Genomic DNA, 56,416 nt, shown 5'->3' on the forward strand with positions numbered 1-56,416 from the left:
ATGGTCCGATTTGCTCCGCAGCACATAAATCGTCCCACTTGCTTGATCGTCTTCGGCGTGCTCGCCAGCAAAAAGGGGACCAGCAACAGGATCGGTAATTCGTCGCCCAGCTTCATCCTTATTGAGGGAACGCTGAAGCGAGCGCATGAGCATGTTGCTTTCGGTGCCATTGTCAAAAATCACGCGCAGCCGTGCATCGGTTCGACCCTGGGCGTTTGTGAACACATTTCCAACGTCCGCGACATACGCCTTCTGTCCGCCGACTATGAACCAGCTTCCTGTTGTGATTTCTGCCTTCAGTTCAAACTCGCGAGTCTGCCGGATACCGCTTTCGATCTCCTCCTGTACCCTCGCAAACAACGGCTTGAACCTATCGAAGTCTTCGCACTTCGTACGGTTAGCAATTTCCTCGGCCGCGCGCTTCTCGGCGCTGGTGCGGACGTTCCGAAGCTCGGTTATGTCGGCCGAACCAGCCGCCCCGGCCAGTTCGGCGAGCAACTCGTCATCATTGACCGGTTCCGCGAAGCCGCCTGCGACGCTGCTTGCCGATTGGAGAAGGCCCTGGTGGTCCATGGGCAATAGCAGCGATCTGCATTCTTCGAGCGCTGAAAGCCGGTCCAGTCGCACTGCATAGAGCCGCTCGAAAATATCTCTGTCTTCGCCATGGATTGGCGGATGGCCGTGCTGGTCGACAAATCGCTGGATCTCTTCGAAGCCGGCGATGATGCGTTCCTCGCGTGCGGACCGCCCGCCCTTCTTCTCCGGCTGCGCGAAGTCGTCTAGTTCGGAACGCAGTTCGTCGAGGTCAAGATCACTCATAGCGGCCCTCGTCCTTGAAGCGAACAAAGGCGGCGGCACCCTCGGCCATCCGCTTCTCCCAGGCGTCAGTCGAGCTGATCGACGGCAACCGTCCGCGCTCCTTCTTGAACCTGACTGCTCGCACGGCCAAGTCCTTGGCTTCCTCGGGCGTCAGGCTCGTACGTTTGGCGGCAATCGCCGCCGCCACCTGTTTTAGGCTCTCCTCGCTCATGGTCTTGGCGAGGATGGCGTAGGCTTCGCCGAACGGATTGATGCGGTCGATGAGGTCGATGTCGAGTTCACGGACGTCCATTGCGAATTTGCGGACGCCGTCGATCAAAGCCGTATTGCCGCTCTGCTCGCCGTCGCCAGCTCCCCCGCCGCCAAGCGCAATCTGCTTGGCCTGTTGTGTCAGCGTAAGGGCGGCAATGGCGTGCTGACGCACCGCCTCCTGATCTTCCTCGTCGAGTTCGGGATACTTGTCCTTGATGATCTTCCCGAGGCGGACCTGGGTAAGTTCCTCGGGGATCAGTTCCTCGTCAAAGATGCCGCGCTCGATAGTCGTCTTGTCCTGAACGAAGGCGGCGATCACCTCGTTCAGGTCCTCAGTGCAGATGCGAGCGGCTTCCTTACTCTTGGGTTCGGCAAGGCCCTTGATCTCGATCTGGAACTGGCCCGTTTGCTCATTGAACCCGACATTGGTCTTTTTGGGGTCGTAACCGCCCTCGCCATAGTTGAAGCCTTCGACCGGCCCACTGTTCGGATTCTTCGGGGTGAAGTTAAAGCGCGGGGCTAGCACCTGCTCCATGAGAAGGCTGGCAGCGATGGCTTTCAGCGTATCGTTCACAGCTTCGGTGACAGACTCTTCCGAGGCATCCGGCTCGGCAATAAGATTGGTGAAGCGGGCGCGTGTCTTGCCCGGCGCGTCGCGGGTGGCGCGGCCAATGATCTGCACGATCTCGGTCAGGCTCGACCGATAGCCGACCGTCAGCGCGTGTTCGCACCAAATCCAGTCGAAACCTTCCTTCGCCATGCCGAGCGCGATGATGATGTCCACATGGTCCCGGTTGTTCTTTTGCGCCGGGTCTTTCAGCGCAGCCGAAACGCGGTCGCGTCTGGCCGCGTCATCATCGACCAGATCGGCAATCCTGAGAATGCGGCCGCCACCCTTGCTGTTATCTGGCACCTTGACCAGTTGGAATCCGGTGGCGGGGTCAATCCCCTGCCATTCGCCCAGCTCCTCGATTATGTGTTCAACTTCCCTGATCTTGTCCTTCGTGCTTTCGCGCGAGTTGACGCTCGGGATATGGACGATAGTTTTCTCGGCAGGGTCCAACACCTTCAGGATGTCATCGGAATATGGCCCGGAATAGAAGAAATATCCGATGTCGAGCTGCTTCAGATATTCATAGCCGTTGAGCTGCTCATAGTAGGTGTAGGTGACAGTGTCGAACTTCGCCTCATCCTGGGGGCTGAGAACTGGAACGGCGTCGCCCCGAAAATAGGAACCGGTCATGGCGACGATATGAGCGCTCTCGCGGGCAATGATCTGACCGAGATGCTGCCCGAGCTTACTGTCGGGATCGGCCGAAACGTGGTGGAATTCGTCGACGGCAATCAGCCGGTCGTCGAATCTCTCTATGCCGAACCTCTCCACGGCAAAGCGGAAGGTCGCATGGGTGCAGACCAGCACCTTGTCGGCGCTGTCGAGAAACGCCCCTACTGAATTGACCTTGCCGCCGTCTTCGCCCGGCGCGTTACAAAGATTCCATTTCGGCTTGACGGTCCAGTCCGCCCAAAACCCATATTTGGTCAGCGGCTCGTCATTGAAGCTCGCGCCGATGGACTTTTCCGGAACGACGATGATGGCCTGTTTCAGACCTTGATTGTGCAGCTTGTCGAGGGCGACGAACATGAGCGCTCGACTTTTGCCCGACGCAGGAGGCGACTTGATAAGCAGGTACTGCTCCCCGCGCCGCTCATAGGCGCGCTCCTGCATGGGGCGCATGCCAAGCGCGTTGGCATTGGTCGAGTTGCCGTTGCGGGCATAGGAAACCGAAACTGATGGAACCGCCAGCATGCCTTTTTCGTCGTTCTTATTGCCTGCCATCAGAATACCCCCCACTCTCGGCCGCTTGTCATTTTGAATGCGCCATCAATCGCGCGGCTTCTCTTCAACCAATTTGCTTTGTCCGCCGGCGTCCCCAAGGACAAGTCAAATGCCCTTGGACCCACCTGTCTGAAAATTAAGAGTCGGCCATCGTAGGCAACCGGTCCACCTGCGCCCGGAATGGGGAGATTCAGCTTGTCCATCTTGTTGTCGCTGTAGGTCAGCGAGTATTGTTCCAAGTTCCCTGCATTGTAGCTTATCAGGACGTTTCCAATATGAGTATTCTTGGGGACGTCTGTTGGTAGAAAACCAAAGAATACTCGCGAAAGTCGCTTCATCATCAACTGACTTCCGGGCAGCAGCGGGCCTCGATTTTTTGTTATGTTGCCTGCTTCGATCCAAAAATTTCGGCAAACTCTAAGTTTCTGCAGGTTTGCGCTGGAAATCGCACCTGCACTGGTGTCGCTGGTTGCAACGTCATCTTCCGTTGGGGTGGGCTTTTTGAGATTTTCCGCGCTTTCGAAAACTTTGGCGTAGTCTGTCAGCAACGCTGCATTCAAAGGTGTTGCGGCAGCCCACGTCGCTGCGTACCAATCGCGCAGCGCCTGCAGGGCGGCAACCGACGTTGGCTCATCCGGGACCAATCGATCCACACTGATTGCAAGCCCGGCCTCAATGCCCCTCGACAACCCAGACCGTGAGAGATTGCCAGACCCTGTAAGGGCGTAATCTCGTTGGTCACTGCGCATCAAATAGGCCTTCGGGTGAAAGGGCACCCTCGGAATACCCCCATGAGCCAAGCAGAATTGGGCGTCGTACACGCGGACAGATGAAGCCGGCATTGCAAGCATGGCACCGAGCGCGACAGGCTCTGTTCGGCAATAGTCAAATGACGTAAGCCATCTCTTCTCTAAGCCAGCCCACCCAGCCCCCAATGTCGCGGTGCTGCGAACGACCAAATCGTTAAGCCCTCCTGACGTGATGTATGCGGCGGCTACATCCATCGCCTCGATTCCGGCCTGCGACAGGATGCCGTCAATTGCTTCGAGCGTTGTTCGGGAGGTTGGTTGCGCGATGTAATCGACTTGAGTCATGCGCGGCCTCCCGTACCAGCCGCCATTTGCTCCCTGCGTCGACCACCTTTCTGATCGTCCGCGTACATTGCGAAGAGCTTTTCGAGTCGCTCAGTGTCATTCCTAAATTTACGCCCAATGTAGATGCGCTCGACGATCTCATCGTTGCGGTCGTGCGCTTGCTGCAAAGACGGGAATGCACCTCCCATCTCGTCAGGATCGTACATTTCGCTAATTGACGCTGGAAAGTAGCTTTCTCGCGTCAACAGAATATTGGTCGCCGAGTCGTTCAAATCCGACTCGTTTTTCGCGGTAAGGCGGGGCAGGGGGAACGTGTTCCAGCCCAATGTGTTCGAGTAACGGTAGTCCGTTTTGAGCTTTCCGCAGACTGCTGCGATCCAGACAAGGTGGAGGCGAGAAGCGATTAGCGAGAGCGTCCACAATGGCGCGTCGTAAATTGCGAATGCGCTGTCGGCGATGATTGCGGATGCGTCCAGCAAGCCGATTGGAAGATATGGTCGACGCTCCGAACTGTGACGGGGGACTATAAGGGTGTTGACGTTGGCTGTGCCTTGTATTTGGACGAATCGGTAAGGAGCCTTTGCATAGTCGCGCGTTGATCCGGCTTTGCTCGCAAGTCGCATCTCCTTTACGGCATCCAGTCTCTTCGCAATTTGCGTAGAACGCAAAGCGTCCTGGTGCTGAGCTTTTTCGATCCAAAGACAATATCTTGCTTTGCCCTGGATGAAGTCCTCCGATCCTACAAAGCGCCTCAGATACTTTGTAAATACGTCATCGTTGCGGTGTCCTGTTGCAGTGAGTTCCTCTTGCGTCACAATTAAATTTCCGCCGTCACGGGGCATGTTTCCGAACAGCATAGCCGCACGGCCTTGTCCCGCGTCGCGCCTGCTCTCAATGACGAGGTTCGGACCATCAACGAGGTACGGATTAATGTTGTTGCATGTCTTCTCTTGGGTCGAACCGTCTTGATCGATTGAGTAAAGCCTCCGCCTCTTCCCTTCGGAATTCGAAATGCCAACAATAATTACGGTTACGCCGGCATTATAGCTCGCGAGATTCGCCCACTTGAAAGACGTGTGAGCAAAGATAATTTCGTGAGTTTTTGCATATATTGCAGGCCACAAGAGTGGAACTTGCTGCCCCTGACACAGCGAATTTGTGGTAACAAAGGCGGATGCCGCGTTGGTCTTAGTGCCGTAATCTGCCGCCCTCATGAACCATGCAGCTACGTAGTCGAGGGACTTCCATCCTGCGACTCGCCCGTCAAAGACGTTACCCAGATCGGACTTTTGCTCTTCTGACTGAAGTTTGTTTCCGAGATATGGGGGGTTTCCACAAATATACGTTTCGCCACCTTCGTTGTCGAAGTCGATCTGCGCCTGATTGAGAGGGGTATGAAACAAATCATCGGCCTGGAACTTTACGCCGGTGCCGGTCGGCGGGCAGATGCTCAACCAGTCGAGCCTCAGTGCATTGCCGCAGGTGATCCAGTTTTCCTTGTCGAGCGGCAGGAACTCGGCCAGTGCCTCCTTCTGTCCCCGATAGAGTACGTCACACTGAAACTCCGCGATGATGAGCGCTAGGCGCGCGATCTCCGCCGGAAAGTCGCGCAGCTCAATGCCCCTGAAGTTAGTCAACGGAATTTCGGTACGCCTATCGGCCTCGCCGCGCCGCTTGTTAATCTCTGCCTCGATCTCGCGCATTTCCTTGTAGGCAATGACGAGGAAGTTACCCGAGCCGCAGGCCGGATCGAAGACTCTGATCTTCGACATGCGATTGCGGAGATTCAGTAGTTTGCGGGCATTGTCGCCAGCTTCCTCAAGCCGCTCCCGCAGGTCGTCGAGGAACAGCGGGTTGAGCACCTTCAGGATGTTCGGCACGGACGTGTAGTGCATGCCAAGCGCGCCGCGCTCCTCGTCGTCAGCAACCGCCTGAATCATCGATCCGAAGATATCGGGATTGATCTTCGTCCAGTCGAGATTGCCGATATGAATGAGGTATGAGCGCGCAATCTTGCTGAAGCGCGGCACCTCAACGCTGCCGGAAAAAAGCTCGCCGTTCACATACGGAAAGGCGTCTGCCCATCGCGGCAGGTTGGCCGCTTTCCGCTCGGCGATCTTCGTATTCATCGCCCGAAACAAAGTGGCGATGACCTCGTGCGTGTTGGACGAGTCCCGCGCGCTCATCTGCTCGATAGTGTCTGTGAACAGACCTACACCGTTGAAGATATCGGTGTCCTCGGCGAAAAAGCAGAAGATCAGCCGCGCCATGAAATGATTCATTTCGGGACGCCGCTCGGCGGCATCCCAATCCGGGTTTTCTTCGAGCAGCGTTCGATACAGCCGGTTCAGGCGACCGGTGGCCCGGATATCGAAGGAACTTTCCCGCACCTGCTTGACGGTCGTGATGCCGGCAAGCTGGAGAAAGAATCCGAAATGGTTCGGGAAGTCGGCATAGGCACAGGCAACGGTTTCGCCGCTCGCTAGGTCTTCGGCCTCAAAGGTGTCTCCGTCTGTCGCCAGCACGAATTTCGCCTTGGCCTTCGCCGTCGCCGGGCTGGCTTTCAGCATGCCAAGCGTCGCCGTGACTTCGCCAGGAGCGGCCACGGCGATATGGATGTTGCTGGTCTGAAGCACGCCGCCGGCAAGGTCGGACTTGTTCGACGCGCCCGCCCGCAGCTTCCGGATCGTCGTTTCCTTGTTCCCGAAGGCTTGCAGGAAGGCGAACGGGAACTCGCCACCGTCGAACGGGTGGTCGGCAAGCGCCGATATGGCTTCTTCAATTTCGACGGCGTTCATGAGCCATCACTCGCTGGAAACAATTTCACTAAAGATCAAGATCGATTTCCACGTCGTTTGCCGTGTCAGGGGATAACCATATCTGCCGCGCTGTTTCAAAAAGCGCGGTTCCTCGGGTTGTCACAGTTGTCTCGTCCCAATGCTGGTAACCGTTGAGTTCGCGGTTTAGAGCTAAGCTAGCATGAGCGCGGATCAACGGCAGCTTCACCGCAAATTCTGCGTTCGAATTTTTAGAATTCAGCGGACTTGTGAGTAGCGTTAGGTTCCCGAGTTTGTTCACGCAGTGTTCGCGATCCAATTCTCGGATCGTTTTATCCAAGTCGCCTTCTCCAACGGACATGTGATCAAAACCTGGCACCGGCCAATGGTCGCGCCACTTTTGAGGCAAAATGTGCTCAATGCTCAGGGGCGAGCGAATTTCTATCTCTTCGGAAAGAACCGTTCGCTTGCGCTTTTCAAGGGCTTCGAAAATGTAGCGAAGACGCGGCTGCCTGTTGCTTTTGTATTGGTCTCTACCCAGCCACCCCGTTCGCCACTCTTGATCCCTGGGCCATCGAAAAGTGTCAACCGTGGCCGACGAGAGCTGCTGCCGAAGCTCACTTATCGTGTCGGACTCCGAGGCTCGAAGTCGATCGATCGTAGAAACAAACAGTCGATTGTACCCAGCTGTGGGAAGCCCGCAGATATCCCGGCGTAGAATGAGAGATTCAAGCATTCCTAACGCCTCGGATAGCCCGCTATCGTCGAGCTTCGCTTCAGTCGCCAAATAGAGGACCAGCGGCATTGTTGTTGAAACGTCGAACGCTCGAGAGAACATTCCGAACCGACCGAGCACGTTGTCCGAGCGCCCGTCGGTAATTTGACGATGAATTGAAGCGCTGCTCGCGATGGATTGAAGCTCAGCGTTGACGCTTTCGAATGGCTCATCGTTGAGGATCCACCTCCGGTAGCTTTCGAAGAGATTTTCGACGGATATCAAATCCGCTCTTTTCATTGATAGATGGTCTACAAGAAGCCAGTCCAATCTTTCCCTGGACTGCCTCCCGCGAGTTTCGCCCTCGCGCCAGAACCAGTGATCAAGAGGAAGCCAATACCGGCTGTACAGGTCGTCGATGGTAAGGGAGCCGTCCTTCTGGCCCATCCCCTTTGCCCGTTGGAATATGAAATTCCTCATGAGGTCACCTGCGGACAGGTCGACCCCCCGGCTGTTCAGCGTCTCAAAAATGGTCTGGGGGTCATCACCCCCTTCGAGTTCGATCGAGACGGTCGCTAAACCGTTCTTCAGTGCTTCAAAAAGCTTTTCAAGGCGGAACTCGTCGAAGGCATCTCCGGTTCCAACGTGTTGTTCAATCCGGCTTCGAAACCATGACTGGGCAGCCACGGCCAAGCGGACCACACCATCTTCATCCGCTGCCACAACGCCGATTTTCGTCAGGTCCGCTTTCGGGTCCATTAAAGCCACGTACGCACGACGATCTGTCAGAGTGGGCCATAGTTTGTATCGCTCGACCTGAGGAGTCTCCATGACGCCATCATTCAAAAGGTACTTGCTCACTTCGCTTGCATAGTTCGACTTGTTCGCCGGGGCCACGTCACGAAGTGCTGCTAGCAACAATTGAAAAGTGGTGAGGCGCTGCTGTCCGTCGATCACCTCGTACGCGCGGACCTGCTTGTCGAAAGTTTTTATTTCCGCAATGACGATGGCGCCCATGAAGTGGGGAGCAATCGACGTTCTCCCGGACGCGAGTTTCTCAACAGCGCGCTCAATGTCCTCCCACAGCAATTCAAGCTGCGGGCTGACTTTCCACGCGTACTGCCTTTGATAGAGCGGAACAAGATACCGCTTTTTGCCGTCGAAAAGATCTATGATTGATTTGGAATATGGTCGCATTTTAACCCCCCGTGTTGGAATAGTTGTCTGACAGACGTCCCACTTCGCCCTAGAAATGTTGGGGTACGTCGCGCTTTTTTGGAAAAATTGGCCGCGAGTTGTTTCGTCACCTAGCTCACGCGAATTTTCATCGTGGCCGTAAACGCCTGGAAAATGTGCAGACTCAACAGAGCAGAAATATTATCTGCTCTGGCCCCTATTCCAAGTTTCGAACTGCCCTGTCGGCTATTTTCGATTTTCAGGATCGGATCGTGTTGGTTGTTTCCTTCTAAGGGTCATGTCTGCTGTCGGCTATTTCCTGCGCTCCCGAACCGGCGCCAATCTCCAATCGGAACTAACCGGTTAGTCTTATCTCGGTTCGCAGGAAAAAAAAGGCATGCGGCCGGTCCCTCACCGACTTTTTGGTTTCTTAAGCAAAGTAGGTCAGGGGAGGGGTAAGGCGTAGCTCTACCAACAAAAACGCCCGCAAATACAGAGGTTGTTTGGCGCACCCGACAGGATTCGAACCTGTGACCTCTGCCTTCGGAGGCTGATTTAGCCAGTCTTTTCAATAGCTTCCGTCTCTCCGATATCGTTCGCTAAGCTACTACGACGACTGACTTTTTGTCGACCCGAAAACCGAAGCCAGTATCCTACCGCAGTCCGGAGTTTCCGTCCGGGTGCTTCCGTGGTGCTTCCGCGGAATCACTTCGACAGAACCCTGAGGTGTGCGATGGCTAAGCTGAACAAACGAACCGTGGATCAAGCTGGACCGGGCAAGTCGGACTACTTCCTTTGGGATGATGAGTTGCCTGGCTTTGGGCTGCGCGTGTTTTCATCCGGTAAGCGCAGCTATCTCGTGCAGTATCGAGCTAAAGGTCGGACCCGCCGATTCACAATCGGTCCACACGGGGTCTGGGCCCCAGAAGCGGCCCGAAAAGAGGCCCGCATACTGATCGGTCGGATCGCGCAAGGCGACAATCCTGCGGAGACGAAACTTCTCGACGCCAAAACGATCACCGTCAAAGAACTCTGCACCCGATATTTGGCTGATTGTGAAGCTGGCCTTGTACCTGGCAAAGGCGGTCACCCTAAGAAGCCGTCGACTATGGAGATCGACCGCAGCCGTATAAAGCGCCACATCCTACCGCTTCTCGGGAACCGCAGAGTGACCGAGATCACTATGGCAGACATCGCCAAATTTCTGCGCGATGTTGCCAATGGCAAAACCCGGGCCGACATCAAAACGAAGAAGCGAGGGCGAGCGATCGTTCGCGGAGGCATTGGCACCGGCTCGCGCGGCGTAGGTCTTCTCGGTAGCATCTTCTCTTATGCAATTAGAGAAGGGATCATCGAAAAGAATCCGGTTCACGGCTTTCGTAAGCCAAAAGATCGCGTCCGTGACCGTCGCCTGACCGAGCGCGAGTATCGAGCGTTAGGCAAGATTCTCGCGGATGCCGCTCTCGACCCGCAGTTTTCAACGGCTACCAAAATGGTGCGGACCCTCGCTATGACGGGATGCCGACGTGGCGAGATCATCAATTTGAGAATGGGCGAGATTGATATTCAGCGCAGTTGCATAAGGCTTGAAGATTCCAAGGAAGGCGCATCGACCAGGGCCATCGGCTTGCCCGTGGTCGAGTTGCTCCAACCACTATTGTCCGACAATGAGGCTGATTTCGTGTTCCACGGCACGGAGGACGGTAAGCCATTAGTCGGCTTCCCAAAGCTGTGGGAAAAGCTCGTCAAAGACACACCACTTGAAAGTGTTACACCTCACGTGCTTCGTCACAGCTTCGCAAGCGTGGCGAACGATCTCGGCTTTACAGAGTCGACGATAGCCGCCTTGGTGGGACATTCTCGCGGGACGATCACGAGCCGCTACATTCACACCGTAGACACCGCACTCGTAATGGCGGGTGACACAGTAGCCAGCTATATTCAGGCTTTGCTCGATGGAGTGACGTTCGAGCGCGCAAATTATGCGCTCGATCACAGCGCGCGTAAGGATGCTATGCGGAAATTTTTGACACGGATGTAGGAGTTTACCGGTGCCCAGATCTCGCGATGATGCAACACATCTTTCGAGTTGGTCGTCGCGTTTGCGTATATGCATTTAGTGACAGGGGGCCAGAGATCGCCTCGCCGAGGCTTTACCTCTGCTCGATTCGACCACGTTGCTCTCCCAAAGGCAACTCAATAGCGGACGTTCGAGTGCTGCCGACGCAGTATGGTTCGCTCAATCATGCGAAGTCACCTGATCCTTCAACCTGCTGGGCTTTGAGCCAGCCCTGCCGCCAGCCGTTCCTTCAGGCGCTCGTGGAAGCGGTGGGCGACAGCATTTATCGCGCGATTGGCCGCGTCATCGAAAATCCAGAAATCCTTCGTCGGCAAGTAATCCAAATCAACCATTTTCTGCCATATCGTATCTTCTTCGTCGGCGTCAGAAATCCCAGCTGCTTGGCACACTTCTTCAAGTGACGGCACTGCTCCGCAAAATCCATTTATCTCATCAACACGCAACGTCGATTTCAGCAAGATCTCGGATTGTTTCGCTCCAAAATTGAGCAACGCGCCGGCGAGGGGGTCTGCACTCGATTGATACTCGTGGACAGCCTCTCGGAACTCGTTGTCGTTCCAAAGCGCCTTGATGTTCAACACGACGTCCTCCTGAGACGGTGTTGTGGCGAAAAGCGTCGCGATTGCTCCGGGGCGTTGACCCTTCTTGAATGACACAGTCACGTATTTGATGTCGGTTGACCAGCTGGCAACCCCCTCAATAATCGATCCGTCCCAGAACAACGGTAATAGGTCGCCCCCATTTTGCGGATTGTGAGGGACCAGAAACCTCTTCCGATAGCAGACCTCGGAGACTTGGAAAGCTTCGAGCGGAATCATGCGAGCGTGCGCTAGGGCCTCTTGCAAGGTCAGGATCACCTTTCGTCTTCTAAGGGGATCTTCACCCCAGCCGTTCTGCCAAGCCGCGAGCGCCTGGAGGAAGGTTTGTGGGTAGCGCTTCATGAAATTCTCCATCCACAAGTATAACTCGCGGCGAGACAAGTCTTGCGGACATTGCCTCTCGCCGCACCATCGGTACTCTGCGGCTTGCGACTTTTATCCTACGCCCTGACGGCTTCCGCAACCTGTGCGGTGACATATGACGGTCGTGCGGAACCGGCAGCTACGAGGTCGATTCATCACTTTGCTCATCGAAACCAAGCAGTCCGAACCCGTCGGAGACACCCGCTCCGTTCGCCCGTCTCTGTTTTCCGCAGGGTCAGAAGTCTTCCATTGAAAGCCGACAGGCTCGGCACCTCTGCACCGACGCACCGTTAAGGATATGCTGAGGCCCTAGCTAAAGATGGGGGTGTCCCAGTCGGACTCGCCAAGAACCTCTTTCGCAACGAACTCCATCAGTGCCAGACCGGCAGGCAAAAATTGAGCCGTACGTTCATAAGTGAACGGCGCTGCCTTCTGTTTCTTGTTGCCGTGGGCAACGTTGTTGCGTAGTTGTGAGTAACCTCGTGACAAGAGACGATCCCAGGAATCGATTGGTTCGTTGTCGCTGTCCCAATCGACCCGACTTTTCTCCTTCACCACCAGATATTGTGGCGCGGTTTGCGCAAAAATCTCGAATGCTGACTTAGAAAAATCGAAAGAAGCAAATGGAAACCTCGCCTCAACGCGCTGTGCGAGCTTTGTCCAGTTGATGCCCGAAATCACGGTAAGGGACCTCACTGATTTTGTCACAGCGAGTTCTATATCCCGATTGACTACGAAGAACTCAAACTTCGACGCTTTCAGCATGAACCCTGCAATTTCCTCCTCCATCGCCGCCTCCTTTGCGCGAACTGTGAAAGCGCCTACGCTATGCCGTCCCGCCGACTCTTGCCTCGATCTCCTCTCGCGTTAGGCTGTCGCCGAGAAGCTCGCGAATGGGATCGGACATCGTCCTATTTAGACGGTCAAGTCGCGCCGCAACCTCGAGGAAGCAGAGCGTGAATGCGGCTTGCGCGCGGCGGATGTCCGTTTCGCGACCACCGTCGCCCGTGTGGACAATCTCACTGCGGGCCTTGTGAACCGTGACGACGCTGTCTTGGTACTGCCGCACATCTGGTTGCTGATTTAGGCAAATTCCTACGCGACGCTCAAGGCGTGCGACGCTTCCAGGCGCGTAAAAGTCGGTCAGCAGGGTCTCAAAGGCGACGGCCAGAGCAACGATCGCCTCGGCCTCGTTTGTTCGAGACCCGAATGACTGTCTGTACCACTCGATCGCAGTCACCAGCCGGCGGAAGACCCGGCTGTGTACCCGTTCGCCCGATGTCAGGTTGACATATCGTAGGTAACCGTCCTCGACGGTCTGGAGAGCGGGCGTCAGCCGCCGCTCCAGCGCGACGAGCTCTGGGGACGCCAACGTGCGAGTGCTTAGCGTCACCGCCAAATCCGACAATCGGGCCAGCTCCAGGGCCGCGACGTTCATCGGCACGCGACGGAGGTTAAGCGGTCGTTCCGCTTGGGTCGCCTCGCCAACGAGATAGTGCCGGATATCAAGGGTCTCGAAGTTGTTGAGTTCGGCGGTTGAATTGAATTTATTGACCGTAATGCCTGCATCGACGCTTAGGGCGTGCAACATAACAACCATCGCAGCCGCGATCCGAATTTTTAGCATGTAAATAAACTGGTTCTCATAGTAGGCCCCCGTGTGAGAGGAGAGACGGACCAGTAGAAGAGGATTGCGCGTTATCCAATTCATGTTCCCGGCCTGAACATGATGCTCGAAACTCGATCGGTCGGGGACGGCAGTTATGTCGAGCGCTGCAGCCATCTCGTTCATTCTGGCGTAGGCGGTCTCCACGGTCCCGGTCTGAGCCGTCACCGCAAAATTGGCTTCCTTGAACACTGCCATGTCACGCAGATCAGGTGAGGATCGGAGGAACGGGACTTCCATCCCAAACTCGGTGAGCGGATAGAGCACAAAGCCAGGGCGATCGATACCCGCGCTCTGGAGATCATCGAGAACCCGGCGACAGATGTCCGTTTGGCCGGTCTTCACCGCCTCAAGTACGAACTCGTCGAGCACTGAGACGCCGATGTAGAGGCCAGCTTTCCAAAGGGTGCGCGCGAGCGTCGACCGAAGCTGAAGGAAGTGATAGAGGACAGCCTCACGATCTTTTTTGCTGAACTTTCTCTCGTCCGTCGCAAGCTGCTCCACGACGTCGAATGATCTCAAAACATTGTGCTTCGAGAGCAGATATCGCTCAGACTCGGCTGTTTTTCGAGACGGCGGAAGTTCGGGAAATGGCATGCGGGACATTAGCGAGGACAGTTTGCAGAAGAATTGACCCCTCTTACCACAAGCCGAGACGCGCGAGATGACTCCGCGAAGAGAATTTTGTTGGAGGCTGGCAGAGCGGCACTTCTTGAAAATCGTTGCCTGATCCATGGTACGCGCTGAAAACACGCAGAGTCCTGATGAAGGAGTTGAGCGCGCCGATTAGGCTAAGGTAGAGGCTCCCTGCGCTAGCGCGCACCGAAACCGCGTCACGGCTTAGTCCTAGGAGGTGACAATCAGTGACCGGTCGGACCGAGTCGCCGCGCTCCGGCAACAGCCGCTAAGGAGGCGAGCAAGAGACCACTGGGGTCCTAAGTGATCGAGGACCGAATAACAGATTTCCGCGAATTAGGATCGAGAGCGATCAGACCGCAAGCGGCCCCCAAACTGCCGATCGGCAACGCGCCTATTTCAGACCTGGCTGGCAGTGCTGCTGCCTAGAGCTGCCCCTCAATGGTAGGCAGCTTCGTGTTCGCGCAAGAGCGCTTCATTGTGGAGCGATGGAGTTCTAACTGGCTCTTGCTGATCCAGACCGTTGAGCGCTGCGGCCACGCAGTCCTCCGTTGTCCAACGACGCTTTCAGGCAATGTTCAAGTCTGCGCCGCCAAAACGCCAGGGATGGACGCCGGATGGCGGATACCGAAGGCCTCCGTTCACGAGAGCCCGTCCGAAGCAAACGCCATTGGTGGTTATGAAAATACAATAAGGCCTTCGTCTCGACTTCATCAGCAAATGCCCCCAAAATCGCTTCAGGGGGAATCGTGAAAGTCGTTCCAGTTGATCAGCTATCCAGTTCCGATCTGCATGTAGACGCAATCTACCAGGGCGGCCGCAAAGGCAATGCGGGCGATGATCCGCTACCTACGCTCATGCGCGTCGACAGTCAGGGCGGTTTTCGCTACCGCGGCAAGGTGAAGGGCAAGCTGGAGATGCTCGTGCTGATGACGAGCATGAACGATGCGGACTGGCCTGACGATCTTGATGCCGAGACGGGCATCTTTACCTACTACGGCGATAATAAGAAGCCGGGGCGCGACCTGCACGACACCGGGCGCGACGGCAACCTGATCCTGAAGACGATCTTCGAAGATTCTCGCTCGGGCGCCGAAGGACGAGGCGTTGTCCCGCCTATCTTCCTTTTTTCAAGCGTAGGCGTATCGCGCGATGTCAGATTTCTCGGATTGGCGGTGCCCGGCGCCAGCGATCTTGATGCCTCTGAGGAACTGGTCGCGATCTGGCGCAACGTCAAGGGCAGTAGATTCCAAAATTATCGAGCGCGTTTCACGGTTCTCGATGCGGCACAGATGTCGCGCGCATGGATCGACAGCATAGTTGCGAAACAGCCGAATCACGGGCTTGCTCCCGATGCCTGGAAGACATGGCGCAAGACAGGCAAGCGCAAGGCACTGATCGCAGGTCGTACCATGGAGTACCGTTCGCGGGCGGAGCAACTGCCTGACGACAAGGACGGCCAAGCGTTGATCGGCGCTGTCCGCGAGCATTTCAAGGACCGTCCCCACGCCTTCGAGCATTGTGCCGCTGCACTTGCGCGACTGATGATTCCAGACATCGCGGGCCTAGACGTAACGCGACCATCGCGTGACGGAGGTCGCGATGCTGTAGGCCAGCTGCGTGTCGGTACCGGTCCGAGCGGTATCCTTATGGACTTCGCCCTTGAGGCGAAGTGTTACTCGCCGCCGACCGCTGTGGGGGTAAAGGACATGTCCCGGCTGATCTCCCGTCTGAGGCACCGGCAGTTCGGTGTTCTGGTCACCACGTCATGCGTTGATCTCCAGGCTTACAAGGAGATCAAGGAAGATCAGCACCCGATCCTGATCCTATCTGCCAAGGACATCGTGGAGTTGTTGCGAAGGAATGGCCGAGGCAGCCTGCCCGCCGTCAAGGCATGGCTCGAAGAGGAATTTCCGAAAGAAGCCTAACTGGCTTCAGCGGCCCGCTCGATAAGACCGGTTGCTACGACCCCCGCGCGGTCGACAGCGAACGCAGCTTCAAGTGCCGGCTTTGCCTGCTTCGGTGATGGCTTCTGTCCCCAGCCGCCAGCCGCATAGCTGGCAAGTGTGCGGCAGATCGCGGCCACGCGGTAGTGTACCACACCGGCCTTCTGACCTTTCTCCGCCACGTCGAGCCAGATCGCACCGTTGAGCTTCATGCACAGAGCTATGCGGTCATAGTCCGCGACCGAATGCGTCGTGCCCACGGGCGCGACCATAGAGCCATCTTCAGCGCTCCCCGCGGCATAGGACAGCTCTGGAGGAAGCGGGTCGCCGAGAGGCGGAAGCTGGTTCTGAATTTCCTGCCAGCATTCGTCCTTCTTGTACCACTCGCTGGGGTTCTTCTGACCGGCGGACGCGCGCATGGCGATATCCATTTGCGGGGCCCAGGTTTCAATGAGCTGTTCCAACTCCGGGCTGATGGCTTGGCGAGACCAGAGGCGGTTGAAGTCGACCCTGCCCCCGGCTCTGTGGGAGAGACCGGCCACGACATAGGCTGTGATCTGCGCTCCGTAGGCCGGAAACTTCATGCTTCGGACCTTCTTCTCGGTAGCGCGATAGAGTACCGCCAGTGCAACCAGCCTTTTGAACCATGCGTCGCCGATAGGCCTCTGAGGCTCATCTTTGAGTAGCTGCATGAAGTGCTGGAAGTTCTTCTGGCCACCAAGGCAGACCCGGTATGGAAGTCCATCCCAGGCGGCGAGATAGCGGGCGACGTCCAGCTTGCTGAGACGCCTGTTCTTGGGCGTCTGCATGCGGAAGGCCTGCTGTTCCGTTTTGCGGTAGGCCGCTTTCTGTTCGGCTGCGATGTAGGAGCCGCGAGCCCTCTCGTAGAACCAGCGGCCTTTGCCATCATCGAGCCACGTATTGTTGGCCATCGTCTCGATGTTCTGGTGAAAAGGATCGTTTGCCGAGAAATCGGCGAGTTGCACTGTGTTCTGGCGGTTGGCGGCCCGGGAAATGGAGGATACCATTTCGCCGAGGTCGGCACCGCCCACCTTAATGATCTTGATGGGAACCGAGACGTTGTCGAGGCTGAGACTTTCCTTGCGGCGCGCGCGGTGAAGGGACGCCGTTGTCTGGCCGCCATTCACGATCTGAAGTCCCCTTAAAGATGTGATTTCTGTTCCGCCAGCGCCGTTGTCGGCGAGTTCGAGATCATCGACTGTTGCCACGATTCCGTTATTGAAGGCGAGGAACATGGACGGCTGTTCAACGATCGTGCGGCGCAGCTCGGCGTTGACGCTCTTCCTGCCCTGAAGGCCGAGAAATGCCCGGACGTTGAGTTCGAGCAGGCGCACACCGTAGCGCTCGTAGATTTTTGAAAGGGCCTCACCGGGTAGAACTGCAAGGTACGCGTCATAGCCGCCGTCATGGCTGGGCACATGGAGACAGGAAACGCCGTCGCCGGTAAGTGCCACAAGGTCTACCGTGATATCGGCCCGCGTTTCGCCTTCACCGAGGACGCGCTGAAGCCTGACGATATCATATGCCTCGAACAGGACTTCGCGATCCCGCCACTGCGTTGAGCCGGCCAGACTGCCGACGATGCCATCGGTGAGCAGGACCACGCGAATGACGGCCAAGTCCTTAGCCTGCGTTTCGATCAGGCGGGCCAGATCGCTTGCGTCTGTGTTTGACGGCTCCAAGTCCTTTGCCAAGCCGTTAACGCACGCATTGGCGAAACGAAGCGCGCGCTCGATGGCCTTTGTCACATCGGCAGTCGGCAGCTTCGCTGCCGGAAGCTCACCACTGTAAATGGTCGTGAACAGGTCAAGGCGCGAACGCTCTTCGTCAAAGGCGTAGCCATCGATCCGATAGAGCGCGTTTCTAACGCGGCCTTCCTGGTAGAGCGGAAACGTCGATTCCAAGTGTCCGGCATCTTCCAGTCGTTCAAGGACGAGACGAGTGAACACCTCCTGGGAGAAGGGTGCGTCGGTCGTGAGGCCTTCTTCGACCTCGGCGGCGATTTCTTGTGAGAATGCCGCTACTACGTCATCTGTCATGACGGGTCTCCTTGAACGAACGCTTCAAGGACGAGGGCCGTATCGGTGGCAAAGCCTGCGATGGCTCGCACTTCGAGCGAGTAGGTGGCGTCGGTAATGGCGACCGGAAGATTTGCACGGACCAAGCGTGGGAAGTTCTCCTGGACCTGGTAACTTTCGATAGCGCGAAGCTGAACCCTGGGCACGGCGCGTGCAACATTGTCATCGGGCATCAGGCCACGACGGAGAAGCGCATTTTCGAAGGCACGGCGCCCTGTATCATTCGGCAGACGGGCTGAGACATCGGAGATGAAATCCCGGAGGGGCTTTCCTTCCGGGGTCTCAATCAGCCTGACATGCATGAGATCGAGGCGGCTGAGGCCGGAGACATCAAGCTGGTCCAGAGCAGAAATTGTAATCGTCGATGAAGGTCCGAGCCCCGTCTTGATTTCCAGAGCATGGCCTCCGTCCACGAAGTCATGCAATCCGTCACTGGGTGCCTGCCAGGTCGAGAGGCCGTTAGCATGAGATGTGAGCATCCGACCGAGAATGATGAGCTCTCCGATCAGGCCAACGGTTTCGGATCTTGAGAGACCGTCGCGTCGATCTCGGAGGAACTGTCGCCAGGCGTCCAGGCGTGCGAGAAATTGATCCAGTGCGTCAGCGCGGTTTGCCAGTGCTGCAGCACTGACCACGTCGGCACAGATTGTTGCGAAGAGATCGCGTCTGGAGCTGTCTTCGAGCGAAAGCACCAGGAATATGCCAGCCGTGTCGGGCACGAGGCTTAGGCGCATGCCGCCGAGTTCGAAGAGCGCATCCGGATTAAGTTCCGCCTGCAGCATCAGACACGGTGCATTGTCCGTGGCTCGCATTGCGGCCAGGACATCGAGAGGAACCTCAGTCGAAATCAATTTGGAACGATACTGACGCGAAACTGGCGCGCTTTTGGCGAGCGTATTCCAGGCTTCGTTCAGTGAGACAAGCCAGCCGGTCATGAGACCTCGCGCTGACGGACGCTGTTGATCAGATACACGCGGTTGTCGGCCGCATCACTGTCCGGGAAGCTGACAACGATGCTGATTACGGGGCGGTCAGTCTTTTCGACCTGTGCCTTTACGGGATCGATGGGATAGATGATCAGCAAGCCATTCTGGGGGCGCGCACCGCGGGCTTTGCGGATAAATTCACCTGAGGGGACATCCGTCGGCAGCCTGTTGCGTGTCAGCCGTTCGTTGTTGGTCATGGTCAGCGCAGATTCGAATTCCTCATCGGTAAGATCGATGGCCTGATCAAGCGGGCTGAGGGCGGTGCCGATAATAAAACGGTCGCCCGGCATGGGCTTGTCGTTTCTGGATTCCCGGGGTGACCGCAGGATGCACTTGATGCGGCGGTTACCGAGATCAACGGGCTCTTCATCACCGGTGGCGAGGTAGACAGTCCAGTCTGTAAGCTCAGCGGGGTTCATCGCCAGCTGATCGCTGATGTAGGTCCCCAGCTTTTTGCCATCGACTTGCTGGCTTTCGGGGGGGAAGGTCAGGTTTCTCAGGTAAGCAGCAATGTCCTGGCCCGAAATGCCCGACCACAGTGTGCCCGAGGCCCTCTTGTCACCCGGTCCCGGACGGCGTGGATTGTCCGTTCCGGTCCCGAGTGCGACGAGGAAGTCATCGGTCACCGAGGCGTTGCGCTCAATAGTCGTTGCGTCCTGGAACATGATCGTCTGGACTTTGCCCTCACCGGCGTAGCTGCTCTGGTGAAGTTCGGCGTGACGCTGTTTGTTCTTCGCGGTGACTTCGAGAATGTCATGCACCGCGACCTTTAGGCCGAATTGCTTCGGCGTCGCGTTCGTGATGGACATCTCATAGAACTGGCCCCGCAGTTCCTTCTGCGCGGTCGCTACGTACCGGAACCAGTCTTCCATGTCTGAAGTCGTGAAGAGCCGGCACAGATCGGCGAACCCGCGGCGATAGCCGAACCAGCGTCCCATCTGCAGAAGACTGTCATACTGGCGCGAAATGCGCAGGAAATAGCTGACTGAGAGCCCTTCGAGCGTGAGTCCCCGAGAAAGCTTGTCACCGCCCACGGCGATGACGGAGTAGCCAGTCTTCTTGTAGGCGTCGTAGTCAATGTCGGCCTTCGTCTTGCCGTTGGCGGTGATGACCTGGATCTTGTCCGAGCTTTCCGGAAGCTCGGTCAGAACCTGTTCCCAGGTGACGGGCAATGTATTACGCCCATAGACCGTTGTTCTGACTTTTTCGGTCGTCGGCAGGTAGTCGCGTTCCCACACCGACCTGAGGCGCTGGAGTGTTTCGCGGTCGCCGTTGGAAATCATGGCGCGCGTTTCGAACAGGTACTTTTCGACCTGTCGGTGAACCTCGGAATGAACGTCGACGTATCGCGACACATGCACAAGCATCGAGTTGTGTTCGGTTTCCTGCCCTCTGGCTGCGCGTGCCGCGCAGGTGAGCAGGAAGGCGTCGATTGCCCGCTCCAGGCTTTTCGGAATGACATCCTGGCCCTTGAACAGGGGCTTGAGCGTCTTGTCGTGCTTTTCCGGTATCCAGTTTTCTTCGGTCTGCTCAAGCGGCCGGACAAGAGGCAGGCCAGGGTTGTCCGCATCATCGTTTGTCCCGAAAACCGCGGCTGGGCCGAAATAGTCATCGGGCGGCGTGAGCGAAAGGATGAAGGTCGAGGGGAAGAGGTCGGGGCCGAAATTCTTCGCCGATCGTTCGTCATGGATGAAAATGTTTGCAAACGGCGTTGCCGTGTAACCTACGTATACCCGGCGCTCGAAGGACATCAGCAGGCGACGGATTTCACCATTGACCCGTTTGGGCTCATATTCTTCCTTGAACGTCCCGTCTTCCAGGAGCGGCTGGTCGCCCGTATCAACTGACGCCTGGTCGGATTCATCGTCGATCACGAGAACTGGGGCGGCCTTCGCAGGCCCCGGCAGGCGCGAAATCCAGCCGTTGAGGTTTTCCAGCACCTTCGCGTTCTTCTTGACGACGAACACACAAGGCTGGTTGACGGGAGAGAAGCTGAGCTGGTCGGCGATGCGTTGATTGAAGTCTCCGTTCGGGTCAGCCATCGTCAGGCTGTCGACTGTCAGCTGCGCGTTGAAATTACCGACGCCGATGATGCGCATCGGCTGGTTGGGCTGTCGGGTCTTCGGATTGGTATCGTAACCCAGGAAGTCGTTGTCGAAGCGCTTCTGCGTCTGCAGGCGCAGAATCTTATGCATGCCGGCGAGGACGATGATGATCCGGTAGCCGGCGTCTGCAGCGCGGTTGACGACGCCGGCATAGCTGGCGGTCTTTCCTGATTGCACGTCGCCCACGACAAGACCGCGCCAGTCCCAGCTGCCGGGCCGCTTGGGATCGTCCATTACTTCAAGGATTCTCGCAGTGCTGTCCTGCAGCTGCAGAATGGATTCTTCTGGCCATCCGTCTTCCTCAAGCTTGTTGAGGTAGCGCCGCATGAAATCTCCCGGCTGGCGTCGCTCGCCGACATACCAGGCGGCCGGTCGTAATGTGTCGATCAGCGAGAGCGCTGGCCCTTGTTCGGTGACAAAGATAGTCCAGAGCAAGCGCGTTGCCGCCTCAAGCTGTTCGGGGGAGATGATCTGCTTCGTGGTCAGGCTGAAGATGGGCGCATCCAGGCCGATGATCTTCGCGATGCTTTCGCGCGTGATCTCGTCGCCAACGTCCTTTTGAATCTGCAGAATTTTTCGCGCTCTCAGAGCGAGAGCCTCGACAACATCAGCCATGCGTAGCCCACAGTCTTCTTGTCAGTTCCGTTCGCAGCTGTGTCAGGTCTCCCGGAAGATTGAGTAGAAGTGCATCGATGCGCTGGTCTGTCGTCATGCTGGCAGGCAGAGCCTTGCCGAGTTCGACGAGTTGTTCCGTCAGCTGTGCAATATCGTCGGCGTCAAGGGCAGGGACTTCGGCGCCTTCAGATTCCGACACGTCGAGCCAGATGCGTTCCACGGGAACGCTGCGCTCGATGATCGACAGTACGGCGTTAAGCGGGCGCAATCCACCGGTCGCGGCCGCACGGCATGCGACAACAACGGGATGATCCCGATTGATGCGGTACTGAATGCCTTTGGCGCTCGGCACAGCCAGCCAGACTGCGGGTACATCGTGGCGCGCGCCGTGGTGGTGGGGACCCCGGCCGCGGAAAGCGAACACTTCTCGAGCTTCTTCGCGGGAGCGTCCTGCGATGGCAGTCAAGCGGGCACGTAGTGCGCCGGGCGGACGCGCCTGGGACTTGCGCACATCAATTCGCCAGTCGCGATCAAGCCCGGTGGGCAGGTCGACTTCGATGCGAGCGAGGCGGCTCGCTTCGTCGCGCGTCCAGGTTCGAACGCCGCCGAGACCGAGCCAGCTGCCTGCGACAAGCAGGCGCTTGCCGCGATAAACGTAAAAGCCCTGCCGTGCGCCCCAGCCACCAGGGCCGCCTGCGAGTTCATAGTCCCGATCGTTTTCGAAACGGTCACGGTGCGGAAGCACATAGGGCTTGACAGTGAACGACGCCCCCGCGTGGCGAATGCGTTCGGAGGGCATCTCCTGCGTTGAGGGGTGTGTTGTCTGGAAGGGGTCCCACGCCTTGATTGCGCGTCCGTTGAGCGTGATTGAAAGGCGCGACGCATCACCGCTGATGAAGCGGTGAAAGACCATGCCGAGATGCGCGCGGATTTCTTCGATGCGCAGATAGAAGGCTTCTTTCTGGAGGCCCGCGAGACCGCTCAGTTCGTCGACCCGGTCCCAGATGATGAGGGTGCCGGACGGGCGCCGCGCGAGTTCCGCCACGAACGGACGTGTCGGAAGCGGATCGGGTACGATCGCGATCCAGCCACGCGTGGCGATCGTGTCGACATCAAGTGTGATGGCACTAAGGGTCGCGTCGGCCTTGGTGATGACGGTCATTCGACGACACTGCGAGAGGGAGGCGGTCTTGAGCCCCATGCCGAACCGGCCGAGGTCGGATGCCTCACGGGGACTGTCGGGTCCCTGTCCGCCGAGTTTCAGTGCCTGAGCGAGGCGCTTTTCATCTATGCCTTTGCCGTCGTCGAGAATTGCGACGACTGGGGTTCCGTCATTCCATTGGAGGTCAATCTCGACGGAGCGAGCCTGCGCGGTGATGCTGTTGTCGATCAGATCGGCGAGCGCCGTTTCAGGCGAGTAACCCAGGCCTCTCAGCGACGTGATGAGGGCCGGTGCTTCCGGGGTAATCTCGATGATGCGTTCAGGCGACATGTCACGCCGCCTGCCGGTCAGAAGCCTCTTTATTCTTGCCGGTTCGACTGGTCAGCTGCTCTTTGAGGACGCGGGCAACTGCGAGGCCGAGTAGCGGCGGGACGGCATTGCCGATCTGACGGAAAGCAGCATTCATCGCGCCGGCAAAGACGAAACCGTCTGGAAACGACTGGAGCCGTGCTGCTTCGCGCACTGAGACAGTCCGCCTCTGCGTGCTGTCGTAGTGAATATGCGAGTAGGTGTCCTTCCCCATGTGCGCGGTCAATGTGCGGGAGGGCTTCGACGGATCAAGCTTCCACCACTTGTTCGGAAACTTCTCCGGATCATACGGCGGAACCACCTGCGCGCGCAGATCCCTGTAGGCGGTCGACTCCTTGCTGATGTGCGTCAGCCCCTGGGCGATCAGTGCGTCCTGGAACATCTGTTCAGCAAGCGCGCGTGCCTGCGGATAGTCGGCACCGTGCTTCATGCCCGCGAAGATCGGGAAGTCCCGCGGGGTCAGGCGAATGAGGTGGCCGTTAGCGCCATCGGCGGTTTCGAAGCCGGGCCAGTTCCGCATTTTCAGTGCATACGCCGACGGGCCGGTAGCCAGCTCCCGATAGGGCAGAACTTCCGAGAGCTTGCGGCGTCTTATGACCGCAGGATTGCTGGCGTGTTCCTTGATCCTCGGCAGGTCATCGAGCGCGGCTTTCGCGCCGACGGCGTCGGCCAAGTCCGCCGAGGGGATATGAATTTCGTGGAAGCGGTGGCTTCCGGGGTCAACATGCTTAAGGGCTACACGACGAGAGCCTTCGTACCCGCGCGGCAGATCGAGGAAGTGCAGCGGTTCCGGAAATTTCGGTGCTTTGCCCAGGACATCGGCGAGTGCGACGATGAAGAGACGCTCCCGGACCTGGGGTACGCCGTAGTACGCCGCGTTGAGGATTGTGTAACCGGTGCGATATCCCGACAATTCGAGGGTCTCGCAGATTTCCTCGGGCACGTTGTGACCACCGAAATTCAGAATGTCCGGCACATTTTCGATGAGAATGATCAGCGGCTGCGTGTCTTCGACGAATTTGAGGAAGCGGCGGTAGAGCGAAGCGCGCGGGTCTTTCTGGAACGCGTCTTCGTGGCCGGCAATCGAGCGTAGCTTGGAGCGCCCAATTCGCGCGAACGCTTGGCACGGCAGGCCGGCGGCAAGAACGTCAAAGGACTCTGAAGCTGATGTTTCGAACCCCAGATCCTTGACCAGCTTCGCGGCCGTTACATCTTCCATATCGCGCGGCTTCGACCAAGCGTCATCCGGCTTGCGGTCGCCGCCGAAATTAAACGCATAGCTTCGCGCGGCTTCAACATCGAGTTCGATGTGCGCGGAAAGTTCGAAGCCGGCAGTCTTCAGTCCGAGTGATAGCCCCCCGCAACCCGAGCAGATTTCGAGTGCGCGCGGGGTCGCCCCGGTCTGCAGGCGAACGAGCTTGTTTCGGCGAATCAGCTGGTGGTCGGATGCGGTCATGATTCCAAATATGCCTGGAGCTTCGACTTCAAGCCAGGCAGATCATGGACCTCGCATTCCCATACGATTGCTACCTTCCACCCCAAGTCCTGAAGCTCCCCTTGCACGCGTTCATCGCGGGCGACGTTAGCATTAAACTTTCCTTGCCAGAATTCAATGTTTGACTTGGGAGTATAGCAGCACTTACAGCCTTCGTGGCGATGCCAGAAGCAACCGTGGACGAAGACGACTGTATTTCGTGACGGAAAGACGACGTCGGGCCTTCCCGGCAGATCGCGGCGGTGGAGCCGGAAGCGATAGCCCATCGCATGGGCCAGCCTGCGAACGGTCATCTCGGGCTTCGTGTCCTTGCCTTTGATGCGGCCCATCATGGCCGACCGTGCTGCGGGTGTGATTATGTCCATGGCATAGATGATAAGCGAGATACCGTGCGTCCTCGATCAAAAAATGACGCGCCCCCGCACGTTCTAGAAAACGTCTACCGCAGGCGGCAGCTTTCTCTCAAACCGGGGAACGAACGGCGCCTGACGAGGTCCGAACCTACTGGCTGCTTCCAACGCAAACATATGTCTGCTTTCCCGGCATTGGTCCGCAAAAGCTGCCGGTCTGCCTCTGTCCCCAATAGAAACATGCGGCATCCTTAAACGCAGCGTCGACGGCTGGCGCAACGCGGGCGGAGCTACGCTGTTTGGAGGCTTCGCGCCGCCCGCCACTCGCGCGTACCGTCGCTTACTGATCCTTTCGTTTTTCATACCGTTCCGCGTCAAACGCCTGCTTTCCGTTCACGATCCACAGGTCGCGCGCATGATCGCCTTCTGGGCTCTGCAGCTTGTTGGCGATCCAAAGCAGCGCGCCGTAGATGATGGCGCGGTCATCAGCGGTCAGATCAACAATGCCTGCCTTGACGACGAGACCGCCGAGTTCGATCAGATGTCGGGTGCGCCTGCGTCGCTCGACCTGCCAGGTGCGCATGTCATTGCGAGCCAGAGCCGCTTGCCGGCGATTGTGGGCTGCCTGATTGCGCTTGAGCGCCGCGAGGGTTGCGCTGAGATGCCGAAGCAGCTCGCCGGGGCCTGCTCTCGAAAAACATCACTCCACGCTTGGCCCATGCCTCGCGCTTTGCGGTGTCTTTCGTTTCAGCGATTGCGACCAGTGCGCCGGCCAGTTCGTCGCTGCTGAACTGATCGGCGCCGGTGGCGATCACCAGCTCGCCAAGTTGATGCACCTTTCGCGCTTTGAGTTCTCGCGCTTTGTCTTCCAGCGCCTTCAGTTCGGCGTCGTAATCGCGTGGTTTGCGCATGGCTGTCTCCGTCGATTGTCGATGCCAGGATGATAGGGGAGCGTTAGCCGGAAGGCTTCAGGGTTGCCGAGACAGCCCGGGACGGGCTGGTCCATCCCGAGATTTTTTCGAGGGAGGGCGCGCTTATACGTCGTGCCGACGTGCGCTTTGCCGTGCAAATGATCCTGTCGCGATGGCGATCTATCATCTTCACGTCAAGGTCATTGGCCGCAAGGCAGGCTCAAGCGCTGTCGCGTCGGCTGCCTACCGTTCGGCATCGCGATTGCGTGACGAGCGGATTGATCGAAGCCATGACTTCTCGGCCAAACGCGGCGTCGTCCATTCCGAGGTCTTGCTGCCGGAGGATGCGCCGGAGGCCTGGCGCGACCGCGAGAGGCTGTGGAACGATGTCGAGGCGTTCGAGGTCCGCAAGGACGCGCAGCTTGCCCGCGAGGTGGAGTTTGCGCTCCCGCGTGAATTGTCCCAGGGGCAAGGCATCGAACTGGCGCGCGACTTCGTTCAGGCTGAGTTTGTCAGCAAGGGCATGGTCGCTGATCTCAATGTACATTGGGACAGAGCGGAGGATGGCAGTCCCAAGCCGCATGCTCATGTCATGCTCACCATGCGGGCCGTCGACGAGAACGGTTTTGGTGCCAAGGTTCGAGACTGGAATGCTACCCAGCTGGTCGAACGCTGGCGCGAGCGATGGGCGGAACTGGCCAATGAACGTCTGGCCGAACTCGACATCGACGCCCGCATCGATCATCGCAGCCTGGAAGCGCAGGGCATTGCCCTGGAGCCGCAAACCCAGATCGGTGCACCGGCGCAACGCATCGAGCGCAGCGGCCTTGCTGCTGGCGACATTGAAGCCGATCGCGCCGAACTGCATCGCGAGATCGCGCGCAACAATGGTGCGCGCATCATTGCCGATCCATCCGTGGCGCTCGATGCCATCACGCATCAGCAATCGACCTTTACCCGAAAAGACATTGCGAAGTTCTCGCATCGGCACAGCGACGGAATGGAGCAGTTCAACGCGGTTATGGCAGCCATCACCAGCGCGCACGACCTGGTTGAACTCGGCAAGGACGGACGCGGCGAAGATCGCTTCACCACAAGGCAAATGATCGAGACCGAACAGCGCCTGCATCGCGCGGCGGAACGCATGGCCGGGGACGAGCGACACGCGGTGAGTGACGCACATCGCGAGGCAGCACTGGCGCGGGCTGCGCAACATGGTCTTGTCCTCTCAGGCGAGCAGACCGATGCGCTTGCGCACATCACCAATGGCCGCGGTCTTGGTATCGTTGTCGGCTTTGCCGGAACGGGCAAGAGCGCCATGCTGGGCGTTGCGCGCCAGGCATGGGCAGCCGCAGGTTATGAGGTCCGAGGCGCGGCACTTTCCGGCATTGCCGCCGAGAATCTTGAAGGTGGATCAGGCATCTCGTCGCGCACCATCGCCAGCCTGGAACATGGTTGGGGACAGGGCCGCGATCTGCTCACCGCCCGTGATGTCCTGGTGATCGACGAGGCCGGCATGGTCGGCACGCGCCAGTTGGAGCGCGTGCTTTCCCATGCGGCGGACGTTGGCGCAAAAGTCGTCCTCGTCGGCGATCCGCAGCAGCTGCAGGCAATCGAGGCCGGCGCTGCATTCCGCTCCATTCACGAACGCCACGTCGGCGTCGAAATCGGCCAGGTGCGTCGGCAGCGCGAGGACTGGCAGCGCGATGCCACGCGCGATCTGGCAACCGGCAGGATCGGCGCTGCGATCAGCGCCTATGACGACAGAGGCATGGTGCACCAGGCTGTGACGCGGAACGAGGCGCGCCGCGATCTGGTCGAGCGCTGGGACCTCGACAGGCAGGAGCAGCCCGAGGCAAGTCGGATCATTCTCACCCACACCAACGACGAGGTGCGCGCGCTGAACCAGGCGGCGCGCGAGCGCATGCGGGCTGCCGGCGATCTCTGCGACGATGTTCAGGTTGATGTGGAACGAGGTGCAAGAAACTTCGCCAGCGGCGACCGTGTCATGTTCCTGCGCAACGAGCGCGGCCTCGACGTCAAGAACGGTACGCTCGGTGTGATCGAAAAGGTCAGCACACAAAGCATGGCCGTGCGCACCGATGATGGCAGGTCGGTCCGCTTTGACCTGAAAGACTACGCACACCTTGACCACGGCTATGCCGCGACCATCCACAAGGCACAGGGGGTGACGGCCGACCGCACCCACGTGCTGGCGACGCCGGGCATGGACGCACATGGCAGCTACGTCGCTCTGTCCCGGCATCGTGGAGGCACGGACCTCCATTACGCAAACGACGACTTCGCGACACGAGACCGGCTCGTTCGCACGTTGTCGCGCGACCGCGCCAAGGACATGGCGTCGGATTACGAGCAGATTGACCCGGCGCAGAGCTATGCCGAGCGGCGCGGTATTACCTTCCGCGAGCGTGTGGTCGAGATCGTACGCCGGATCGTTCCGGAAAAGCTCCGCGACAGGATTGGCGAGCTGCTGGACGGGTTGCGCTCGCCCGGAGACGTCGAGGCCGGTCAAGAACGTGGGCGGCCGGCAAGAGAAAATGATGGGGCGCAAATCGGAGATACTGGTTCCAGGCCCGAAAGAAAAACTCCCGCCACTGGAGTGTCGCGCGACACGGATATGCCGATGGACGCGGAAGCGGCGTTGCGCGGCGCTCGCACGAAGGCGCTTGTACGCCATGCGCGCGCCCTCAACGCGATCCTCAGCACTGGAAACGCGGACGGGCAGAGCAGTTCCGAGCAGATGCGCGAATTGAGGGAAGCCCGCAGCGCGTTCGAAAAGGTCCGGCCGCATGGCTGGCGCGATGCCGAAGCGGCCTATGTGAAAAACCCCGAGCTTGTCCGTGAAGCGGGGGCCGGTCGGGTCAACCGCATAGTCCTAGCTCTCCAGCTTGAAACGGAAATCCGCACCGGACTGGCTATCGATCCGGGCCGCCGCGCAGACCGTTTCGTGGAGCGTTGGCAAAAGCTCGATCGGACGAGCCAGGGCCAATATCAGGCCGGCGACATGTCCGGCTACAAGGCAACGCGCTCGGCAATGTCCGACATGGCCAAGAGCCTCGAACGCGACCCTCAACTTGAATCCCTACTGGCCAATCATAAAAAGGCGCTTGGCATCCAGGTCGAGTCCGGCCGACGCCTAGGTGTGGAGCTCGCCTTCAACCACGGCATTGGCAGGGGGCGCGGTATAGGAATCTAAACCCTCTGATTTGCCGCCGTTTCCACGCTACAGGCGGGTAACGCAACAAAGCCGATTGTGTCCAGCACAGGTTCGCCCTTTCTGTCTCAGCAGATACCAGCAACGCCCGGAGGGCCGCGTTATGTCCGAGCCGGATCGCATCATACGCCTCAGAACTGTCCTTTTCCGGACCGGCCTGTCCCGCTCGACGATCTATCGGAAGATCGCCGAAGGCACGTTCCCGGCTCAGATCAAGATCAGTGTCAACGGGGCTGGCTGGCGGGAATCCGATGTTAATCGATGGGTTGACGATCCAGTTGCATGGCGAGTAGAGCGCGGCAAAACAACAGCGACTAGCAATCGGTCGTCAGGCATCGGGGGGATGGCGTAGCCATCGGGTGCGGTTAGTAGACGGGTTCAGTTCTGGAATGACTCAAAGACTATCGCAAGTCGGTACGAGACATACAATCCGGACGCTGCCAGCGACTCGACCATCATCAGGGTTTACCTTTGCCCGGCGCCATGACGGCGGCTGGAACTGGCGGAATACCGATTGCAGCCTTCGGTACCTCGGCCGCCTTTTTCACCGGAAACAGATCGCCATTGTTGCCGGGTTCCACTGGTTTGGTCGGCTCTGTGAGCTCGCTGACGAGCAGGTCCACCCACGCATCGTTGTACGTGTAGCTATCATAGGCCTTGTGAAAGATGCAGTAGGTCCGGTTGGTCTTGTCCCCCCTGGCAGGCCGCACCTTGTGCCTCCTCCAGGCGTCGGTGTGGTCGCTAAGTGTGAAACGTTTGGAAGTTTTCTTGCTTACCAGCGCCGCCACTTCTCCGGGCCTATGGGGATAAAGCTCATCAGAGATTTTGTACTTCTGCAGGACGTTGTGAACGCTCTTCCCCTCTTCGGATTCCGGCGTAAGGAACTGAATGTGCGCGCTTCCCTTCGATGCACTGTCGAACGTGTAGACCACCCGGAACTGATATTCGAGGTCGGCCAACTCTTCTTCTGTAAGATTTGCGGTCAGTAGTGCATCCAGTGCGGCAATGTGTTGAGGCACATCGTACTGATGCAATTGAGCGGCTTGGTCGATCTGGAGCTTGCCGAACTGCAGGGCGACGGAGATCTCGTTCTGAAGGCTCAACCGCGGACCGTGCCACTCAACGATTGTTTTATCGAAATTGAGGCAGCAGGCCTGGAATACCGATAGCCAACGCGGATCGCTGCGCCCCAGCAGCTTGTGTTCGACTTCGTCTCGAATGGCCTTGATGGTGGCCAGATTGTTTTTGATGCCTTTGGAGAGCGGGCAGTCGATCTTACTTAGCATGTGGCTCAGGGCAAAGGTGGTTCCGTCAGTGTTCAGTATCGAGCCATCCTTGCGCTGGTGGTGCTCGTGAAGAAGGTACGTCCATGCGATGTTCGCAAGAATGGCAAACATGCCGGTTTTGAATTTGTAGGTGCTGCTGTTGAAGATGGTAACGGCAAGGATCATTGCCTCGCGCGCCCTTATCAACCGCTCGTCGTCGTAGAGATTCAGGCCGGTGACGGGATCAAAGGACTCTTTCCGTTTTTTGTAAAATTCAACCTGCTCGCCGGTAGCAGGCACAATCTTTTTGTCTTTCTTGACTCCTGAAATGCGGCCAAAATTGACGGTGGGCGTGCGCTGGTAGTTAATGAGCGCATGGATATCCTGGTTGCGCTCCCCTTTGGCCAGCAATGCCTTGACGATGCTCTTCTCAAGAGCAGTCAATCCCCCTCCGGCCATCATGCTCCCCCAAATCGCCGAATGACGGAATTACGTTCCGGGGGCAGTCTAGCGCTGTATTTCCAGAAGTTGAAGTAAGCCTCCGGCCAATACGAGCGGAATACATGAAAAGCGAAAGCTGAACGTCATAACCCTCACCAAAAAGATACCCGCACGTAACGCCTAGTGGCCTGAAGCTCGCGGTAGTCGGGTTTAAGCTGGTTGGTCTGGAATTGCTGCCAGCGGCGCCAGTCGATCCCGACCATCGTCATGATGCCGATGAGGGTTCGAGTCATGAACCACTGGCCATTCCTCTCCACCCTACCCCTCCACATATGGGGCAAGCGCCCTCGCACGCCTGAGCATAATCTTGGCACTCCCACCGCGAGAAAGGCCGGAAAAAGCCTCGGCCGCGGGATGAAGGAGCTGCTTGCACCATTGCCCGGCATACCGAGAGGCCCGTCGGCACCGGCTTTGCACCAGAACTGCCGTAAGACGCGCGGAATCTGGCCGCTTATCTGCCAAGGCAACATCACACAGATAGAGCTGGCGAAAATGGCGACTGCTTTACCGGCAGGACTATCATGCGGATGCGTCAGGACGGTGTGCTGTTCGCTGATGCCAAAGACCCTAAGAGTTTTCGTACGGCACCGAACGTTGGCGGACAGGCACAAAGTCTATCAGTGGACGGGGAAGCTTCCGGCTGGCTTCGATCGCCGATCAGTCAAGCGCGGAGGTTATAAACAGAAAGGGGCACCTTGTGGTGCCCCTCGCTGTCAGTTTGCTAGCTACCGAAATAGCCGATCAGGAAAACGACGATCTTGAGGACCGTCTTAAGTTCCAGCTTCAGTTCAATGTTGACTCGGATGACCATTCTCGTGGCATTTCCGGGTCTGCAGGCGCCGACAGAACCCAAATGGGGTTGATGTCGAGACTTCGAAATCCAGTTCTTGTATTCCTGTGACTGTTGGGCGTGGCCACGCCACTATCAGTCACTTCACTCTCGCTTTTAAATTTGAATCTGTTTTGCTTATCTGATGATTTTGCTGATTGGTTCTGTTTGTTTTGCGCTTGCTGAATCTGTTTTGCTTATCTGGTTTTAGCTGGTTCTGTTTGTTTTGCGATTTTTGATTTGCTGATCGGTTCTGTTGGCTTTTGCGTTTGGCTGAATTTGATGATTTGCGGATCTGTTTTTTGCTGTTTTGCTCATTTCGGCGCGCAGTGCGCCAAACCGCATATGGGCTCGCCATCCCCCTCAGTCAAGAGCTTCAGACGCACTTGCCGGATGCCCGAGCGACCGTCATTTTTCTGGCAGGTCTTTGCGCCACGGTATGACCTCGTTCATGTCGAAGGGAAACGGTTTCATTTCCAATTTCCTCCCCACATCCTCCAGCACTCCACTCAGATCCCAGGCCTTGTATTTTTCAGTGCTGGAGGCGTCGATTGCTTCGTACCAACCTGCCTCGTCAGCCATCGACAGCGTTAGCGAAAGTTCGTGCGCTGAGCAGAAGACTACCGGCTTGCGGTCAGCCTCAGTGATTTCAGGATGTTTCGCTGAGACCTTCACCGCCTCATCCATCACGGCGTTCCGGACGACGCTGTCGAGCCGTAGCCAGTCATCCATTGTGACGACCAGGCCCCGGGCATCCGCGGCAACAGGGTTGATTGCGTATACGCCGGTCCTCGCAGCAGCAAAGAACCTCCACAACTGCACAACGCCTCGGGAAAGCTCATTGATGCCGCGTCGGGCTCCCACAATCAGGTCAGCTGCAAACTGGGCAGAGAACGTATTCTTTGTGGCCTTGCACTCTATGACAACCGTGATCCTTCCGCCGGAGCGTACAAGAACATCGGGTGTATCGAACCTGGTCTTCTTCGGGCCGATCTTGGCCTCGCCAAAAGTCTCGATGTCTGGCATGTAGGCCGGGATCAACCCCTGAACGTAGCTTTCGAAGCGCTTTGCCGACTGGTTCCGGATCGTCTGCGCATCGTCATCGATGAAATCGTAATAGAGCCCGCTCGTTGCACGCTGCACCAACAGCTCCGGGATTGGTGAGATGTAGGCGCCATTTTCCGGATTCTGTATCACTGGGTATTTTCGCAGGATGCTCGGGAGGTGAGAAGCAGACAGGCTGCCGCCTGTGGCAACGATCATATCCCGCCTCAACTGGATGGCCTCGTTCCTTACTTCGGGAACCGGGCGGGATACCACCTTCAAAACATTGTCCAAGAGGTCCTTCTTGCCCGCTAGCGGTTTGTAATGCGGCGATGCCAGCCAAGGCTTGAGAAGAAACTCGAAGGCCAGGGTAGAGCAGACCAGGGTGAAGTCATCGATGCTGAAGCCGTGCCGTGCCAGGAAATAGGCCTTAGCGTCTTCGTGACCGTAAACATACAGCGTTCGCCTGATCGTTTCAGGATGGAAAAATCCCTGCTGCCAGTGGAATTGACGATGCGGAATACGGCTAAGCTCACTGAAAATGTTCTTGTCGCTGATACGCGCCTCGGCTTCCTGATTTTCCAAGTCTCGCAGGAGATTTACGACCGTGGTCGTCGCGTCGAAGGTATCTATCAGCGTAACCCGCTGCTTGTATCGGCGCAGGTCGTGTCTGGCATAGCGGTGGACGGGCGCCTTCTGCGTGGTCAGCAACAGGAGTATTAGCGTATCGAGCTCCCACTTGCGGATCGCCATTTTCGACGTGAAGTCACTGGTTGCGGCCTCGGGTGGGTACTTCAGGTAAGGTTTTGCTGGTTCCGGCGTACCGGACTGAATGATGAGGGTTGCCCACATCAATTGCAGGAACCCTGCGTCGTCAGCCTCGGACAGCATCGTCAGAAGCTTCTTCCGGATTATCCGGGCTTTCAGTACACTCACAATTTGTTCCCCCTCACTAGGCTAGCCAAAGCAGGGACAACAAAAAAGGGCCATAGGCCGTCGGACGACGGCGGCAACCCGTTCAGCCTGTAGTTCATCCTCTAAAATATTGCACCCCTACGGCCGATATGAGGCGCGAAGCTGCCGGTCGCTGGCTACATGTCCGCTCGAAGCGTGCTCGCGAGGGGCTCGTTCCTTATGCCAGTACTAGGAGTCGTTGGGTTTGACCAACTCCAGATGACTTACCCCTAATGCTTGGGCAAGCTCGTAAAGAGTGATTACGGTGGGGTTCCGCCGACCGCGTTCGAGGCTGCTTAGATACTGCTGACTGAATCCGGAGCGTGCTTCCACATCCTCCTGCGTCAGGCCTTTCTCTCGCCGAATCCGCGCGAAGTTTTTTCCAACCAACTGACGCATGTCCATGCGTCGGACAATCGAGGTTTACACACTTTAAGTTTATCAACTATAATATGTATTCACTGAGCCCGAAACTCGCCTGGAGCCCAAACCGTGTCGACGACAAACCCGAATGTCTTTGCCGCAAGCCGGAACGAGGTGGAGCCGCAACTGGCTGGCGTGCATGACCCCGCGTTGCAGTTAGTGAACGATTGGCAGATGGCTCGATACGTCTCCCTGCTACTATGTCGCGTGCAGCAGCGTTTGGAGAGCCGAATGATGGTCAATACCGGAAATTGGGGATTGACCGCAGATTTACGAAACCAGGCTGAAAGCCAAGCAGGGCACACTGGCCGTGATTCGGGGGCATATGCGGTTGCGCGAGAGGCCGAGGTCTTAGCGATGACCAAAACTCTAAAGCTTCAAGATATAATCCCCGAGGTGGCGGCTTCGTCGCTCACGGGGGTCATAGCCAAGTTGGAGATGATCGTCGGCGCAGATCGAGATATCGGTGACCCTACTGACTTCCCGTGGCCACATATTGCTTCGGTGCTACGCGACCTCAAAGCCGTTGCGGGCGAATTGCCTCCTTATCGGCCGGACCGCGCCTCGACACGCGCGGATGCAGCGCGCTATTGGCAGGATGCTTGTAAGCTTGTCAGGGCGCTTGCGGAGGAAGATGCTCTGCTGAACGCAACCACTTTGTAGATCTCGCTAGACTGGCCAAGGCTTGCCGGGTGGCAGGTTTCCTAACGTGGCATGTTGAAACTGGCCGTTGTCCAAAAGCATCGTCACGGCCATGAACGTAGCTATTGCCGCAATCGGTAGTTTGCTTGACGGGAAACGGGCGTCTGACTGGACAGCGTCTGGCCTATAGCTGATCCGAATATCCTGCGGACTGCTTCCGTGGTGCTTCCGCGACGTCTTTCTCGACCTCTTCCCATCAAGAAATGGTCTTGCTAACCGCATGTTTTTGCAATATAAAAGTGGCGCACCCGACAGGATTCGAACCTGTGACCTCTGCCTTCGGAGGGCAGCGCTCTATCCAGCTGAGCTACGGGTGCTTTCAGGATCGGTGATCTTGAAAACGAACCGGCCGATAGGCCGGCCAGCAACGGCTTCTTAGCGGAAGCCGTGGCGGGCTTCAACGGGCAATTGGAGGGGCGACGCGAACTTGGCAAGGGTTTGGCCGCATTGTGCCGCATCCGGCCCTTCGCAGGCTCAGGGCGTTCGCCATTCAAAAAGCCAAGCAATTGGCTTTTTGTCCGCTGCGCGGACCTCACCCCGCCACCTCACCCTTCACCGCCCTCTTCCTTACACTGCGTACCGCCCGCTTCGCCTTCTTCGCACCCGTTAGCTCGTGCATAGCGTCCAGCTGCATCTGCTGCATTTCGGCCAGCCGCGTCCATTGGCGCGAGATCAGATAGTCGAGCTTTTCGTGCAGATGGCGAACTTCCAGTTCGGCTTTCAGGTTCACCCGGTAGTCGTTGAAGGAGCGCAGGCGGTCCTTGGCCTCCGTCCGTCTCTGGCTCATCATGATGATCGGCGCCTGTATGGCGGCGATGCAGGAGAGCAGAAGGTTGAGCAGGATGAACGGGTAGGGGTCGAAGGCGCTGCTCATGCCCGCGACCAGGTTGATGCCGATCCAGATGGCAAGCACGCTGCCGAACGAGATGAGGAACCACCAGCTGCCGCCGAAGGCCGCCATATTGTCGGAGACGCGGTCGGCGAACGACCTGTGCTCCTCGAACTCCTCTTCCGAGTTTTCCGAAATCGTGTCCTGCCGGGCGATCGATTCGACCACCTGGCGGTCGAGCTCGGAGAATTCGCCATGCTCCTGCTGCAGCAACTCCTCCATGTAGCGCATGCGGTAGCGGCCGAGCTCCTCGCGGCTGATGCGGGCGCCGCGCGGCAGGTCGGGATGGTCGGAGCGGATGCGGTCGGCCAGGCTCGGCCTGAGATCGTCGATGCGCACCAGGTCGCGCTTGCGGAATTTTCTACCTGATATCGCCGACGGTTTTCGCTTCGGCTTCAGGCGCCCAGGTTCGGCGGGTTCGGTATCAGGCACCTCGGGCGCTTCGAGCACCTCGTCGGCAACCAGCTCGGCTTCGTGGGCGGGCGGCGCCTCGAAATACTCGCCGCCGCTGTCGTTTTCGCTGTCGGCCTGCTCGGATGGTTTTGGGACGGTGCTCATGATGCCGGCTCCTGCTGTCGCGCTGTCGGTCACGTTACGCCAAGCGGGCGCGGCATAGCCACTGTTGCGGTGAGATTTGCGGGCTTGTGCAAGCGCTTGTGATGACGCGAGGGTCGTCACGCGCGCCGGCTGGCGCCATGGTCATCGGCGGCTGGCCTCATCCCGGCCCTGTGGCCAATCTGGCGGGGCGCTTATATCCATGGGAGAGGCTGCGCCATGAAGCGCTTCGCCAGTCCATCAGGGGCATTGGATCGCCCCACAACAGGGGTTGTCGCCATGTACAAACATATCCTGATCGCCACCGACGGTTCGGAACTCGCCGGCAAGGGCGTCGCCCACGGCCTCGAACTGGCCAAGGGCCTTGGCTCCGCCGTCACCTTCGTCAACGTCTCCGAGCCGTTTCCGGCACTGGCCTGGGGTGGGGCAATGGCCGGCTATGTCGCCGGCGAAGAGCTGGTCAACTACGAGGAAAACGCCCGCAAATATGGCCGCGAGGTGCTGAACAAGTGCAAGGCTGAGGCCGACGCGCTCGGCGTGCGGGCAAAGACCCTGTACGTCGAGAACAGGACGCCGGCCGAGGCCATCCTCGACGTCTCCCGCTCCGAGGCCTGCGACCTCATCGTCATGGCCTCGCACGGCCGCCGCGGACTGGGCAGGCTGGTGCTGGGCAGCCAGACCGCGGAAGTCGTGTCGCTGACGGAAATCCCGGTGCTGGTGGTGCGGTAGGGCCCTTGCGGATAGGCAGCGATCCTTCACGACCCCCCTCTGTCCTGCCGGACATCTCCCCCTCAAGGGGGGAGATCAGATGTCACAACGGCTTTCGCCAACCACGAAAAGGAGGCGCGACGCCGAAGCTGCTAATCTCCCTACTTGAGGGGGAGATGGCCGGCAGGCCAGAGGGGGGTGCTGCCCCGCCGACGTTTCAGAGTTTCTCCACCAAAACGACGGGGTTCTACTGCGGCGGCAAACCAGGCAACTGCGACTCAGGCGGCTCCAGACCAGGCAGCGCCGAACCCGGTGGCGGCAGGCCGGGAGGCGGCGACGCGGCCGGCTGGTCGCCCGCAAACATCAGCCGCGTCTTCGTATCGGCCATCGCTGGCGAGAGGCTGCGCTGGATCAGCGCTTCGACATGGTCGTTGCGCTGGCGGGCGCTGTCGGCGCCCATCACCACCACGATCAGCCTGCGGCCGTCGGCATTGTAGGAGGTGACGATGTTGAATCCGGAAGCCTTGATGTAGCCGGTCTTGATGCCGTCGACGCCGCGCACCCGTCCCAGCATGTCATTGTGGCCGCGCACCAGCCGTCCGCGGAACATGAAATCGCTTTCGGAGAAATAGTGGAACTGCTGCGGGAACCGCGCGCGCAGCGCCATGCCAAGCGTCGCCATGTCGCGCGCCGTCGTGTGCTGAGCGCTGTCGGGCAGGCCCGACGCATTGCGGAAGACGGTGCTGCTCATGCCGATCTGGCGCGCCTTGGACGTCATCATGGCGGCGAACTGGTCCTCCGAGCCGCCGAGACATTCGCCCACCGCCACCGCCACGTCGTTGGCCGATTTGACCACGATCGCCCGGATCGCCGAATCGACATCGATGCTTTCGCCGCGCCTGAAGCGCAGCTTGGTCGGCGGCTGCCGTGCCGCATTGTCGGACACCGGAATCTGCGTTTCCTTGGAGACGCGGCCGGACTCCAGCGCCTCGAACAGCAGATAGAGCGTCATCATCTTGGTCAGCGACGCCGGATAGCGCTGCGCCGTCGAACTGACCTCGAACAACGTCTTGCCGCTGGCATCGACGACGATGGCCGCATATTTCGCCTGCGGCGCCGGCACCGCCAGCACGCTGTCGGGCGGCGCCGTGGTGCTGCAGCCGGCAACGAACACCAGCAGCGCCAGGGCGGCGACAAATCTCTGGAGGAGGGCGAGGAAATGGAAATCGGGCAAGGCAAGTCCGGCGTTGCTGAGAGGGCCGGAACCTAGCCTAACCCATTGCCTTCGTCCATTTGGTTAACGGGGAAACTGCCAATCTCCCCCCTTGCGGGGGAGATGCCCGGCAGGGCAGAGGGGGGTGCTGTCCCGCCGGCCTCTTGCCAGGGCGCCGCAATCTCCTCGGATTGGGGGGATTGAGTGTAACTCGAAGGTTGGCGAACCTTCACACCCCCCTCTGTCCTGCCGGACATCTCCCCCGCAAGGGGGGAGATTGGATGTCACGCGGGGCTTCGCCAATCACCGCGCTGAAGTGGCGACCTCGACGTCTGTCCGCCCCGCCCCGAAATCGCCTGTTTCCTGTCCTGTTTTGCCGGCGGGGTTGCGCTGCTACACTGCGCGCGGCAATTGCTTGGGGGATTTGACAATGACCGGTGACATCGGCGCGGCTGCGCCATCTCTTATCAGGGCTTCGCTCAGCCGCACCGGCAAATGGGCCGGTAGCGTCGCTTTCATCGGCGGGGCTGCCTCCGACATTCTCAATCCGCTGGCGCCGTTCGCCGCCTACATCGCGCTGGTCGCCTCGGTTGCCGCCGCCATCATCGCCATCGCCATTGTTCTGCGGCTGGTGCTGGCCGCCAAGGCGCTGCCGGCGCTGATCTTTGCCACCAGCGCTGCCGCCGTCGCCGGCGGCGTCTACGGCCTGCAGCAGCAGACCAATTCGCAGAACGGGATCATCGCCGGCCTGGTGCCGGCCATCGCGCAACTGCAGCAGCAGCTGGGCATCGTCTCGGCCAGGGTGGCCAAAATCGAGCAGACCGTCACGCAGACCCAGCAGACGGTCGACCAGGTCAAGCAATCGACCGACGCCGTGGCGAAAAAGACCGAGGAGATTGCGTCGAACCAGCAGCAGCAGACCGAGCAGGGCGCGCAGACGCAAAAGACCGTCGATCAGGTCAAGCAGACCACCGAAACGCTCGCTGCCGGGCAGCAGAAACAGGCCGAGCAGGCCGACAAGCTGCAGGCGACCACCGAGCAGATCGCCGCCTCGATCGACACCATCGCCAAGGGTTTTGCCGCATTGGCCGCGCAGGGCGGGGCGATTGCCGAGCCGAAGCGGCCGGACGAATTCTACCACAATGCCCGCGTCTACGAGCTTTCCGGCGACATGCTCAACGCCCGCCGCTCCTACCTCGCCTTTGCCGGCTTCGACGTCGACGCCGTCGACCCCTACACCCGCTTTGCCACGCTGCTGCGCGTGCAGGACGGCAAGGCAGGTGCGCGCGAAGTGTTCGGCCAGTTGGCCGACAAGGGCAAGGCGCTGTCGATCAAGCTGGTCCATATCCTGCAGTTCGACGATGCCCAGCGTGTCGACAAACTCAACGCTTTTATCGCGGCCAATCCGGATTTCGCGCCGGCCTATTATCTGCTCGCGCAGGAGTTCTCCGAGGATCGCCTCGGTGTCCAGTCGCTGTCCGACAAGCGCGGCGAAGCCGAGGCGCTGACCAGGTTCGTCTCCTATGAAAAGGATGGCGGGCTGCTCAAATATTTCGTCGACCAGACGCAGCTTGCCGACTGGCTCGACCGCAGCCGCACACGGCTGGCGGCCCTTGGCGACGTGCTCGACCCCGCCCGTTTTGCCCCGTCGCTGACGCCGATGCGCTCCAATGCCGGCTGGACCATCTCAATCTCGCTACCCGAGGCGGCGACCGGCATTTCCTGGCGCCTGGGTGAATCCGGTCCGTTCACCGACACCGGGCTGATGGCGATGAACGACCAGCGCACCGGCAAGCCGATGCCCAATCCGAGCTTCGAATTGCCCGACAGCACCGCGGCCACCATCATCGGGGTAAAATATCTCGATCTCAGGGGCCGCGAGACCGGGCCGTTCAACATAAGTTTCGATCCGGAAGCCGCCCTCCAGCAGGGCAACAAGCAGATCCTCGACCAGTTCTGGACCTCGTGGATCGCCTTCGACGCCAGCGGCAATCACGGCCTGGTCTACTTCTCCCAGATGCTGTCGTTCCGCTGCGGCATCAAGGAGGTGCGCTACAGCCTGAACGGCACCGCGCTCGACAAGGAGATCAAGCTGCCGCCTTGCGACAAGAAGGACCCTTACGCCATCCCCTATGACTACCAGCCCTACTTCAAGGTCGCCGACAGCGTGACGTCTATGGCGGTCCAGGTCACCTACACCGACGGCACCAAGTCGCCGGTGCGGGAATACAAGCGGCAATAGGGGCAGGGCAGGTCTTGGTCCAGTATGTCTTGCCGTTCCGACCGTTTGCGCCGCCCCTCATTGCCCTGCCGGGCATTTCTCCCCGTATAGTGACGGGGAGAAAGGGGCTGGCCGCAACGCCGGCGCCCTTCTTGCAGCGCTGGTGATTGGCGAAAGTCGCGACGAAAGCGCCCCTCTCCCCGTCACTATACGGGGAGAGGATGCCGGTAGGCAGGTGAGGGGCGGCGCTGACCTTCGATAAGTTGGCCACCTTCGATGATGGCAGCGAACTGGTCTGATGCAAAATGCCGGAAGCTGCGCTTGCGCAAGCCGCGCGGAGCGGGTTTGTTCGCTGCCATCAGAATCAGCGGGTGCATGGATGGATACGGTCACGATCAAGGCAAAAGGCATTTCGGTCACGCTCGACCTCACGGTCGGGCATATCGCCGACATGACCGTCGACAGCGATGGCCGCCAGCTGAAGCCGCTGCACCGTGCGCCATGGGTCGATGCCGGCGAGACGCTGCCACCAGACCTGCCCGAGGGCACCGTGCGGCTTTCCGGCGATTTCCTGTGCGCGCCGTTTTCGGCGAGCGATATCGAGGCCGCGCCACTGCATGGCTGGCCGGCCAACAGCGGCTGGGATGTCACCGCCAATGAGGCGAGATCCGATGGCTGGCGCGCCGTCTTCCGGCTGCGCCGCACGGTCATGGGCGCCACGGTCGACAAGATCTTCACGCTTCGGGACGGCCATCCTTTCCTCTACCAGGAACATGTCTTTTCCGGCGGCACCGGTGCGGTGTCCGCCGCCCACCATCCGATGACGGCGATGCGCGACGGCGGCCGGCTGGCCTTTTCGCCCAAGCGCTTTGCCGCAACGCTGGACACACCGTTGGAGCCCGATCCGGCCCGCGGCCGCTTCAAGCTTGCCTATCCCGCGCGCACCACCGATCTGACGCGCTTTCCGGCCACCGGCGGCGGCACGCTCGATCTCACCGACTACCGCATGGAGGATCAGCGCGAGGATTTCATCACCATGGTTGAGGCCGATCATGGCGGTCCAGGCTGGACGGCGCTGGCGCGCCGGGCCGAACAGGATCTGGTGCTGGTGCTGAAGAACCCGGCCGAATTGCCGGTCACCATGCTGTGGTTCAGCAATGGCGGCCGCGACTACGCGCCGTGGAGCGGCCGCCATCGCGGCGTGCTCGGCATCGAGGACGGTCGTGCCGCCGTCGGCCATGCCGCCTCGATCGGCGACAACTGGCTGAAGCGCGAAGGCGTGGTGACCGCCTTTGCGCTCGGCGGCGAAGTCTCCTTTCGCCATGTCATCGGCGCGCAGCCGCAGGCTAGCGGCGAGCCGCCGCGCGATATCGCGACAACATCAGGTCACATGCGTCTCACCGGAGCCGATGGTTCGCCCCGCGACGTCGCCTTCGACAGCGATTTCCTGCGCATCGGCAAGCACGGCTGATTTTCGAACGCTAGCGCTGCCCCTCACCCGCCTGCCGGCATCCTCTCCCCGTATAGTGACGGGGAGAGGGGTGATGTCGCCGACGGTTTCGCTAATCTTCGACATTGCAAGAAATGCGCGAGGTCGCGGCCAGCCCCTTCTCCCCGTCACTATACGGGGAGTCGAGGAGTGGTCCGCGAAGCGGACGAAAAGCCAATTACTTGGCTTTTCGAATGACGAACTCCCGGCAGGGGGATGAGGGGCGGCGCTGACCTGGACCGTTGGCTGTTGGCCAGACGACCCAAATCCCGGTTTGAAATTTCCACCAACAGCCGCCAAGATGCGGCTGAAATCATCTGGCTGCAAAAGAGGCTCTCATGTCCGAAATCGCCCACCTCGCCGCCACCATCTTCAAGCGCGCCGGCAAGGCGAAGCGCTTCATCGTCGCCATTGCCGGCCCGCCCGGCGCCGGCAAGTCGATGCTGTCGGCCGGCCTGCATGATCTGTTGCCGGAAGGCGCCTCGGAAGTCGTGCCGATGGACGGGTTTCACTATGACGACATCGTGCTCAACCAGCTCGGCCTGCGGCCAAGAAAAGGCGCTCCCGAAACCTTCGATTTCGCCGGTTTCGAAACGCTGTTGAAGCGCATCCGCTCGGGCGAGCCCGACATCGCCATTCCGGTGTTCGACCGCAGCATGGAATTGTCGCGCGCCGCGGCGTCCATCATTGCCGCCGAGGCCAAGTTCATCCTGGTCGAGGGCAATTACCTGCTGCTCGACGAGGAGCCGTGGTCGCGGCTGGCGCCTTTGTTCGACTTCACCATCTTTGTCGATGTGCCGCGCGCCGAACTCGAGCGCCGCCTGCTGGAGCGCTGGCACGAACATGGCCGTTCGGACGAAGACGCACGCGCCTGGATCGCCTCCAACGACATGCCCAACATCGACCGCGTGCTTGGCCGGCGAAGGTCCGCCGACCTTGTTGTGGGCGATCCCGCTTAATTCTCAGGATTTCCGAACGGGAACCTTAAGACATTCAGGTCGTTATCGCTAACGAGGCAACTTAGCCACAGAGGGATTTCGTCCGATGGCAACCAAAGCAAGAAAACCCGCAGCCGCCAAATCCAGGGCAACGCCAGCCAAGGCCACCCAGGCAAAAGCAGGCGCCGGCCCGGCAATTGCCGAGCGCTCCAAGGATGCAAAGCCGGCTTTCGGCAAGGCGGCACCGAAGAAGGTGGTGCCAGGCGTAGCGGCCAAGGTGGCGGCAAAGCCTGCCAAGGCCAAGAAGCCGGCAGCCAGCGGCAGTTCGGTGGGCACCATGCGCAATGTAGCCAACGTTGCCGCCGGCGCCGTTGTCGCCACGGCCAGAGGCGCTGCATCGCTTGCCGCGTCAGTGATGGGCAAGGGCGGCTCCAAGGCCAAAGCCAAGGCAAAGTAGAGCAACTCCAGGAAAAGTGTGAAGCGGTTTTCCCGGGAAAAGCGCGTAGCGCTTTCCCTTGGGAATTGCGTCAAACAAAAGGGGAAAGCCGCTTTCAAGCGGCTTTGATCATCAGCCTTTGGCTGGAATGGTCAGGCCGCGTTGCACCGCGGGCCGTGCCAGGCCACGCTCAAGCCATGCCGCGACGGTGGGGAAATCGTCGAAACCGACGAGTTCGCGCGCCTCGTAGAAGCCGATCAGATTGCGCACCCAGCCCAGCATCGAAATGTCGGCGATGGTAAAATCGTCATCCATGATCCAGCTGCGGCCTTTCAGCCTTGTCTCAAGCACGCCGATCAGCCGCCGCGACTCGTTGCGGTAGCGATCCAGCGGCCGCTTGTCGGCGATCTCGCGTCCGGCGAATTTGTTGAAAAACCCGACCTGTCCGAAGATCGGCCCGATCGCCGCCATCTGGAAGAACACCCACTGGATGGTCTCGTAGCGCCGCGCCGGATCGGCCGGGATCAGCTTGCCGGTCTTGTCAGTGAGGTAGAGCAGGATGGCACCGGATTCGAACAGGCCGAACGGCTTGCCGCCCGGGCCGTCGGGATCGATGATGGCCGGTATCTTGCCGTTCGGGTTCAGCGACAGGAATTCCGGCGTCCAGCTCTGGTCCTTGCCGATCTCGACCAGATGCGCCTCGTAGGGCAGGCCGAGTTCTTCCAGCGCGATCGACACTTTCACCCCGTTCGGCGTCGTCGCCGAATAGAGTTGCAGGCGATCGGGATGGTTGGCCGGCCAACGCTTGGTGATCGGAAAAGCGGACAGGTCGGTCATCGAAAGCTCCGGTCGGGAATTTGGCGCTGGCGTCGCGCCGTTTGGCGGGTTGCGAAGGATTATCCGCCGCGTGTTTGCCGATCAACCGGCCGGCGGTGCACACACCGTGTTTACCAACGGTTCACGGCCAGCCGCCCGCCGTCAGATCGACTTGAACGCCACCACGGCATTGGTGCCGCCAAAGGCAAAACCATTGCTGATCGCCGCCCGCACCTTGCGCTCGCGCGCCACATTGGGCGTGACGTCGAGATCGCAATCGGGGTCGGCCTGCCGGAAATTGGCCGTCGGCGGCACGATGCCTTCGCGGATCGCCATCACGCAGGCGATCATCTCCAGGCCGCCCGAGGCACCGAGGCAATGCGCATGCATCGACTTGGTCGACGACACCGAGAGCTTGTAGGCGTGGTCGCCAAACACGCGCTTGATCGCCGCCGTCTCGATCTGGTCGTTGGCCTTGGTGCCGGTGCCGTGGGCGTTGAGATAGTCGACGTCCTCGAGGTTGAGCCCGGCGTCGGCCAGGCAGGCGCGCATCGCCGCCGTAGGCCCTTCGACAGTCGGCGCGACGATGTCGGATGCGTCGGCGGAAAGCCCGGCGCCGGCAATTTCGGCCAGAATGTCGGCACCGCGCGCCATGGCGTGTTCGTAGGTTTCCAGCACCGCCATGCCGGCGCCTTCGCCCAGCGACAGGCCCTGGCGGTCGGCCGAGAATGGCCTGCAGGTGTCGGGCGCCAGCACCCGCAGCGCTTCCCAACCCTTCAGAATGCCCCAGACCAGCGGCGCATCGGTGCCGCCGGCGACCATGACGTCGGCGCGGCCAAGCCGGATCTGATCGACCGCCGAGGCGAAGGCGTGATTCGAAGACGAACAGGCCGAGGTGACGCCGAACACCGGCCCGCGCAGGCCAAGCACCATGCTGACCTGGCCGGCCGCAGCGCTTGGCATCACTTTCGGTACGGTGAAGATGCCGGCACGGTTCTTTCCGTCGATCAGGATGGCGCGATAGTTCTCCTCGATCGCTTCCCATCCGCAAACGCCGACGCCGACGACGGTGCCCATGCGATACGTGGTGGCTTCATCCGACGTCAGTCCGGCCTGCTGCATGGCTTCGCGCGCGGCAATCGCCGCCAGCAGGCTGAAGCGGTCCATCGACACGGTCTGCTTGTGGCCGATGCCATGGTCCGGCATCGCCTTGATCTCGCAGCCGACCTTGACCTTCAAATCATGCAGCAGCGGGTTGTCGATCTGGCCGATCGCCGATCGTCCCGCGCGCATTTCGTTCCAGATCGCAGGCGCATTGGTGCCAAGCCCGCATATGCCGCCTATGCCGGTAATGACGACTCGCTTGTGCATTCAGGCTTTCTTCGCGATCAGCGCGCGAACAGCCTCGACCATATCGCCGACATTCTTCAGATTGCTCCAGGCATCGACCGTGTTCATCTCGATCTCGATGCCGTACTGCTCCTCAAGATCGAAGATGATCTCGGTCAGTTCCAGGGAATGAATGCCAAGCGCGGTCAATTCCGTATTGGTGGTGATCTCTTCGCCGCCGGGCTCCGCATGTGCCCTGATCTTGGCGATGATTTCCGTTGCCAGCTCGTCAGCCATTCGATTCCTTCCCCAATTTTATCATTTCGGGTGCCGATTGGTTGGCGCCCCTGTTGCCTGGACTGAAAATCGCCGTCGCCTTCAAAACCCCGCCAGGCGCGGCATGACCGTTCCAAAGAGGCTCCCTCTATAGAAACGGAAACGCTGTCAAGCAACAAGCTATATCGACAAGCTACATATCGACAAAGCAGCCGGAGTGCTTAACGTTGGAGCGATGGATACGTTGCAACATGGCTTGACTGCGGTGCTGCCGGCCCAGCGCGTCGCTGGTGCGGCCCGGCTTGCATGCGGCGTCAGTGCCGGCCGTACCAGGCTTTCGCGACTCTATCAGGACGGATCGGCCAAGATCCGCATGCCGGCCGTCGCTGCCGATCCGCTCGAAGCCGTGCTCATCAACACCGCGGGCGGGCTGACTGGCGGTGATCGGCTCGGCTGGGAGATCGATGTCGGGCCAGGTGCCTCCGCTTCGATCACCACCCAGGCCTGCGAAAAGATCTATCGCGCCGAAAGCGACCGTGCTGAAGTGCGGGTAAACCTTGAAGTCGGCGCGGGTGGCCGTATTGCCTGGCTGCCGCAGGAAACCATCGTCTTCGACCGCTCGGCCTTTGCCCGCACGCTGGACGTCGATCTTGCCGCAGGCGCCGAGGCATTGCTGCTCGAGGCCACCGTCTTTGGCCGCCTGGCCATGGGCGAACAGGCCGCGCACGGCCATTTCCACGACCGTTGGCGGGTCCGCCGGGACGGCGCGCTCATTCATGCCGAGGATTTCCGCATCGGGCCGGCCATAGCGGCAGCCCTTGGTCGCCCTGCGGTCGCCGGCGGCGCCATTGCCGTGGCGACGCTGCTGATGGTTTCGCCGCAAGCCGAAGCCTTGCTCGAGCCGGCCCGCGACATCATCGGCGCCGAGGGCGACGCCAGCGTCTGGAGCGTGAAACAATCTGGCAAGCTTCTTGCGAGGCTGTTTGCCGAGGACGGTTACCAGCTGCGCAAGCGGCTGGTTCCGCTTGTCGAACTGCTCAACGGGCGGGCCGGTCTGCCCAAATTATGGTCACTCTGAACCAAATCCAGGCCAAATCCAGGAAAGCGCATGAACCTTACGCCGCGTGAAAAAGACAAGCTGCTCATCGCCATGGCGGCGATCGTGGCGCGCAAGCGGCTGGAGCGCGGCGTCAAGCTCAATCACCCCGAAGCGATCGCGCTGATCACCGATTTCGTCGTCGAGGGCGCCCGCGACGGCCGCCCGGTCGCCGAACTGATGGAGGCCGGCGCCCATGTCGTCACTCGCGCGCAGGTGATGGAAGGCATCGCCGAGATGATCCACGACGTCCAGGTCGAAGCGACCTTTCCCGACGGCACCAAGCTGGTCACCGTGCACGAACCGATCAGGTGAGGAGGAAACGATGCTCGAACTCAGGCCCAACTGCGAATGCTGCGACAAGGACCTGCCACCGGAAGCGACGGATGCGCTGATCTGCACCTTCGAATGCACTTTTTGCGCCGACTGCGCTGAAAATGTGCTGGGCGGCGTCTGCCCGAACTGCGGCGGCAATTTTTCCGCGCGTCCTATCCGGCCTGCAGAAAAGCTGAAGAAATATCCGGCCTCGACCAAACGTGTGCTCAAGGCCGAGGGCTGCAAGGCCGCGTGATTGTTACCGTGACTTGGAAGGGAAGACCGATGATATCTGGCTCAACCAAACGCACCACGCTCGCCGCAATCCTGCTGCTGGCGGCGGCCATGCCCGCCTATGCCCATGTCGGCATCGGCACCACGTCGTCCTTCACGGCCGGCTTCACGCATCCGCTGTCCGGCCTCGACCATATGACCGTCATGGTCGCCGTCGGCCTGTGGGCCGCGCTCAAGGGTGGCAAGGCGATCTGGACCTGGCCGCTGGTCTTTGTCGGCGTCATGCTGGTCGGCGGCGCGCTCGGCATGCTGCACATGCCGTTGCCTTTCGTCGAACCGGGCATTTTGGCCTCCGTCGTCGCGCTTGGCCTTTTGGTCGCGCTGGCAGTTGAATTGCCGGTCTCCACCGGCGTCGTCATCATCGGCCTGTTCGCGCTGTTCCACGGCCATGCCCACGGCACCGAAGTGCCGGAAAATGCCGGCGGGCTTGACTATATGGCAGGCTTTGCCGCTGCCACCGTGCTTCTCCATGCCACAGGCATCGCCGCCGGCCTCGGTCTCGGCATGCGCTTTCGCGGCCTTGCCCGTGCCGCCGGCGCGGCGTGTGCTGCGATCGGCGTTGGCCTGGTCTTCGGCGTTCTGTGAGGCCTGAGATGATCCCCGGCGAAATCATCACCGCAAGCGGCGACATCGAGCTCAACAAGGGCCTGCCGACGGTGACGCTCAAAGTCGCCAACAGCGGCGACCGGCCGATCCAGGTCGGCAGCCACTACCATTTCTTCGAAACCAATGAGGGGTTGAAATTCGACCGCGACAAAGCCCGCGGCATGCGTCTCGATATCGCCGCCGGCACGGCGATGCGCTTCGAGCCGGGCCAGCAGCGCGACGTCACGCTGGTGCCGCTCGGCGGAAAACGCGAGGTCTACGGTTTCCAGCAGAAAATCATGGGCAAGCTGTGAGATCGACAGGGTCGAACGCCCTGAGATCAGTTCGAGGGCCTGGCCGCTGCATAGATGACGATTCCTGCGGGGCCGTCGAATTCGACGGCGAGGACGTCCTCGGCAAGCACGCGCCTGGAATCGATAGCATTGAACAGCAGCGCGTTGGCGTCGATCTCCTTGCGCAATTCCGCAATGTCGTCCTGATGCTGCCTGACCTTGCTCTCGACGGCCGGCGGCGGGCCGCCTTCGCTGCGCGCCGCGTCGGTGAGGAAGATGATATCCACCGTGTCGAGCTTGGATGTCTTGCGTACTGTGCCGATGTTTTCACGCGTCCGCTCGATCGCGGCGATGAGCTTTCCGGTCTCCGTCGTCGTCCGCGCCTCTTCCTGGCGGACATCGGAGCCGACGATCCGGTTGACGGTGTCCGCGCTTTCAATGGCCTGCGCGGCGGGCGGTCCGTAGGCCGCGAGGAACACGCAAGTGGCTATGGTCTGGAGCCATCTGGCGTCGGCAAAGGGAATGGTCGGCATAGATCGCTCCTGGCGAACTTTTCTGCGCAACGCCGTTCGGCGCCAAAGAAGCCAAACGACTCCCGTCCGGCGAAGGTTCCCTCCGCGATAGGGCCGGCGGGCCGGGTATCGGCCCGCCAGGCGCTGTCGTCAGCTCGCCTTCTTGGTGACCAGGGTCAGCGCGCCATTGGTGGTCATGCTGGCGGCGACCACCTGTGCCGAGGTGAGCCCCTTGGCTTCGAGCGCCGACTTGAGCTGCGGTGTCGCATCGATCGAGCTGCGCAGTTTTTGCAGCCCGGCGTCGCCGCGCTTGGCGATCACCTGGTTGACCTGCGTCTGGGTGGCCTCAGGCAGCTCGGTGATATCGACGATGTTGACGCTCTGGATCGCCGGCGCCGCCGACTGAGCGCTAGGTGCGGTTGGTTTCGGTTGCGGTGTCGGCTGCTGCTGGGCGCCGGCAATTGTCGCGGACGCCAGCGTGGCGGCGGCTGCAAGAACGATGATTTTGCGCATGGATTTTCCTTCCATCGAATGGGCCAGGGATTTGGCAAACGGTTGGTTTGGGGTGGCACGCCCACCTCAACGGCCAAATGGGATCAGAAGGTGTCGCCGAGCGGGTCATTGCATGACCATTGGATGGCGACGATGTGGAATTCGGCTGAAGCCAGACTGTTTTGAGGAGCATTGACTGATGGCTAGAATCACCCGCGCCGCCTATGCGCAGATGTACGGTCCGACCGTCGGCGACAAGGTCAGGCTTGCCGACACCGAATTGTTCATCGAGGTCGAAAAGGACCTCACCATCCATGGCGAAGAGGTGAAATTCGGCGGCGGCAAGGTTATCCGCGACGGCATGGGCCAGAGCCAGGTGTCGCGCGCCGGCGGCGCGGTCGACACCGTCATCACCAACGCGCTGGTGATCGATGCCACGGCCGGCATCTTCAAGGCCGACATAGGCCTTCGCGACGGGCGCATCGCGGCCATCGGTAAGGCCGGCAATCCGGACACGCAGGACGGCGTCACCATCATCATCGGCCCCGGCACCGAGATCATCGCCGGCGAGGGCAAGATCCTCACCGCCGGCGGATTCGACGCGCATATCCACTTCATCTGCCCGCAGCAGATCGACGAGGCGCTGATGTCGGGCATCACCACCATGCTTGGCGGCGGCACCGGCCCGGCGCATGGTACGCTGGCCACGACCTGCACGCCCGGGCCGTGGCACATGGCGCGTATGATCCAGTCCTTCGATGCTTTTCCGATGAACATCGGCCTGTCGGGCAAGGGCAATGCCTCGTTGCCGGCGGCGCTTGAGGAAATGGTGCTGGGCGGCGCCTGTTCGCTGAAGCTGCATGAGGACTGGGGCACGACGCCGGCGGCCATCGATTGCTGCCTGTCGGTCGCCGACGACTACGACGTGCAGGTGATGATCCACACCGACACGCTGAACGAATCCGGCTTTGTCGAAAACACCGTCGCGGCGATCAAGGGTCGCACCATCCACGCCTTCCACACCGAAGGCGCCGGCGGCGGCCATGCGCCTGATATCATCAAGGTCTGCGGCCTGCCCAACGTCATCCCGTCCTCGACCAACCCGACCCGGCCCTACACCGTCAATACGCTGGCCGAGCATCTCGACATGCTGATGGTCTGCCACCATCTGTCGCCATCGATCCCCGAGGACATCGCCTTCGCCGAAAGCCGCATCCGCAAGGAAACCATCGCCGCCGAAGACATCCTGCACGACATCGGCGCTTTCTCGATCATCTCGTCCGACAGCCAGGCCATGGGCCGTGTCGGCGAAGTGGCGATCCGCACCTGGCAGACCGCCGACAAGATGAAGCGCCAGCGCGGTTCGCTGCCGCAGGAGACCGGCAACAACGACAATTTCCGCGTCCGCCGCTACATCGCCAAATACACCATCAACCCGGCCATCGCGCATGGCCTGTCCAAGGACATCGGCTCGATCGCGGTCGGTAAACGCGCCGATCTGGTGCTGTGGAACCCGGCCTTCTTCGGTGTGAAGCCTGACATGGTGTTGATCGGCGGCATGATCGCCGCGGCCCCGATGGGTGATCCCAATGCCTCGATCCCGACCCCGCAGCCCATGCACTATCGCCCGATGTTCGGCGCCTATGGCAAGGCCAGGACCAATTCGTCGGTGACTTTCGTCTCAAAGGCAGCGCTGGAGTCAGGCCTGCATGGCCGCCTCGGCGTCGACAAGCAGTTCGTTGCGGTGGAAAACACCCGCGGCGGTATAGGCAAGCACTCGATGGTGCTCAACGACGCTACGCCGCATGTCGAGGTCGACCCCGAGACTTACGAAGTGCGCGCCGATGGGGAGTTGCTCACCTGCGAGCCGGCAACCGTGCTGCCGATGGCGCAGCGGTATTTTCTGTTTTGAGGGTTGTAACCCCAGTTCGCATCGCACGAAGGCGTTTGAACGCAGCGCGGTTTGGGGCATTATGCACCCCATGAACAGGATCGATCGCCTCAGGGCGCTTACGCCCTACGAAACGGACTTTGCGCAGTGGAGTGCCGAACAGGCAGCCCTGTTGCGCGATGGGCGCCTTTCCGAGCTTGATCGGGAGAACGTAGCCGAGGAGATCGAAAGCTTGGGGAGGAGCGACAGGCGGGAGATCCGCAGCCGGATGGAGGTTTTGATTGCGCATCTCCTGAAATGGGAATTTCAGCCGGGGCATCGGTGCCACAGTTGGCAGGCGTCAATCTCCGAACAGCGTGTCTGGATCGGAAATATTATCAAGGACAGTCCGAGCCTGCGTCGCTATCCGGCACAGATTTTCGATGAGGCATACGGGCACGCTTTGCCGACAGCAGCGAGGGAAACGGGCCTGAGGAAAGCCCATTTCCCAAGCGAACCTCCGTTTACGGCAAAGCAAGCCCTCGATGGGCGATTTTGGCCAGGCGGTCCGCTTTCAATGGATGATTTCCTGCGGGATTAGCCGCACCTTCGTTTAGTGCGCTCCGACTTAGAGCCGACCTATGGAACAGCAGATCGTCTCCGCCCACGACATCTTCCCGCATATCCGCATCGTCATGGGCATGGTGATCGGCCTCGGCGTCACTCGCCTTTTGTCAGGGCTCGCGCGCATTGTCCAGCATCCCGGCCAGTACAAGCTCTACCCCGTGCACCTCGCCTGGGTCGCCTCCATGCTGTTGCTGCTGGTGCATTTCTGGTGGTGGGAGTTCGGCCTTTACACCATAGAGGTCTGGACCTTCGGCAAGTACCTGTTCCTGATCTTCTACGCCATCACGCTGTTCCTGCTGTGCGCGCTGCTGTTTCCGGATTCGATGCTCGACTACACCAGCTACGAAGATTTCTTCTATTCACGCCGCGGCTGGTTTTTCGGCCTGCTGGCGACGACCTATCTGCTCGATGTCGTCGACACGCTGCTGAAAGGACCCGAGCATTTCGCCCGCTACGGCAATGAATATCTGTTCCGAACGCCGGTTTTCGTCCTGCTGTGCATTGCCGCCATCCTGGTGCGCGACCGCCGTTTCCACATCGCCTTCGTCGTCGGCACGCTGATCTACCAGGTCTCGTTCATCCTGCGGCTCTTCGACACCATCGTCTGAGCGAGCGCGATGGTCTACGGTCCAGGAGAAAGAGGGTTCAACCATGTACAAGGCCATCGGATCGCGTGGATCCCGGGTCAGCCGCGTTCTCTGGATGCTCGAGGAACTCGGTCAGCTCTATGAATTCGTCGAGGTCAAATTGCGCTCGCCGGAAGCCTATGCGCTCAATCCGTCGGGTAAGGTGCCGATCCTCATCGACGGCGAACTGACGGTGACGGATTCGGCGGCGATCTGCGTCTATCTCGCCGACAAGCACGCCGACAAAGGCATGGGCGCCAATCCGGGTGTTGCCGGGCGCGCCGAGATGGATTCCTGGATGCATTTCGCCCAGAGCGAGTTCGAGGCGCCGCTGTGGAACAAGCTGCGCCACCGCTTCCTGCTGCCGAAAGAGGTGCGGGTCGATGTCGGCCCCGCTGCCGTCTACGATTTCGCCTCCGAGACCAAGGCGTTGGATCGCCGGCTGGGCGACCGGCCGTTTGCGCTCGGCGACCGGTTCTCCGCCGTCGACGTGTTGTTGGGCGACATGGGCAACTGGGCCCGTGCAGGAAAATTCCCGATTGAGTCCGAGCGCGTCAACGCCTATTTCGACCGCCTGCTGTCGCGGCCGGCCCGGGCGCGGGCGCAGGCTAATGGTGGAGCTATACGATGAAACTCAACCTCAACGCCGACTTCACCAAATTCCCGCGTGCCGTATCGGTGCTGCCTGCCGGCAAAGCCGGAACCGCCGCACCATCCGGCCGCGCCGTTCTGCCCCATGACGAGCGCCATCTGCGCCGACGCGCCATCGAGCTTGCCGACGGCAGCAAGGTGCTGGTCGACCTGCCCGAACCCGTGACCTTGAACGACGGCGACCGGCTGGTGCTGGAAGGCGGCGGCCAGATCGAGATTATCGCAGCGCCGGAAGAGGTCTACGACATCCGCGCTCGCGATGGCGTGCACCTGACCGAACTTGCCTGGCATATCGGCAACCGGCATCTGGCGGCGGCGATCGAGCCCGGCCGTATCCTGATCCTGCGCGACCATGTCATCAAGGCGATGCTGGAAGGGCTCGGCGCAACGGTGCGCGAGGTCTCCGAGCCGTTCAAGCCGGTGCGCGGCGCTTACTCCGGTGGGCATGATCATGGTCACGCGCACGCCGAAGCGCATGCACACAGCCACGCGGAGACGCATTCTCACTCACACAGCGAGTCGCATTCCCATTCCCACGGCCATTCCCATGACGGGCATCATCACGATCATGATTGACCAGCCTTCCGGCATCGCTCTGCTGCGGCTGATGGCCTGGCTGTCGCCGGCCTTTCCGGTTGGCGGCTTCTCCTACAGCCACGGTCTCGAGCGCGCCGTGCATGACGGATTGGTGGCCGACAGCGGAAGTCTCGCCGCCTGGCTCGAAGCGCTGGTCGAGATGGGCTCGGGCTGGAACGACGCCGTGCTGTTCACAGAGGCCTGGCGCCGCGCCCGCGACGGCGGCGATCTCGCCGAGACCACCGATCTCGCCGAAGCGCTGGCCGGCTCGCAGGAGCGCCACACCGAAACCATGCTGCAAGGCGCCGCCTTCCTGAAAGCGGCCTCGGCATGGCCCAATCCGGTGCTGGAGCGTTTGCCGGCCGAATGCGCCTACTGTGTCGCTGTCGGCGCAATTGCCGGCGGCAATGGCATCGCGCTTCAGAACGCGCTGTCCGCCTTCCTGCAGGCCTTCTTCTCCAACCTCGTCCAGGCGGCTATCCGGCTCGGCGTGGTCGGTCAGAGTGGAGCCACCGCCCTGCTCGCCGGCTTCGAGCCGCTGGCGCTGGCGACCGCGGCACGCGCCGCCGACTCGGCGGCTGACGATCTCGGCGGCTGCGCCTTCATCTCCGACGTGATGGCGATGAAGCACGAGACGCAATACTCCAGGCTGTTCCGCTCATGACCACGCTCGCCTTCGCCCTTTCGGCCGTCCTGCTGTTGATCACCGCGCTGCATGTCTATTGGGGCCTTGGCGGCATCTGGCCGGGCAGGGACGGTGCTTCCTGTGCCCACGCCGTCGTCGGCTTTCGCGGCGTCGACGAAATGCCGACGCCCTTTGCCTGTTTTGCCGTTGCCGCGTGCCTGTGTCTGGCAACGCTGTGGCCGCTGGCGCTTGAAGACGTCTTTGCTTCGCCCTTTCCAAGGGAAGGCCTCGCCGCCACAGCGCTATTCATCGGGCTGGTTTTCCTCGGTCGCGGCATTTTGGGCTTCACGCCCTGGTGGCGCCGGCTGGCGCCGGAGCAGCCTTTTGCGCGGCTCGATACCAGTCTCTATTCGCCGCTGTGCCTGTTGATCGGGCTCAGCTTCGCAATTCTCGCCATAACGGAGTTTTCGGCATGACCCAGGCCAACGGTCCCCTTCGCATCGGCATCGGCGGCCCCGTCGGCTCCGGCAAGACGACGCTGACGGAAAAGCTCTGCAAGGCGCTGCGCGACGAGTTTTCCATCGCCGTGGTCACCAACGACATCTACACCAAGGAAGACGCCATGATGCTGGCCCGCCTGCAGGCGCTGCCGGAAGACCGCATCGTCGGCGTCGAGACTGGCGGCTGCCCGCACACCGCCATCCGCGAGGACGCCTCGATCAATTTGCAGGCGATCGCCGGGCTGAACAAAAGATTTCCGGATCTCGACATCGTCTTCATCGAATCCGGTGGCGACAATCTTGCCGCCACCTTCTCGCCCGACCTTGCCGACTTGACCCTCTACGTCATCTCGGTTTGCCAGGGCGAGGAGATCCCAAGGAAGGGCGGGCCGGCGATCACCCGCTCCGATTTCCTCATCATCAACAAGAGCGATCTCGCGCCCTACGTGAACGTCAACCTTGATGTGATGGAGAGCGACGCCGCCCGCATGCGCGGCAAGCGCCCGTTCGGCTTCACCGACCTGTCGCGCGGCAAGGGCCTGCAGGAGGTCATCGACTTCATCGTCGAGCATGGCGGGCTGCAGTCGGCTCGCACGGCGGCCTGACGCAAGACAGCCTGACCCAGCAGTTTGCCGTTGCTGGCCACGGTCGGGCGCGGCATTCTCTCGAAAACGGAGGTTTTCAGATGAGCATCGCCCGCCTGCAGAAGGAAACGCTGACCAACCTGCCCTACTACGAAGAGCGCGTCGATCTCGCCGCTGCCTTCCGCTGGACGGCGCGGCTCAACATGCATGAGGCGGTGGCCAATCATTTCTCGCTGTCGGTCAACGAGGACGGCACCAAATTCCTGATGAACCCCAACCAGGTGCATTTCTCACGCATCAAGGCGAGCGACCTTCTGCTGATCGACGCCAACGATCCCGAGACGTTGTCCGGCCCGAATGCGCCGGACCCGACCGCCTGGGGCCTGCACGGCGCCATCCACCGCAACGTCCCGCATGCGCGCTGCGCCATGCATGTGCATTCGATCCACGCCACCGTGCTGGCATCGCTGGCCGATTCGACCCTGCCGCCGATCGACCAGAACTCAGCAATGTTCTTCAACCGCCATGTCGTCGACGCCTATTATGGCGGGCTGGCCTTCGAGGAAGAGGGCGAGCGCTGCTCGCAACTGCTCACCGACCCCAAGGTCAAGGTGATGGTGATGGGCAATCATGGCGTGATGGTCATCGGCGATACCGTCGCCGATGCCTTCAACCGCATGTTCTATTTCGAACGCGCCGCCGAAACCTACATCAAGGCGCTGTGGACCGGCCGTCCGCTGCGCACGCTCTCCGACGCGATTGCCGAAAAGGCCGCCAGCGAAATGGACGACTATCCAGGCCAGGCCGAGCGTCATCTTGCCGAGCTCAAGGCGATCCTCGACGAGGAGGAGCCGGTTTACCGGAGCTAAGCGATCATTTTGCAACGCCGGTAGTT

Annotated in this window: 51 protein-coding genes and 1 tRNA gene (1 of these 52 only partly in view); 24 read left to right on the forward strand and 28 right to left on the reverse strand. The window is 60.0% G+C overall.

Going from position 1 to position 56,416, the window contains the following annotated elements; genetic code table 11:
* The 5 genes in view from AC1D1L_RS17365 to AC1D1L_RS17385 are tightly spaced (at most 28 nt apart) and all read right to left on the reverse strand, a layout consistent with a single transcriptional unit that may run on beyond the window.
* Positions 1 to 819 carry the 5' portion of a GIY-YIG nuclease family protein gene (locus AC1D1L_RS17365; RefSeq protein WP_477342731.1) on the reverse strand. The gene continues 357 nt to the left of window position 1, outside the view, so only the first 819 of its 1,176 coding nucleotides appear in the window; its start codon is at positions 817 to 819; the stop codon falls past the left edge of the window.
* Complete coding sequence (locus AC1D1L_RS17370; RefSeq protein ID WP_477342732.1) at positions 812 to 2,908, reverse strand: DEAD/DEAH box helicase; 2,097 nt, start codon at positions 2,906 to 2,908, stop codon at positions 812 to 814. Before AC1D1L_RS17370 ends, AC1D1L_RS17365 begins: the two co-directional genes overlap by 8 nt.
* A complete protein-coding gene (locus tag AC1D1L_RS17375) occupies positions 2,908 to 4,002 on the reverse strand; it encodes a phospholipase D-like domain-containing protein (RefSeq protein WP_477342733.1) in 1,095 nt (364 codons plus the stop codon). Before AC1D1L_RS17375 ends, AC1D1L_RS17370 begins: the two co-directional genes overlap by 1 nt.
* A complete protein-coding gene (locus tag AC1D1L_RS17380) occupies positions 3,999 to 6,800 on the reverse strand; it encodes a class I SAM-dependent DNA methyltransferase (RefSeq protein WP_477342734.1) in 2,802 nt (933 codons plus the stop codon). Before AC1D1L_RS17380 ends, AC1D1L_RS17375 begins: the two co-directional genes overlap by 4 nt.
* A 28-nt stretch (positions 6,801 to 6,828) precedes the next feature.
* Positions 6,829 to 8,691, reverse strand: a complete 1,863-nt coding sequence (locus AC1D1L_RS17385) for a DUF262 domain-containing protein (protein WP_477342735.1) — start codon at positions 8,689 to 8,691, stop codon at positions 6,829 to 6,831.
* A gap of 712 nt (positions 8,692 to 9,403) precedes the next feature.
* On the opposite strand from AC1D1L_RS17385, the gene AC1D1L_RS17390 reads away from it, so the two are divergent.
* Positions 9,404 to 10,711, forward strand: coding sequence for a tyrosine-type recombinase/integrase (locus AC1D1L_RS17390; protein ID WP_477342736.1), 1,308 nt, complete (start codon positions 9,404 to 9,406; stop codon positions 10,709 to 10,711).
* A 224-nt stretch (positions 10,712 to 10,935) separates the two neighbouring features.
* On the opposite strand, the gene AC1D1L_RS17395 is transcribed toward AC1D1L_RS17390, so the two are convergent.
* The 3 genes from AC1D1L_RS17395 to AC1D1L_RS17405 all read right to left on the reverse strand — a co-directional run bounded on the left by AC1D1L_RS17395 (position 10,936) and on the right by AC1D1L_RS17405 (position 13,975).
* The gene (locus AC1D1L_RS17395) at positions 10,936 to 11,691 is read right to left on the reverse strand and encodes a hypothetical protein (RefSeq protein ID WP_477342737.1); all 756 of its coding nucleotides are present in this window, start codon (positions 11,689 to 11,691) and stop codon (positions 10,936 to 10,938) included.
* 330 nt (positions 11,692 to 12,021) lie between these two features.
* Positions 12,022 to 12,501 (reverse strand): hypothetical protein, encoded by a 480-nt coding sequence (locus AC1D1L_RS17400; protein WP_477342738.1) that lies wholly within the window; start codon positions 12,499 to 12,501, stop codon positions 12,022 to 12,024.
* Positions 12,502 to 12,538: 37 nt separating this feature from the next.
* Entirely contained in the window at positions 12,539 to 13,975 is a 1,437-nt protein-coding gene (locus AC1D1L_RS17405; RefSeq protein WP_477342739.1) for a hypothetical protein, read from the reverse strand.
* Positions 13,976 to 14,763: 788 nt separating this feature from the next.
* Here AC1D1L_RS17405 and AC1D1L_RS17410 point away from each other — a divergent pair.
* Entirely contained in the window at positions 14,764 to 15,942 is a 1,179-nt protein-coding gene (locus AC1D1L_RS17410; protein WP_477342740.1) for a restriction endonuclease, read from the forward strand.
* Here the strand turns inward: AC1D1L_RS17410 and AC1D1L_RS17415 are convergent.
* From AC1D1L_RS17415 to AC1D1L_RS17450, 8 genes are all read right to left on the reverse strand, one after another.
* The gene (locus tag AC1D1L_RS17415) at positions 15,939 to 18,020 is read right to left on the reverse strand and encodes an AIPR family protein (protein WP_477342741.1); all 2,082 of its coding nucleotides are present in this window, start codon (positions 18,018 to 18,020) and stop codon (positions 15,939 to 15,941) included. The two genes, AC1D1L_RS17410 and AC1D1L_RS17415, sit on opposite strands and share 4 nt — an antisense overlap.
* Positions 18,017 to 18,994 (reverse strand): PD-(D/E)XK motif protein, encoded by a 978-nt coding sequence (locus AC1D1L_RS17420; protein WP_477342742.1) that lies wholly within the window; start codon positions 18,992 to 18,994, stop codon positions 18,017 to 18,019. The genes AC1D1L_RS17415 and AC1D1L_RS17420 overlap by 4 nt, the downstream gene beginning before the upstream one ends.
* Entirely contained in the window at positions 18,991 to 21,765 is a 2,775-nt protein-coding gene (locus AC1D1L_RS17425; protein ID WP_477342743.1) for a Z1 domain-containing protein, read from the reverse strand. Before AC1D1L_RS17425 ends, AC1D1L_RS17420 begins: the two co-directional genes overlap by 4 nt.
* A complete protein-coding gene (locus AC1D1L_RS17430) occupies positions 21,758 to 23,257 on the reverse strand; it encodes an ATP-binding protein (RefSeq protein WP_477342744.1) in 1,500 nt (499 codons plus the stop codon). The genes AC1D1L_RS17425 and AC1D1L_RS17430 overlap by 8 nt, the downstream gene beginning before the upstream one ends.
* A gap of 1 nt (position 23,258) precedes the next feature.
* Entirely contained in the window at positions 23,259 to 24,752 is a 1,494-nt protein-coding gene (locus tag AC1D1L_RS17435) for a DNA cytosine methyltransferase (protein WP_477342745.1), read from the reverse strand.
* Complete coding sequence (locus AC1D1L_RS17440; protein ID WP_477342746.1) at positions 24,749 to 25,156, reverse strand: very short patch repair endonuclease; 408 nt, start codon at positions 25,154 to 25,156, stop codon at positions 24,749 to 24,751. The genes AC1D1L_RS17435 and AC1D1L_RS17440 overlap by 4 nt, the downstream gene beginning before the upstream one ends.
* 325 nt (positions 25,157 to 25,481) lie before the next feature.
* Entirely contained in the window at positions 25,482 to 25,724 is a 243-nt protein-coding gene (locus AC1D1L_RS17445) for a conjugal transfer protein TraD (RefSeq protein ID WP_477342747.1), read from the reverse strand.
* A gap of 1 nt (position 25,725) precedes the next feature.
* A complete protein-coding gene (locus AC1D1L_RS17450) occupies positions 25,726 to 26,052 on the reverse strand; it encodes a conjugal transfer protein TraD (protein WP_477342748.1) in 327 nt (108 codons plus the stop codon).
* A gap of 172 nt (positions 26,053 to 26,224) precedes the next feature.
* Here AC1D1L_RS17450 and traA point away from each other — a divergent pair, with 172 nt between their 5' ends.
* Positions 26,225 to 29,269: a Ti-type conjugative transfer relaxase TraA gene (gene traA / locus AC1D1L_RS17455; protein ID WP_477342749.1), complete on the forward strand. Its 3,045-nt coding sequence runs from the start codon at positions 26,225 to 26,227 to the stop codon at positions 29,267 to 29,269.
* A 121-nt stretch (positions 29,270 to 29,390) separates the two neighbouring features.
* Complete coding sequence (locus AC1D1L_RS17460; protein ID WP_477342750.1) at positions 29,391 to 29,639, forward strand: helix-turn-helix transcriptional regulator; 249 nt, start codon at positions 29,391 to 29,393, stop codon at positions 29,637 to 29,639.
* 106 nt (positions 29,640 to 29,745) lie between these two features.
* Here AC1D1L_RS17460 and AC1D1L_RS17465 read toward each other — a convergent pair whose 3' ends face one another.
* From AC1D1L_RS17465 to AC1D1L_RS17480, 4 genes are all read right to left on the reverse strand, one after another.
* Positions 29,746 to 30,996, reverse strand: a complete 1,251-nt coding sequence (locus AC1D1L_RS17465; RefSeq protein WP_477342751.1) for a DUF3644 domain-containing protein — start codon at positions 30,994 to 30,996, stop codon at positions 29,746 to 29,748.
* Between the two features lie 149 nt (positions 30,997 to 31,145).
* Complete coding sequence (locus AC1D1L_RS17470; protein WP_477342752.1) at positions 31,146 to 31,286, reverse strand: hypothetical protein; 141 nt, start codon at positions 31,284 to 31,286, stop codon at positions 31,146 to 31,148.
* Positions 31,287 to 32,290: 1,004 nt separating this feature from the next.
* On the reverse strand, positions 32,291 to 33,862 hold the full coding sequence (locus AC1D1L_RS17475; RefSeq protein WP_477342753.1) for a hypothetical protein: 1,572 nt from the start codon (positions 33,860 to 33,862) through the stop codon (positions 32,291 to 32,293).
* Between the two features lie 207 nt (positions 33,863 to 34,069).
* Positions 34,070 to 34,285 carry a helix-turn-helix domain-containing protein gene (locus AC1D1L_RS17480; RefSeq protein ID WP_477342754.1) on the reverse strand — a complete coding sequence of 72 codons (216 nt, stop codon included), beginning with the start codon at positions 34,283 to 34,285 and terminating at the stop codon, positions 34,070 to 34,072.
* Between the two features lie 87 nt (positions 34,286 to 34,372).
* Between AC1D1L_RS17480 and AC1D1L_RS17485 the strand changes: the two genes are divergently transcribed.
* The gene (locus AC1D1L_RS17485) at positions 34,373 to 34,966 is read left to right on the forward strand and encodes a hypothetical protein (protein WP_477342755.1); all 594 of its coding nucleotides are present in this window, start codon (positions 34,373 to 34,375) and stop codon (positions 34,964 to 34,966) included.
* Between the two features lie 279 nt (positions 34,967 to 35,245).
* On the opposite strand, the gene AC1D1L_RS17490 is transcribed toward AC1D1L_RS17485, so the two are convergent.
* Together AC1D1L_RS17490 and AC1D1L_RS17495 are read right to left on the reverse strand one after the other, a co-directional pair.
* A tRNA-Arg gene (locus AC1D1L_RS17490) sits at positions 35,246 to 35,322 on the reverse strand.
* 215 nt (positions 35,323 to 35,537) lie between these two features.
* The gene (locus tag AC1D1L_RS17495) at positions 35,538 to 36,452 is read right to left on the reverse strand and encodes a DUF1003 domain-containing protein (protein ID WP_477342756.1); all 915 of its coding nucleotides are present in this window, start codon (positions 36,450 to 36,452) and stop codon (positions 35,538 to 35,540) included.
* Positions 36,453 to 36,728: 276 nt separating this feature from the next.
* Between AC1D1L_RS17495 and AC1D1L_RS17500 the strand changes: the two genes are divergently transcribed.
* Positions 36,729 to 37,178, forward strand: coding sequence for a universal stress protein (locus tag AC1D1L_RS17500; RefSeq protein WP_477342757.1), 450 nt, complete (start codon positions 36,729 to 36,731; stop codon positions 37,176 to 37,178).
* Between the two features lie 226 nt (positions 37,179 to 37,404).
* Here the strand turns inward: AC1D1L_RS17500 and AC1D1L_RS17505 are convergent, their stop codons facing one another.
* Entirely contained in the window at positions 37,405 to 38,391 is a 987-nt protein-coding gene (locus AC1D1L_RS17505; RefSeq protein WP_477342758.1) for a D-alanyl-D-alanine carboxypeptidase family protein, read from the reverse strand.
* A 409-nt stretch (positions 38,392 to 38,800) separates the two neighbouring features.
* Between AC1D1L_RS17505 and AC1D1L_RS17510 the strand changes: the two genes are divergently transcribed.
* The 4 genes from AC1D1L_RS17510 (at position 38,801) to AC1D1L_RS17525 (ending at position 43,475) form a co-directional block, all read left to right on the forward strand.
* A complete protein-coding gene (locus tag AC1D1L_RS17510; protein WP_477342759.1) occupies positions 38,801 to 40,612 on the forward strand; it encodes a methyl-accepting chemotaxis protein in 1,812 nt (603 codons plus the stop codon).
* Between the two features lie 358 nt (positions 40,613 to 40,970).
* Positions 40,971 to 42,062: a hypothetical protein gene (locus AC1D1L_RS17515; protein WP_477342760.1), complete on the forward strand. Its 1,092-nt coding sequence runs from the start codon at positions 40,971 to 40,973 to the stop codon at positions 42,060 to 42,062.
* Positions 42,063 to 42,418: 356 nt separating this feature from the next.
* Entirely contained in the window at positions 42,419 to 43,039 is a 621-nt protein-coding gene (locus AC1D1L_RS17520) for a nucleoside triphosphate hydrolase (RefSeq protein WP_477342761.1), read from the forward strand.
* 85 nt (positions 43,040 to 43,124) lie between these two features.
* A complete protein-coding gene (locus AC1D1L_RS17525; RefSeq protein ID WP_477232106.1) occupies positions 43,125 to 43,475 on the forward strand; it encodes a hypothetical protein in 351 nt (116 codons plus the stop codon).
* A 111-nt stretch (positions 43,476 to 43,586) separates the two neighbouring features.
* Here the strand turns inward: AC1D1L_RS17525 and AC1D1L_RS17530 are convergent, their stop codons facing one another.
* The 3 genes from AC1D1L_RS17530 to AC1D1L_RS17540 form a co-directional block, all read right to left on the reverse strand.
* Positions 43,587 to 44,291 (reverse strand): glutathione S-transferase family protein, encoded by a 705-nt coding sequence (locus tag AC1D1L_RS17530; RefSeq protein ID WP_477342762.1) that lies wholly within the window; start codon positions 44,289 to 44,291, stop codon positions 43,587 to 43,589.
* Between the two features lie 141 nt (positions 44,292 to 44,432).
* Positions 44,433 to 45,641 carry a beta-ketoacyl-[acyl-carrier-protein] synthase family protein gene (locus AC1D1L_RS17535; protein ID WP_477342763.1) on the reverse strand — a complete coding sequence of 403 codons (1,209 nt, stop codon included), beginning with the start codon at positions 45,639 to 45,641 and terminating at the stop codon, positions 44,433 to 44,435.
* Positions 45,642 to 45,896, reverse strand: a complete 255-nt coding sequence (locus AC1D1L_RS17540) for an acyl carrier protein (RefSeq protein WP_023671226.1) — start codon at positions 45,894 to 45,896, stop codon at positions 45,642 to 45,644. It abuts the gene before it with no gap.
* 214 nt (positions 45,897 to 46,110) lie between these two features.
* Between AC1D1L_RS17540 and AC1D1L_RS17545 the strand changes: the two genes are divergently transcribed.
* Genes AC1D1L_RS17545 through AC1D1L_RS17565 form a run of 5 tightly spaced genes read left to right on the forward strand, consistent with a single transcriptional unit; the run spans position 46,111 to position 48,479 of the window.
* The gene (locus tag AC1D1L_RS17545; protein ID WP_477342764.1) at positions 46,111 to 46,953 is read left to right on the forward strand and encodes an urease accessory protein UreD; all 843 of its coding nucleotides are present in this window, start codon (positions 46,111 to 46,113) and stop codon (positions 46,951 to 46,953) included.
* 30 nt (positions 46,954 to 46,983) lie between these two features.
* Positions 46,984 to 47,286, forward strand: a complete 303-nt coding sequence (locus AC1D1L_RS17550) for an urease subunit gamma (protein ID WP_023693076.1) — start codon at positions 46,984 to 46,986, stop codon at positions 47,284 to 47,286.
* 10 nt (positions 47,287 to 47,296) lie between these two features.
* Positions 47,297 to 47,542 carry a DUF1272 domain-containing protein gene (locus tag AC1D1L_RS17555; protein WP_112559981.1) on the forward strand — a complete coding sequence of 82 codons (246 nt, stop codon included), beginning with the start codon at positions 47,297 to 47,299 and terminating at the stop codon, positions 47,540 to 47,542.
* Positions 47,543 to 47,571: 29 nt separating this feature from the next.
* On the forward strand, positions 47,572 to 48,165 hold the full coding sequence (locus tag AC1D1L_RS17560) for a HupE/UreJ family protein (RefSeq protein WP_477342765.1): 594 nt from the start codon (positions 47,572 to 47,574) through the stop codon (positions 48,163 to 48,165).
* An 8-nt stretch (positions 48,166 to 48,173) separates the two neighbouring features.
* On the forward strand, positions 48,174 to 48,479 hold the full coding sequence (locus AC1D1L_RS17565) for an urease subunit beta (RefSeq protein WP_352582676.1): 306 nt from the start codon (positions 48,174 to 48,176) through the stop codon (positions 48,477 to 48,479).
* Between the two features lie 26 nt (positions 48,480 to 48,505).
* Here AC1D1L_RS17565 and AC1D1L_RS17570 read toward each other — a convergent pair whose 3' ends face one another.
* Positions 48,506 to 48,991 (reverse strand): hypothetical protein, encoded by a 486-nt coding sequence (locus tag AC1D1L_RS17570; RefSeq protein ID WP_477342766.1) that lies wholly within the window; start codon positions 48,989 to 48,991, stop codon positions 48,506 to 48,508.
* 129 nt (positions 48,992 to 49,120) lie between these two features.
* The gene (locus AC1D1L_RS17575; RefSeq protein WP_477342767.1) at positions 49,121 to 49,483 is read right to left on the reverse strand and encodes a hypothetical protein; all 363 of its coding nucleotides are present in this window, start codon (positions 49,481 to 49,483) and stop codon (positions 49,121 to 49,123) included.
* A gap of 178 nt (positions 49,484 to 49,661) precedes the next feature.
* Between AC1D1L_RS17575 and ureC the strand changes: the two genes are divergently transcribed.
* The 9 genes from ureC (at position 49,662) to AC1D1L_RS17620 (ending at position 56,390) form a co-directional block, all read left to right on the forward strand.
* Positions 49,662 to 51,374, forward strand: a complete 1,713-nt coding sequence (gene ureC, locus AC1D1L_RS17580; RefSeq protein ID WP_434221269.1) for an urease subunit alpha — start codon at positions 49,662 to 49,664, stop codon at positions 51,372 to 51,374.
* 70 nt (positions 51,375 to 51,444) lie between these two features.
* Positions 51,445 to 51,933 carry a DUF29 domain-containing protein gene (locus AC1D1L_RS17585; protein ID WP_352561970.1) on the forward strand — a complete coding sequence of 163 codons (489 nt, stop codon included), beginning with the start codon at positions 51,445 to 51,447 and terminating at the stop codon, positions 51,931 to 51,933.
* A 40-nt stretch (positions 51,934 to 51,973) separates the two neighbouring features.
* Positions 51,974 to 52,567 carry a hypothetical protein gene (locus tag AC1D1L_RS17590; RefSeq protein ID WP_477342768.1) on the forward strand — a complete coding sequence of 198 codons (594 nt, stop codon included), beginning with the start codon at positions 51,974 to 51,976 and terminating at the stop codon, positions 52,565 to 52,567.
* 43 nt (positions 52,568 to 52,610) lie between these two features.
* Complete coding sequence (locus tag AC1D1L_RS17595; protein WP_477342769.1) at positions 52,611 to 53,216, forward strand: glutathione S-transferase family protein; 606 nt, start codon at positions 52,611 to 52,613, stop codon at positions 53,214 to 53,216.
* Positions 53,213 to 53,812, forward strand: a complete 600-nt coding sequence (locus tag AC1D1L_RS17600) for an urease accessory protein UreE (RefSeq protein WP_477342770.1) — start codon at positions 53,213 to 53,215, stop codon at positions 53,810 to 53,812. Before AC1D1L_RS17595 ends, AC1D1L_RS17600 begins: the two co-directional genes overlap by 4 nt.
* Positions 53,805 to 54,476, forward strand: a complete 672-nt coding sequence (locus AC1D1L_RS17605; RefSeq protein ID WP_477342837.1) for an urease accessory protein UreF — start codon at positions 53,805 to 53,807, stop codon at positions 54,474 to 54,476. The genes AC1D1L_RS17600 and AC1D1L_RS17605 overlap by 8 nt, the downstream gene beginning before the upstream one ends.
* Complete coding sequence (locus AC1D1L_RS17610; protein ID WP_477342771.1) at positions 54,473 to 54,913, forward strand: DUF3995 domain-containing protein; 441 nt, start codon at positions 54,473 to 54,475, stop codon at positions 54,911 to 54,913. Before AC1D1L_RS17605 ends, AC1D1L_RS17610 begins: the two co-directional genes overlap by 4 nt.
* A complete protein-coding gene (gene ureG / locus AC1D1L_RS17615) occupies positions 54,910 to 55,542 on the forward strand; it encodes an urease accessory protein UreG (protein ID WP_477342772.1) in 633 nt (210 codons plus the stop codon). Before AC1D1L_RS17610 ends, ureG begins: the two co-directional genes overlap by 4 nt.
* A gap of 80 nt (positions 55,543 to 55,622) precedes the next feature.
* The gene (locus AC1D1L_RS17620; protein WP_477342773.1) at positions 55,623 to 56,390 is read left to right on the forward strand and encodes a class II aldolase and adducin N-terminal domain-containing protein; all 768 of its coding nucleotides are present in this window, start codon (positions 55,623 to 55,625) and stop codon (positions 56,388 to 56,390) included.
* Positions 56,391 to 56,416: the final 26 nt, after the last annotated feature.

This window comes from Mesorhizobium sp. P2_D6 (genome assembly GCF_056404315.1).

Excerpts from the sequence above, each read along its gene's own strand:
- AC1D1L_RS17370 (WP_477342732.1), bottom strand. The coding sequence starts at position 2,908 with ATGGCAGGCAATAAGAACGACGAAAAAGGCATGCTGGCGGTTCCATCA.
- AC1D1L_RS17375 (WP_477342733.1), bottom strand. The coding sequence starts at position 4,002 with ATGACTCAAGTCGATTACATCGCGCAACCAACCTCCCGAACAACGCTC.
- AC1D1L_RS17380 (WP_477342734.1), bottom strand. The coding sequence starts at position 6,800 with ATGAACGCCGTCGAAATTGAAGAAGCCATATCGGCGCTTGCCGACCAC.
- AC1D1L_RS17385 (WP_477342735.1), bottom strand. The coding sequence starts at position 8,691 with ATGCGACCATATTCCAAATCAATCATAGATCTTTTCGACGGCAAAAAG.
- AC1D1L_RS17390 (WP_477342736.1), top strand. The coding sequence starts at position 9,404 with ATGGCTAAGCTGAACAAACGAACCGTGGATCAAGCTGGACCGGGCAAG.
- AC1D1L_RS17395 (WP_477342737.1), bottom strand. The coding sequence starts at position 11,691 with ATGAAGCGCTACCCACAAACCTTCCTCCAGGCGCTCGCGGCTTGGCAG.
- AC1D1L_RS17400 (WP_477342738.1), bottom strand. The coding sequence starts at position 12,501 with ATGGAGGAGGAAATTGCAGGGTTCATGCTGAAAGCGTCGAAGTTTGAG.
- AC1D1L_RS17405 (WP_477342739.1), bottom strand. The coding sequence starts at position 13,975 with ATGCCATTTCCCGAACTTCCGCCGTCTCGAAAAACAGCCGAGTCTGAG.
- AC1D1L_RS17415 (WP_477342741.1), bottom strand. The coding sequence starts at position 18,020 with ATGACAGATGACGTAGTAGCGGCATTCTCACAAGAAATCGCCGCCGAG.
- AC1D1L_RS17420 (WP_477342742.1), bottom strand. The coding sequence starts at position 18,994 with ATGACCGGCTGGCTTGTCTCACTGAACGAAGCCTGGAATACGCTCGCC.
- AC1D1L_RS17425 (WP_477342743.1), bottom strand. The coding sequence starts at position 21,765 with ATGGCTGATGTTGTCGAGGCTCTCGCTCTGAGAGCGCGAAAAATTCTG.
- AC1D1L_RS17430 (WP_477342744.1), bottom strand. The coding sequence starts at position 23,257 with ATGTCGCCTGAACGCATCATCGAGATTACCCCGGAAGCACCGGCCCTC.
- AC1D1L_RS17435 (WP_477342745.1), bottom strand. The coding sequence starts at position 24,752 with ATGACCGCATCCGACCACCAGCTGATTCGCCGAAACAAGCTCGTTCGC.
- AC1D1L_RS17440 (WP_477342746.1), bottom strand. The coding sequence starts at position 25,156 with ATGGACATAATCACACCCGCAGCACGGTCGGCCATGATGGGCCGCATC.
- AC1D1L_RS17445 (WP_477342747.1), bottom strand. The coding sequence starts at position 25,724 with ATGCGCACCTGGCAGGTCGAGCGACGCAGGCGCACCCGACATCTGATC.
- AC1D1L_RS17450 (WP_477342748.1), bottom strand. The coding sequence starts at position 26,052 with ATGCGCAAACCACGCGATTACGACGCCGAACTGAAGGCGCTGGAAGAC.
- traA (WP_477342749.1), top strand. The coding sequence starts at position 26,225 with ATGGCGATCTATCATCTTCACGTCAAGGTCATTGGCCGCAAGGCAGGC.
- AC1D1L_RS17460 (WP_477342750.1), top strand. The coding sequence starts at position 29,391 with ATGTCCGAGCCGGATCGCATCATACGCCTCAGAACTGTCCTTTTCCGG.
- AC1D1L_RS17470 (WP_477342752.1), bottom strand. The coding sequence starts at position 31,286 with ATGACTCGAACCCTCATCGGCATCATGACGATGGTCGGGATCGACTGG.
- AC1D1L_RS17480 (WP_477342754.1), bottom strand. The coding sequence starts at position 34,285 with ATGGACATGCGTCAGTTGGTTGGAAAAAACTTCGCGCGGATTCGGCGA.
- AC1D1L_RS17495 (WP_477342756.1), bottom strand. The coding sequence starts at position 36,452 with ATGAGCACCGTCCCAAAACCATCCGAGCAGGCCGACAGCGAAAACGAC.
- AC1D1L_RS17500 (WP_477342757.1), top strand. The coding sequence starts at position 36,729 with ATGTACAAACATATCCTGATCGCCACCGACGGTTCGGAACTCGCCGGC.
- AC1D1L_RS17510 (WP_477342759.1), top strand. The coding sequence starts at position 38,801 with ATGACCGGTGACATCGGCGCGGCTGCGCCATCTCTTATCAGGGCTTCG.
- AC1D1L_RS17515 (WP_477342760.1), top strand. The coding sequence starts at position 40,971 with ATGGATACGGTCACGATCAAGGCAAAAGGCATTTCGGTCACGCTCGAC.
- AC1D1L_RS17520 (WP_477342761.1), top strand. The coding sequence starts at position 42,419 with ATGTCCGAAATCGCCCACCTCGCCGCCACCATCTTCAAGCGCGCCGGC.
- AC1D1L_RS17525 (WP_477232106.1), top strand. The coding sequence starts at position 43,125 with ATGGCAACCAAAGCAAGAAAACCCGCAGCCGCCAAATCCAGGGCAACG.
- AC1D1L_RS17530 (WP_477342762.1), bottom strand. The coding sequence starts at position 44,291 with ATGACCGACCTGTCCGCTTTTCCGATCACCAAGCGTTGGCCGGCCAAC.
- AC1D1L_RS17535 (WP_477342763.1), bottom strand. The coding sequence starts at position 45,641 with ATGCACAAGCGAGTCGTCATTACCGGCATAGGCGGCATATGCGGGCTT.
- AC1D1L_RS17540 (WP_023671226.1), bottom strand. The coding sequence starts at position 45,896 with ATGGCTGACGAGCTGGCAACGGAAATCATCGCCAAGATCAGGGCACAT.
- AC1D1L_RS17545 (WP_477342764.1), top strand. The coding sequence starts at position 46,111 with ATGGATACGTTGCAACATGGCTTGACTGCGGTGCTGCCGGCCCAGCGC.
- AC1D1L_RS17550 (WP_023693076.1), top strand. The coding sequence starts at position 46,984 with ATGAACCTTACGCCGCGTGAAAAAGACAAGCTGCTCATCGCCATGGCG.
- AC1D1L_RS17555 (WP_112559981.1), top strand. The coding sequence starts at position 47,297 with ATGCTCGAACTCAGGCCCAACTGCGAATGCTGCGACAAGGACCTGCCA.
- AC1D1L_RS17560 (WP_477342765.1), top strand. The coding sequence starts at position 47,572 with ATGATATCTGGCTCAACCAAACGCACCACGCTCGCCGCAATCCTGCTG.
- AC1D1L_RS17565 (WP_352582676.1), top strand. The coding sequence starts at position 48,174 with ATGATCCCCGGCGAAATCATCACCGCAAGCGGCGACATCGAGCTCAAC.
- AC1D1L_RS17570 (WP_477342766.1), bottom strand. The coding sequence starts at position 48,991 with ATGCCGACCATTCCCTTTGCCGACGCCAGATGGCTCCAGACCATAGCC.
- AC1D1L_RS17575 (WP_477342767.1), bottom strand. The coding sequence starts at position 49,483 with ATGCGCAAAATCATCGTTCTTGCAGCCGCCGCCACGCTGGCGTCCGCG.
- ureC (WP_434221269.1), top strand. The coding sequence starts at position 49,662 with ATGGCTAGAATCACCCGCGCCGCCTATGCGCAGATGTACGGTCCGACC.
- AC1D1L_RS17585 (WP_352561970.1), top strand. The coding sequence starts at position 51,445 with ATGAACAGGATCGATCGCCTCAGGGCGCTTACGCCCTACGAAACGGAC.
- AC1D1L_RS17590 (WP_477342768.1), top strand. The coding sequence starts at position 51,974 with ATGGAACAGCAGATCGTCTCCGCCCACGACATCTTCCCGCATATCCGC.
- AC1D1L_RS17595 (WP_477342769.1), top strand. The coding sequence starts at position 52,611 with ATGTACAAGGCCATCGGATCGCGTGGATCCCGGGTCAGCCGCGTTCTC.
- AC1D1L_RS17600 (WP_477342770.1), top strand. The coding sequence starts at position 53,213 with ATGAAACTCAACCTCAACGCCGACTTCACCAAATTCCCGCGTGCCGTA.
- AC1D1L_RS17605 (WP_477342837.1), top strand. The coding sequence starts at position 53,805 with ATGATTGACCAGCCTTCCGGCATCGCTCTGCTGCGGCTGATGGCCTGG.
- AC1D1L_RS17610 (WP_477342771.1), top strand. The coding sequence starts at position 54,473 with ATGACCACGCTCGCCTTCGCCCTTTCGGCCGTCCTGCTGTTGATCACC.
- ureG (WP_477342772.1), top strand. The coding sequence starts at position 54,910 with ATGACCCAGGCCAACGGTCCCCTTCGCATCGGCATCGGCGGCCCCGTC.
- AC1D1L_RS17620 (WP_477342773.1), top strand. The coding sequence starts at position 55,623 with ATGAGCATCGCCCGCCTGCAGAAGGAAACGCTGACCAACCTGCCCTAC.